This is a genomic window from Streptomyces sp. NEAU-174 (assembly GCF_052665095.1).
The window spans coordinates 288,358-346,028 of the sequence record NZ_JBQTCE010000002.1 but is presented as its reverse complement, the minus strand read 5'-3'; the positions used below and the strand labels follow the sequence as shown (position 1 = coordinate 346,028).

Sequence of the window (57,671 nt, the reverse complement as noted above, 5' to 3'; positions counted from 1 at the left end):
GCACACCGCCCGCGCCTCCTTCGCCGCCAACCTCTTCCAGGCGGGCGGCATCGAGGCGGTCCACGAGCCGGTCACCGTGACCGCGGAGACGGTCGCCGAGGCGTTCACCGCCAGCGGAGCCCGCGTGGCCTGTCTGTGCTCCAGCGACAAGCTGTACGCGGAGGAGGCGGCCGCCGTGGCCGAGCGGCTGAAGGCGGCCGGGGCGACCCGGGTCTACCTGGCCGGACGGCCGGGGGCACAACAGGACGAGTACGAGCGGGCCGGAGTGGACGGATACGTCTTCGCGGGCTGCGACGCGGTCGAGGTGCTCTCCTCGGCTCTGGACACCATGGGGGTGGCGTGATGACGGGCTCTCCGATGGAGCCCGGGAAGATCCCGGACTTCTCGGCCGTCGATCTGGACGGACCGGCCGAAGGCCCGGTGCCCAGCTCCGGTGACTGGGCCGCCGCGTTCCAGAACGGCGTGGGCAAGGGCGTGGAGGACCTGGTGTGGGACACCCCCGAGGGCATCGGGGTCAAACCGCTCTACACCGCCGAGGACCTCGAGGGCGTCGACTTCCTGGGCACCTATCCCGGCGCCGCGCCCTATCTGCGCGGCCCGTACCCGACGATGTACGTCAACCAGCCCTGGACCATCCGGCAGTACGCGGGCTTCTCCACCGCCGAGGAGTCCAACGCCTTCTACCGCCGCAACCTCGCGGCCGGGCAGAAGGGCCTGTCGGTCGCCTTCGACCTGCCCACCCACCGGGGCTACGACAGCGACCACCCCCGGGTCACCGGTGACGTCGGCATGGCGGGCGTGGCCATCGACTCCATCTACGACATGCGGCAGCTCTTCGACGGCATCCCGCTGGACCGGATGAGCGTGTCGATGACGATGAACGGCGCGGTGCTGCCCGTGCTCGCGCTCTACATCGTGGCCGCCGAGGAGCAGGGCGTACCGCCCGAGAAGCTGGCCGGGACCATTCAGAACGACATCCTCAAGGAGTTCATGGTCCGCAACACCTACATCTATCCGCCGCAGCCGTCGATGCGGATCATCTCCGACATCTTCGCCTTCACCTCGCAGCGGATGCCGCGCTACAACTCCATCTCCATCTCCGGCTACCACATCCAGGAGGCCGGGGCGACGGCCGATCTGGAGCTGGCGTACACCCTCGCGGACGGTGTGGAGTACCTGCGGGCCGGTCTGGACGCCGGGATGGACGTGGACGCCTTCGCGCCCCGGCTGTCGTTCTTCTGGGCCATCGGCATGAACTTCTTCATGGAGATCGCCAAGCTGCGGGCGGCGCGGCTGCTGTGGGCGAAGCTGGTCAAGCAGTTCGACCCGAAGAACCCCAAGTCGCTCAGCCTGCGCACCCATTCGCAGACCTCCGGCTGGTCGCTGACCGCCCAGGACGTCTACAACAACGTGGCGCGCACCTGCGTGGAGGCCATGGCCGCCACCCAGGGCCACACCCAGTCGCTGCACACCAACGCCCTGGACGAGGCGCTCGCGCTGCCCACCGACTTCTCCGCGCGCATCGCCCGCAACACCCAGATCCTGCTCCAGCAGGAGTCGGGCACCACCCGGGTCATCGACCCGTGGGGCGGCAGCGCGTACGTCGAGAAGCTGACGTACGACCTGGCGCGGCGGGCCTGGCAGCACATCGAGGAGGTCGAGGCGGCCGGCGGCATGGCCAAGGCCATCGACGCGGGCATCCCCAAGCTGCGCGTCGAGGAGGCCGCGGCTCGCACCCAGGCGCGGATCGACTCCGGGCGCCAGCCGGTGATCGGCGTCAACAAGTACCGGGTCGACAGCGATGAGGCGATCGAGGTCCGTGCGGTCGACAACTCGGTGGTGCGCGCCCAGCAGATCGAGAAGCTGCGGCGGCTGCGCGCCGAGCGCGACGAGGCCGCCTGCCAGGACGCGCTGCGCGCCCTGACCGCGGCCGCCGAGTCCGGTCCCGGCGCGGGCCTGGAGGGCAATCTGCTGGCCCTGGCCGTGGACGCCGCCCGCGCCAAGGCCACCGTGGGCGAGATCTCCGACGCGCTCGAGAAGGTCTACGGACGCCACTCGGGCCAGATCCGTACGATTTCCGGTGTGTACCGAGACGAGGCCGGAAAGTCGTCCGGCGTGGACCGCACCCGCACGCTGGTCGAGGCGTTCGAGCGCGAGGAGGGCCGCCGCCCCCGGATCCTGGTCGCCAAGATGGGCCAGGACGGGCATGACCGCGGCCAGAAGGTGATCGCCACCGCCTTCGCCGACCTGGGCTTCGACGTCGACGTCGGCCCGCTGTTCCAGACCCCCGAGGAGGTCGCGCGGCAGGCGGTGGAGGCCGATGTGCACATCGTCGGCGTGTCGTCGCTCGCGGCCGGCCACCTCACGCTGGTGCCCGCGCTGCGCGAGCAGCTGGCCGAGGCGGGGCGCGAGGACATCACCGTCGTGGTCGGCGGGGTCATCCCGCCGCAGGACGTCCAGACCCTGCACGAGGCCGGCGCCGCCGCCGTCTTCCTGCCGGGCACGGTCATCCCGGACGCCGCCCACGACCTGGTGCGGAAGCTGGCCGCCGACCTCGGCCACGAGCTGTAGGCCATGCCGCGGACGATCGACATCGAGGAGTACGCCAAGGGCGTGCTCGACGGCAGGCGCGCGTACATCGCGCGGGCGATCACGCTCGTCGAGTCCACCCGGCCCGACCACCACGACCTCGCCCAGCGGCTGCTGGTCGAGCTGCTTCCGCACACCGGCGGGGCGCGGCGGATCGGCATCAGCGGGGTGCCCGGGGTGGGCAAGTCCACCTTCATCGACGCTCTGGGCACCATGCTCACCGGGGCCGGCCACAAGGTCGCGGTGCTCGCCGTCGACCCCTCGTCGACCCGCACCGGCGGCTCCATCCTGGGCGACAAGACCCGGATGGAGCGGCTGGCGGTGGACCCCAACGCCTTCGTACGGCCCTCGCCCAGCGCCGGGACGCTGGGCGGGGTCGCCCGCGCCACCCGCGAGTCCATGGTCGTCATGGAGGCCGCGGGCTATGACGTGGTGCTGGTGGAGACGGTGGGCGTGGGCCAGTCCGAGACCGCGGTGGCCAATATGGTCGACTCCTTCCTGCTGCTCTCCCTGGCCCGCACCGGCGATCAGCTCCAGGGCATCAAGAAGGGCGTCCTGGAGCTGGCCGACGTGGTCACCATCAACAAGGCCGACGGGCCGCACGCGCGGGACGCGAAGTCGGCGGCCCGCGAACTGGCGGGCGCGCTGCGGCTGTTGCAGCCGCCGGACGCGCCCTGGAACCCGCCGGTGCTCACCTGTAGCGCCCGCGAGTCCACCGGGCTCGATGTGGTGTGGGAGCGCCTGGAGCAGCACCGCCGGGTGCTGGAGGCCACGGGCGCGCTGCGGACCAAGCGGCGCGACCAGCAGGTGGACTGGACCTGGTCGATGGTGCGCGACCAGCTGCTCGCGCGGCTGCACGCCCACCCCGAGGTGCGGCGGCTCGGGCCCGAGCTGGAGCAGCGGGTGCGCGAGGGCGCGCTGACGGCCACGCTGGCGGCGGACCGGCTGCTGGAGGCGTTCCAGGGCCCGGCTGACGGTGGGGCGTCTCGGGCTCCGGCCGACGGTGGAGGGGCCCACGCCCCGGCCGACGGTGGCTGAGGCGCCGCTGTCGGACGCGGCGCGGGTCGGGCCGTTCTTCGCGCTGCGCACCGGCGGCGGCGATCCGGGTGCGGAGGGGTACGCGCGGATCGGCGAGGCGTACCGGCTGACCGGTACGGGCGCCGCCGGGCCGGTGTTGCGCGCCCGTGTCGAGGCGGTCGCCGCGAGCCTGCGCACCGATGAGCCGAGGGTCGCCGCCTCCCTCGTCTTCCAGGGGCTCGCCGCCCGGGTGTGGTCCCTCGCGCTCGGTCCGGCGGCCCTCTCCGGCGGGGTGCCCCACCTCCGGCCCGACCGGCTGTGGTGGAACCCCGGGCGTGTCGCCCCCGACGACCTGTGGTGGCCCGGCGCGCCGTCCGTGATGGGCGAACCGGGAGGACTCGCCGGTCCGGTGGGCACCGCGGCATGTGTCCATCTGGTGCCGCTGCACCAGGCCATCGAGCGGGCGTACCGGGTCTCGGGGCGGCTGCTGTGGGGCAACGCGGCCTCGGCGCTGGCCGGTTCGCTGCGGGTGCTGCACGACTGGTGCCTGGCGCACGGCCGCACCGAGGCGGCGGACCGGGCCGTCGAGCTGGCGCGCGCCCAGCTCGACCACCCGCCGCTGCGCGACGCCGGCACCCTCGGCACCGCGCCGCTCGGCTATCGGCGCCGCACCTGCTGTCTCTACTACCGGGTGCCGGGCGGCGGGTTGTGCGGCGACTGCGTCCTGCGCGAGGCGCCGGGGCGGGGGAGTGGGCGCGGGACGCCGGGGTGAGGCGGACGTTCTCCTGAGGCGGCCGGTCTCCCGGTAGGGGCGTCTCCCGGTGGAGACGTTCTCCCGATGGGTCGATACGGTGGGCGAATGCCGAAGAAGGAGAACGTGTTCTCATCCTGGCGAGGCTGGTGCGGACGCGTCACTTCCCGTCTGGTCCACCGCGGCTGGCACGCCGTACAGCGGGCCGGCGCGGTGACCGCCGAGCGCCCCGGCCCGTACCGCTTCGGCCGCATCGGCGTCGGCACCCGGCTGGCGTTCCCCCAGGGCACCCTCTTCGGCGAACCGTGGATCGAGCTCGGCGAGCACTGTGTCATCGGCGAGCAGGTGACCCTCACCGCCGGGATGATGCCCGATGTGGACCTCGGCCCCGAACCGGTGCTGCGCATCGGCAACGGCGTGGTGCTGGGCCGGGGCAGCCATGTGATCGCCTCCGTGCGCGTGGAGTTCGGCGACGATGTCTTCTGCGGTCCGTACGTCTACGTCACCAGCGACAACCACTCCTACGACGATCCGGACCAGCCCATCGGCCGCCAGTGGCCACGCTCCGCGCCCGTCCGCATCGGCCCCGGCAGCTGGCTGGGCGCGGGTGCGGTGATCCTGCCGGGGGCGCGGCTGGGCCGCAATGTGGTGGTCGCGGCGGGCGCGGTCGTACGGGGCGAGGTGCCCGACCACGCCGTGGTGGCCGGGGCGCCGGCCCGGATCATACGGCGCTGGGCCCCGGACGAGGGCTGGCAGCCGCCGCTGCGCACCCCGGCGCCGGTGCCGATCCCCGAGGACATGACCGTGGAGCAACTGCTCGCGCTGGCCGAGCTGGAGCGCGAGCGTGAGCGGGAGGGTGGGCGCGAGCGGGAGCGCGGGCGCGAGCGGGCGCGGGAACAGGCGGGGGAGCGGAACCTCGATGTGGCGGAGCACGGGCTGGAACGGGAGCCGGGGGCCGGGGCGTCGTAGCAGGTCAGTAGAGTTTCGTGGACCGTCCCCGACCCGCGAAGGTGACCACTGTGAGCCCGCCGCCTCCCCCCGTGACCGTCATCGGCATCGGCGCCGACGGCTGGGAGGGGCTCGGCCCCGCCGCCCGCGAGGCGTTGCGCACCGCGGAGGTGGTGATCGGCGGACGGCGCCAGCTGGGCCTGCTGCCGCCGGAGTGCCCCGGCGAACGGGTGCCCTGGCCGTCCCCGCTGCGCCCCGCCGTCCCCGGGCTGTTCGCCGCGCACACCGGGCGGCGGATCTCCGTGCTGGCCAGCGGCGACCCCATGTTCTTCGGCATCGGCCGCACCCTGGCCGAGCTGCTGGGCGCCGAGCGGCTGCGGGTGCTGCCCCATCCGTCGTCCGTCTCCCTGGCCTGTGCCCGGCTCGGCTGGGCGCTTGAGGAGACCGAGGTGATCAGCCTCGTCGGCCGCCCCCTGGCCACGCTGAACCGTGAGCTCTACGCCGGACGGCGGCTGCTCGTGCTCAGCGCGGGCGCCGACACCCCCGCCGAGGTGGCCGGGTTGCTCGGGGAGCGCGGCTTCGGCCCGAGCCGGCTGCGGGTGCTGGAACAGCTGGGGAGCGCGCGGGAGCGGTGTGTGGAGGGCACGGCGGAGGAGTGGCCCCATCCGCCCGGCGACCCCCTCAACGTCATCGCCGTCGACTGCGCCCCGGCGGACGGCGCCCGGCCGCTGTCGCTCGCCCCGGGGCTGCCCGACGCGGCGTACGAGCACGACGGCCAGCTGACCAAGCGTCATGTGCGGGCCGCCACCCTCGCCGCGCTCGCCCCGGCCCCCGGCGCGTTGCTGTGGGACGTCGGCGGCGGCTCGGGCTCCATCGCCGTGGAGTGGATGCGCACCCACCGCACCTGCCGGGCGATCTCGGTCGAACGTGCCCCGGTGCGCGCGGAGCGCATCGGCCGCAACGCCGACGCGCTCGGTGTGCCCGGGCTGACCGTCGTCACCGGCGCCGCGCCCGACGCGCTGGCCGGACTGCCCACCCCCGACGCGGTGTTCATCGGCGGCGGCCTGACCGCCCCCGGGGTACTGGACGCGTGCTGGGCGGCCCTGCCGCCGGGCGGCCGGATCGTGGCCAACACCGTGACCCTGGAGTCCGAGGCGCTGCTCGCCGACTGGTACCGCCGCCACGGCGGCGACCTCGTCCGCCTCGCCGTCTCCCACGCCACCCCGGTCGGAGGGTTCACCGGCTGGCGGCAGGCGATGCCGGTCACCCAGTGGTCCGCCGCCAAACCGCTCGCTTCCCGAGGCCCTGGCGGGGACGCCGCCGATCCCGAGGGATCGGTCGAAGCCGCTCAAGCCCCTCAAGGAGAACCACGATGACGGTGTACTTCATCGGCGCGGGCCCCGGCGCCGCCGACCTGATCACGGTGCGCGGCGCCCGGACCCTGGCCCGCTGCCAGGTGTGTCTGTACGCGGGCAGCCTGGTGCCCCGTGAACTCCTCGCCGAATGCCCGCCGGACGCCCGCCTGGTCGACACCGCCCAGCTCGACCTGGACCGGATCACCGCCGAGCTCGTCGCCGCCCACGAGTCGGGCCACGACGTGGCCCGCCTCCACTCCGGCGATCCGTCGGTCTTCAGCGCCGTCGCCGAGCAGATGCGCCGCCTCGACGCGGCCGGCGTGCCGTACGACGTGGTCCCGGGCGTCCCCGCCTTCGCCGCCGCGGCCGCCGCGCTGAAGCGCGAACTGACGATCCCGACCGTCGGCCAGACCGTCATCCTCACCCGCATCGCCCAGCAGGCCACCCCCATGCCGGACGGCGAGGACCTGGCCACCCTGGGCCGCAGCGGCGCCCTTCTCGTCCTACACCTCGCCGCCCGCTACGTGGACCGCGTCGTGGCCGAACTCCTCCCGCACTACGGCGCCGACTGCCCGGCCGCCGTGGTCGCCATGGCCAGCCGCCCCGACGAACTGGTCCTGCGCGGCACCCTGGACGACATCGCGCCCCAGGTGAAGGCGGCGGGCGTGGTCCGCACGGCGGTCATCATCGTCGGCCGCACCCTGGCCGCCGCCCAGTTCCCCGACAGCCACCTCTACTCCCCGACCAGGGCTCGCCCCTGCACCCCCGCCTCCCCGCCCACCCCCTGAGCCCGCCGCCCTGGCGGGCACCGTACGTGGTTCCGCATGGGCCGCGCAGCGCACGGCGCGCCATGCCCGTGGTGACGAGGGCGTCCGCCTGGTGCGGCAGCGTGGTGGGCGCGGCGGTCCGTACGCATCGCCGGCGTGTCGTGTCGGCGGGCGAAGCCGTCGGCATCGGCGCGCGGGGCGTGTCGCGTTCCGGCCCCGGGGGTCAGCCACCCCCGGGGCCGCGGGGTTCCGCGCGGCCCACGATCGTGCCGGTGCGGTCGATGCAGATGACGTCCACGGCCACCGGTGCCCCGCGTAGCACCCCGAGGGCCGTGTCGCGGGCCGCCGCCGCGACCAGGTCGCCGAGGGGGACGCCGTGGGCGGTGCACAGTTGCACCGTCTCAAGGCCGGTGTTGGCCATGGCCACCGCCTCCGCCAGCTTCGCGTCGGCCCCTCCCCGGCGGGCCAGTTCCGCGAGGAAGTCCTTGTCCACCTGGGACCGTGAGGAGTGCAGGTCCAGATGGCCCGCGGCCAGTTTGGAGAGCTTGGCGAAGCCGCCGGCGACCGTCAGCCGGTCCACCGGGTGGCGGCGCAGATACTTCAGGACCGCGCCCGCGAAGTCGCCCATGTCCAGCAGCGCGTCCTGCGGCAGCCCGTGCACGGCCACCGCCACCTTCTCGGACGTCGAGCCCGTACAGCCCGCGACATGCGTGCGCCCCGCCGCGCGGGCGACATCCACCCCGCGCCGGATGCTGTCGATCCAGGCCGAGCAGGAGTAGGGCACCACGATGCCCGTCGTGCCGAGGATGGACAGCCCGCCGAGGATGCCCAGCCGCGGATTCCACGTGGAGCGGGCGATCTCCTCGCCGTGGTCCACGGAGATCTCGATCTCGACGTCACCGGTGCCGCCGTGCCGGGCCGCGACCGAGGCGATGTGGTCGCGCATCATCTGGCGCGGGACGGGGTTGATGGCCGGTTCGCCCACCTCGAGCGGCAGCCCGGGCCGGGTCACCGTGCCGACGCCCGGACCGGCCCGGAAGACCACTCCGCCGCCGGGCGGCAGCACCCGTACCGTGGCCCTGACCAGCGCGCCGTGGGTCACATCCGGATCGTCCCCCGCGTCCTTGACGACCGCGGCCATGGCCCGGTCCGCCGTCAGCTCCTCGGCGGCGAGCGCGAACGCGGGCCGCTGGCCCTTGGGCAGTTCGATGGTCACCGGATCGGGGAACTCCGCGCCCAGCAGCGCGGTGTACGCGGCCGTCGTCGCGGCGGTGGCACACGCCCCCGTGGTCCAGCCGTGCCGCAGCCCCGACCGCTCCAGCTGCGCGCCCCGCCCCCCGGCCGCCTTGGCCGTCGTCTCCGCCTCAGCCATGGGCGGGCCGCCGCGCATACGATGACGGGCGCACGGACGACGAAAGGCACCCGATCCCGATGAACAGCGCACCGGCGCGCCATGTGCTCATCCTCGGCGGCACCACCGAGGCGCGCCGCCTCGCCGAGGAACTCGCCGACACGCCCGCGCTGCGCGTCACCAGCTCCCTCGCGGGCCGGGTCGCCACGCCGAGGCTGCCGGTGGGGCAGGTGCGGATCGGCGGGTTCGGCGGCGCCGAGGGCATGGCCCGCTGGCTCCGCGAGCACCAGGTGGACGCGCTCATCGACGCCACCCATCCTTTCGCCGACACGATCAGTTCCCATGCGGCCAGGGCGGCCGCAGACGTCCATGTTCCCCTGCTCGCCCTGCGCCGCCCCGGCTGGGTACCCGGTCCGGGCGACCGCTGGCACTCGGCGGGCTCGCTGGCCGAGGCCGCGCGGCTGCTGCCCGGCCTGGGGGAGCGGATCTTCCTCACCACGGGACGGATGGGCCTGGCCGCCTTCGCCCATCTCACCGGGCAGTGGTTCCTGGTCCGCTCGGTCGACGCGCCCGAGCCGCCGGTCCCGCCCCGGATGGAGGTGATCCTCGACCGCGGCCCCTTCACCCTCGAGGGCGAGGCGGAACTGCTGCGCCGCCATCGCGTCGAGGTGCTGGTCACCAAGGACAGCGGCGCCCACGCCACCGCCCCCAAACTCGCCGCGGCCCGCGCCGCCGCCCTCCCGGTCGTCATCGTCCGCCGCCCACCCGCCCCCCAGGGCATCCCGGTGGCCGAAACCCCGGCCGAGGCCATCACCTGGCTGCGGACGACCCTGGCCTGAGCCGGGGCGCTCCGCGTCAGGAGCCCACCGGGCGCTACGCCTCCGGATAGCGGCGCGGGGTCCAGACGATGTCGGTGCCGTCGCCGCGGCGGGCCGTGCGGGTCTGGGTGGAGCCCACCAGGAGGATCGTGCGCATGTCGACCTGGGCCGGGTCGAGGTCGGCCAGCCGGACGATCCGCACGCGTTCGCCGGGGCCCCCGATGTCGCGGCCAAGTACCACGGGCGTGTCGGGGGCGCGGTGCTCCAGCAGGAGTTCGCGGGCCTTGCCCACCTGCCAGACGCGGCTGCGCGAACCGGGGTTGTAAAGGGCGAGCACCAGGTCGGCCGCCGCGGCGGCGCGCAGCCGCTCGGCGATGACCTCCCAGGGCTTGAGCCGGTCGGAGAGGGAGATCACCGCGTAGTCGTGGCCGAGCGGGGCACCGGCCCGGGCGGCGGCCGCGTGGGCCGCCGTCATACCGGGGACGATCCGCACCGGGACCTCGCGATACGGGTCTTCGCAGGCGGCCTCCAGGACGGCGGTGGCCATGGCGAACACGCCCGGGTCGCCCGAGGAGACCACGGCGACACGCCGACCCCGCCGCGCGAGGTCGAGGGCGAACTCGGCGCGTACGGCCTCGACCTTGTTGTCGGAGGCGTGGCGCCGCTGGCCCGGCCGTACGGGCACCCGGTCCAGGTAGGTGGTGTAGCCGACGAGGTCCTCGGCGGCGGCCAGCTCGCCACGCGCCTCGGGGGTGAGCCACAGCGGACCGGCCGGGCCCAGGCCGACGACCACGACCTCGCCCGGGCGGCCGGACACACCGCCCGGCGCGTCCGCACGCTCGCCGCCCGGCACGCCCACGCGGTCGCCGTTCGGCGCGTCACCGCCGTCACCGCCCGCATCGCCGTCGCCGTGCGGCGCGTCCACGCGGCTGGGCAGCACCGCCATCGAGAAGTACGGCACCGACTCCGGGTCGACCTCGGCCAGCGGGGCGGTCCGCTCCGCGTTCATCGTGGCGCGCTCCACGTAGCGCGCGTCCGCGAGCCGTCCCGACCGCTCCAGCGCCCGGCGCACCGTCGGGAAGGTCCGGCCGAGCTTCATCACGGCCGCCGCGTCCGCCGTCGCCAGCCGGGCCGTCAACTCCTCCTCCGGCAGGGTGCCGGGGAGGACCGTCAGCACCTCCTCGCCCTCCACCAGCGGTGTGCCGAGCCGGGCGGCCGCGGCGCTGACCGAGGTGACACCGGGGACGACCTCGGTGGGGTAGCGATCGGCGAGCCGCTTGTGCATGTGCATGTACGAGCCGTAGAAGAGCGGATCGCCCTCCGCGAGCACCGCGACCGTGCGCCCCGCGTCCAGATGCGCGGCGAGCCGGGCGGCCGCGTCCGCGTAGAACTCCTCCATCGCACCGCGATAGCCGCCCGGATGGTCGGTGGTCTCCGTGGTGACCGGGTAGACCAGCCGCTCCTCGATGTGGTCGGGCCGCAGATGGCGCTCGGCGATGGAGCGCGCGATGCTGCGCCCGTGCCGGGCGCTGTGGTACGCGATGACATCGGCCGCGGCGATGACCTCCACCGCGCGTACGGTCATCAGGGAGGGGTCGCCGGGGCCGAGCCCCACACCGTAGAGCCGGCCCGTCTGCTGCTCGCTCACTCTTCCTCGCTCGCTATCGCGTTGATCGCGGCCGCGGCGATGGCGCTGCCGCCGCGCCGGCCGTGCACCACCAGGTGGTCGAGCGCCGCCGGATGCCCGGCCAGCGCCTCCTTGGACTCGGCCGCGCCGATGAAGCCCACCGGCACACCGATCACGGCGGCCGGGCGCGGCGCGCCCGCCCCGCCCTCTTCGATCATCTCCAGCAGCCGGAACAGCGCCGTGGGCGCGTTGCCGACCGCCACCACCGCCCCCTCGAGCCGGTCCCGCCACAGCTCCAGCGCGGCGGCGCTGCGCGTGGTGCCCATGCGCCGCGCCAACTCCGGTACGGCCGGGTCCGAGAGGGTGCAGATCACCTCGTTGTCGGCGGGCAGCCGTTTGCGGGTGACCCCGCTGGCCACCATGCGCGCGTCGCACAGCACGGGCGCGCCGGAGCGCAGCGCGGCGCGGGCGCGGGAGACCACCTCGGGGGTGTACGCGAGGTCCTTGACCAGGTCGACCATGCCGCAGGCGTGGATCATCCGCACCGCCACCTGGCTGACGTCGGCGGGGAGCCCGCCGAGGTCGGCCTCGGCACGGATGGTGGCAAAGGACGCGCGGTAGATGGCCGCCCCGTCCTTCTCGTAGTCGAACACGGTGTCCTCGATCATGTCGTTCCACGGGCCGCCGCGACGGCGCCGGCCAACTGCTCTGCTGTCACTTCCACGCCGTACTCGGCCTCCGGCGTGTCGCCCTTCGCGTCACCCCGCACGGTGACCCGATAGTCCGTGTCGCCGGTCGCCAGCGCGTCCACCCAGCGGCCCCCGGGGTGGCCGCAGCGCCGTTCACAGCCGGAGACGTACACCGGCAGCGGATCGGGCGCGCCCCCGCGACCGCCGTCGGACCCCGTGCCGCTCATCGGGCGCGGCGGGCGCGGCTCCGAACCGGCCGCGACCACTCGTCCGGTGTCCGGTCCCACTTCCGCTGTGTCCGCGACCCCGCACACCGTGTCGGCGACCCCGCGCGCCATGTCGGCGACCCCGTGCACCGTGTCCGCGACCATGCGTGTCGCGTGGGACCGCACATCCGCCAGGGACTTGGCGCAGCCGGGCCGTCCCGTGCACGCGCCGACCCCGAGCCACGGCGAGTCCGGCGTGGTCACCAGTCCCGCGTCGGACAGTTCGGACAAGGCATCGCGCGTGTCGTCCGGGGCGAACCCGGGGAGCACCACGCCGCGCCAGGGTGTCATACGCAGCTCATCCGCCCCGCTCCGGGAGGCGAGCCCGGTGAGCAGCCGCCACTGCGCGGCGCTCACCCGGCCCAGGGGGAGGGCGACGGACAGCGCGTGGCGCCCGTCCGGGCCGGGGACCGGCCCGGGAGCGGGGGGTGCGGCAGCTGCCGCTGGTTGGTGCTTCGCCCGTACGGCCTCGATGCCCGCGTCGGCGAGTCGGGCCGCCAAGCCCTCGGCGGTCACGGCGTGTTGCGCGGGCAGTTCCCGGACGCGCCACGCCCGGGTCCCGCTCTCCCGGGCCCTCGCCAGGAATTCCACCGCGGCCAGCGCCGCCGCCCGCGCCACGTCCTCGCTCCGCACCCACAGGTCACCCCACACCGCCGCCCCGCCCGTGGCCGCCTCGCCCGTGGCGACGCTCGCCACGCCCGCATCCGCCGGCGGCCCCCCGATCCGCAGCACCGCCCCACCACCGCGCGTTGCGATCAATGTCACATCCGCACCCAACGCGGCCACATCGCCACGCCCATCGTCCAGCGCGAACAGAAACCTGCCCGACAAGCCCGACAATTCCCCATGCCCCGCCAACGCGTCGACGCATGCCTCGTCGCACAGCACGGCGTCCAACTCCCGCACCCACGCCACCACATCGGCGTGCCCGTCACCGTCCAGGCCGGACAGCGGCGACGCCACGATGTTGCGCACCCGGTCATGGCGGTCCGAGGGAAGCAGTCCGGCCGCCCGCAGCCGGGCCGCCAGTTCCGCGCCGCACCCCGCCGCCAGGCCGCGCACCTGCGCATTGCCCCGTGAGGTGATGTCCAGCCGCCCGTCGCCCAGCTCCTCGGCCACCCGCCCCAGCGCCTGCGCCTGACGACCCGTCAGCAGTCCGCCCGGCACCCGGATCCGGGCCAGCGAACCGTCGTCTGCGGGGTGCAGCCGGAGCGCGCCCGGACAGGCGTCATCGCGCCCGCGCACGGGGGTTTCATCCCCGGATGGGGTGGTTGTCGGGGGGAGGGGCATGGCGGCGAGCATACCGACGATCCGGTCCGGCCCACCGCCCCGGCCATGCGCCACGGAGACCGGAACGCGCCGTCCCGTGGCAGGTCAGCAACGCTTACTATGCTCAGCGGCGGGTCGGTCCCGGCCCGCCAAACGCACAAGACGGCACTCACGGTAGGAAGCCGGTGGAAATCCGGCGCGGTCCCGCCACTGTGAGCGCGGTGGCTGCCGAAACGGCAGCGGCCGCGCGAGCCAGGAACTGCCGCCGTCTTCAACCCGCCCGGGGCGCGGACCCCGAGGAAGGCATGCGCCGCATGATTCTGCTGCTGTCGACGTCCGACACCGACCTGCTCAGCGCCCGTGCCGCCACGGGCCCGGTGACGTACCGCCTCGCCAACCCGGCCCGCCTCGCCCTCGAGGACCTCCCCGGCCTGCTCGACGGCGTCGAACTCGTCGTCGTACGGCTCCTCGGCGGCATCCGCGCCTGGCAGGAGGGGCTCGACACGCTGCTCGCGGGCGACCTCCCCGTCGTGGTCCTCAGCGGTGAACAGGCGCCCGACGCCCAGCTCATGGAGGCGTCCACGGTCCCGGTCGGCATCGCCGCCGAGGCGCACGCCTACCTCGCCCACGGCGGGCCCGCCAACCTGGGCCAGCTGGCCCGGTTCCTCTCCGACACCGTGCTGCTCACCGGCCATGGCTTCGAACCGCCCGCGCCCGCACCCACCTGGGGTCCGCTGGAGCGCACCGCCCGCGCGGCGGCCCCAGGCGCCGCCACCGGCCCGACCGTCGCGGTGCTCTACTACCGCGCCCACCACATGAGCGGCAACACCGCCTTCGTGGAGGCCCTGTGCCGCGCCGTGGAGGACGCCGGGGGCCGCCCGCTGCCGCTGTTCGTCGCCTCGCTGCGCGCCCCCGAACCCGAGCTGATCGAGGCACTCGGCGCGGCCGACGCCATCGTCACCACCGTCCTCGCGGCCGGTGGCACCCGCCCCGCAGAGGCGTCCGCGGGCGGCGACGACGAGGCGTGGGACGCGGGCGCGCTCACCGCGCTCGACGTGCCCGTGCTCCAGGCGCTGTGCCTGACCTCGCCGCGCGCCGCGTGGGAGGAGAACGACGAGGGGCTCTCGCCGCTGGACGCCGCGACCCAGGTCGCCGTCCCCGAGTTCGACGGGCGGCTCATCACCGTGCCGTTCTCGTTCAAGGAGGTGGACGAGGACGGTCTGCCGGTCTATGTCGCCGACGCCGAGCGCGCCGCGCGTGTCGCCGGGATCGCGGTACGACACGCCCGGCTCCGCCACATCCCCGCCGCCGACAAGCGCCTCGCGCTCGTCCTCTCCGCCTACCCCACCAAGCACTCCCGGATCGGCAACGCCGTCGGCCTCGACACCCCCGCGAGCGCCGTCGCCCTGCTGCGCCGGCTGCGCGCCGAAGGCTATGACCTCGGCCCCGAGGACGGGCCGGACGCGCTGCCGGGCCTGGTCTCCGGCGAGGGCGACGAGCTGATCTACGCCCTCATCGAGGCGGGCGGCCATGACCAGGAGTGGCTCACCGAGGAGCAGCTCGCCCGCAACCCCGTCCGCATCCCGGCCGCCGACTACTGCCGCTGGTACGCCACGCTGCCGCGGGAGCTCCGGGACGCGGTCGAGGAGCACTGGGGCCCGCCGCCCGGCGAGATGTTCGTGGACACCAGCCGCGACCCCGAGGGCGAGATCGTGCTGGCCGCGCTGCGCCGCGGCAACCTCCTGGTGGTCATCCAGCCGCCGCGCGGCTTCGGCGAGAACCCCATCGCCATCTACCACGACCCCGATCTGCCGCCCTCGCACCACTACCTGGCGGCCTACCGCTGGATGGCCACCCCGACGGCCGATGGTGGCTTCGGCGCCGACGCCATGGTCCACCTGGGCAAGCACGGCAACCTGGAGTGGCTGCCGGGCAAGAACGCCGGGCTGTCCGCCGCCTGCGGCCCCGACGCCGCGCTCGGCGATCTGCCGCTGATCTACCCCTTCCTGGTCAACGACCCGGGCGAGGGCACCCAGGCCAAGCGCCGCGTCCACGCCACCCTGGTCGACCACCTCGTGCCGCCGATGGCCCGCGCCGACTCCTACGGCGACATCGCGCGGCTTGAGCAGCTGCTGGACGAGTACGCGGCCATCTCCGCGATGGATCCGGCCAAGCTCCCCGCCATCCGCGCCCAGATCTGGACCCTCATCCAGGCCGCCCGGCTCGACCACGACCTGGGCCTGGAGCAGCGGCCGGACGACGACGGCTTCGACGACTTCCTGCTGCACGTCGACGGCTGGCTGTGCGAGGTCAAGGACGCCCAGATCCGCGACGGACTGCATGTCCTCGGCGGCGCGCCGACCGGCCCCGAGCGCGTCAACCTCGTACTGGCCATCCTCCGCGCCCGCCAGATCTGGGGCGGTACGTCCGCGCTCCCCGGTCTGCGCGAGGCGCTCGGCCTGGACGAGTCGGCCGCCACCCGCACCGGTGCCGACGAGGCCGAGGAGCGGGCCCGTGCGCTGGTCCAGGCGATGGAGGACGCCGCATGGGCCCCGGAGGCCGTCGAGAAGGCCGTCCTCACCCTGCCCGACGAGCAGCGCCCCGCGGTCTCCGCGGTCCTCGACTTCGCCGCCCGCGAGGTGGTACCCCGGCTGGCCGCCACGACGGACGAGATCGACCACGCCGTGCACGCGCTGAACGGCGGCTTCGTCCCGGCCGGGCCGTCCGGCTCGCCGCTGCGCGGACTGGTCAACGTTCTGCCGACCGGCCGCAACTTCTACTCCGTCGACCCCAAGGCCGTGCCCAGCAGGCTGGCCTGGGAGACCGGCCAGGCCCTCGCCGATTCGCTCCTGGAGCGCTACCGCGCCGACAACGGCGGTCAGTGGCCGCACTCCGTCGGCCTCTCGCTGTGGGGGACCAGCGCGATGCGCACCTCCGGCGACGATGTGGCCGAGGCGCTGGCGCTGCTGGGCATCCGCCCGGTGTGGGACGACGCCTCGCGGCGAGTAACGGGACTCGAACCCGTACCTCTCGACCAGCTGGGCCGCCCGCGCGTCGATGTCACCCTGCGCATCAGCGGGTTCTTCCGGGACGCCTTCCCGCATGTCGTGGGGCTGCTGGACGACGCCGTACGGCTCGCCGCCTCCCTCGACGAGAGCGACGAGGACAACTACGTACGGGCGCACACCCGCGCCGACCTCGCCGCACACGGTGACGAGCGCCGCGCCACCACCCGGATCTTCGGCTCCCGCCCCGGCACCTACGGCGCCGGACTGCTCCAGCTCATCGACAGCCGCGACTGGCGCACCGACGCCGACCTCGCCGAGGTCTACACGGTCTGGGGCGGCTACGCCTACGGCCGGGGTCTCGAGGGCCGCCCGGCGCGCGAGGAGATGGAGAGCGCCTACCGCAGGATCGCGGTCGCGGCCAAGAACACCGACACGCGCGAGCACGACATCGCCGACTCCGACGACTACTTCCAGTACCACGGCGGCATGGTGGCCACCGTGCGCGCCCTGAAGGGCACCGCGCCCGCCGCGTACATCGGCGACTCCACCCGCCCCGAGACGGTCCGCACCCGCACCCTGCACGAGGAGACCTCACGGGTGTTCCGGGCCCGGGTGGTCAATCCGCGCTGGATCGAGGCGATGCGCCGCCACGGCTACAAGGGCGCCTTCGAGCTCGCCGCGACGGTCGACTACCTCTTCGGCTACGACGCGACCACGGGCGTGGTCGCCGACTGGATGTACGACAAGCTCGCCCAGACCTATCTGCTCGACCCGGAGAACCGCGCGTTCCTGGAGGAGGCCAACCCCTGGGCGCTGCACGGCATGGCCGAGCGGCTGCTGGAGGCCGAGAGCCGCGGGCTGTGGGACGAGCCCGATCCGGAGGTGCTGGAGCGGGTGCGGGAGCTGTATCTGGAGACGGAGGGCGGCCTGGAGGGCGGGGACGACGAGTAGCCGCGTCCGCCGCTTCCCGGCCCGTCCGCCGCTTGTCCGGTGAATCCGGGCGGGTCCGGGTGGATCCGGGTGGATCCGGGTGGATCCGGGTCCGGCGGTGGCTCAGTCGGTGGACGAGCGCGCCGCCGGGCGGGTCGCCGCCCGGATCCGGTCCGGCCAAGGGGGACAGTTGACCAGTTCGGTCCACTCGCGGTCGTAGCGCCCGGGCACCGCGCGCCCCGCGGAGGCCCAGCGCTCGACCAGCGCCGCGTAGATCGGTACGGATGTGGATGTGTGAACGGTCTGATGAACCGTTCCGTCGCCTTCGGTGCTCCGGTCCAGCGCTCTGCTCGGCTGCGAGAGAGAACGGCGTCGCATCGTCGTCGTCATAGTCGGACAACGCGCCGCGCCCCGCCGGGTCACCTTCCACACGCCGGTCTCACCCGCATCGGCGTGCTGTCGCACATGTCAGCGACTGGCGGCCGGCCCGGCCCGGCGGCTCCACGGTGACCCACCCGGGCGGCGCACGGGCCGTTCCTCTTTTCACCCGGCGAAATGAAAAGCATTGCCGCATTCATAAAGCCATTCGGCGCCGGAGCAAGAGTTTATTGATAACCGTGTCCATTGCAGCCTTTGGCGAATTCCCCTCGGGCCTGTTTCAATTGCGCTGTCCCGAAGACGATCCGAGGAGGAGCCGGTGGGAGCTCATGCGCACGGACCCGACGAGGGGCACGGCGGCCACACCCACGGGGTGGCGGAGAACGCCGACCGCCGGTGGCTGACCCTCGCCCTCGCGCTGATCAGCGGCTTCATGGCGGTGGAGGTCATCGTCGGGATCGTCGCCGGCTCCGTGGCGCTGCTGTCCGACGCGGCCCATATGCTCACCGACGCCGCCTCGATCGTGCTCGCCCTCATCGCGATCCGGCTCTCGGCGCGCCCCGCACGTGGCGGATACACCTATGGCCTTAAACGGTCGGAAATCCTTTCCGCCCAGGCCAATGGGCTTTCCCTGCTGCTGCTCGGCGCCTATCTCGGCTATGAGAGCGTGGGGCGGCTGATCGATCCGCCCGAGGTGGCCGGCGGTCTGGTGCTGGCCACGGCGCTGGCCGGTGTGGTGGTGAATCTCGCGGCCGCGTGGTGCATGTCGAAGGCGAACCGCTCCTCGCTCAATGTCGAGGGTGCCTTCCAGCATGTGCTCAACGATCTCTACGCCTTCATCGCCACCGCCATCGCGGGCCTGGTGGTCGTGGTGACGGGCTTCGCCCGGGCCGACGCGATCGCCGGTCTGCTGGTGGTCCTCCTCATGATCAAGGCGGGCGTGGAGCTGCTGCGGGCCTCCGGCCGGGTGCTGCTGGAGGCCGCGCCCGCCGGTGTCGAGCCCGATGAGGTGGGCGGCCGGCTGGTCGCCCATGAGCGGGTGGCAGAGGTGCACGATCTGCATGTCTGGCAGATCACCTCGGGCGAGGTCTCCCTCTCCGCCCATGTCCTGGTGGCGGTGGGCGGCGACTGCCACGCCGTACGGGAGGATCTGGAGGCGGTGTTGAGCGGCGAGTACGGGATCACCCACACCACGCTGCAAGTGGATCATCTGGACGAGCCCGCCGAGCGGGGACGTTCGGAGGGGGAGCACTGCCCGACCGCCCACGGTCCGGTGCACCGGGCCGCGTCGTACGGCCACTGAGCGGGGGCCCGGGACGGGGGTCCGGGAACGGTCGGCGGGTCGGTCGTGTCAGGCCGCGGCCGGGGCGGCGGTCGGCCTGAAGGCGGCGGTCAGAAGTGTCTTCGCGAGCTGGGCGACCAATGCCTCCAGCGCGAGCTGGGCCAGCTTGACCAGGACGGTCGTGAGAATGTCGGCCATGAGTACCTCACTGGATGGAACACGAACGGAAGCAAGGCATCCGCTTCCAGTTCCCTAGCCTGACCGAGGTCGGAAAGCGGGCGGCACACATCGGGTGAGCGTGCGGTTAACGGACGGAAAGATCTGGGTGAGAAACGCCCGGGATGTCCCGTTCGTGAGTGGCGTGCTCAGACCGCGAGTGGCACCCGCCGGGGGAAGAGCAGCCGCGGCGCCAGGGCCGCCCCCACGGTGGCGGCGGCCGAGCAGCCACCGACGATCAACCAGGCCATCGGGCCCAGCGGCGTACAGCCGAAGAAGTGGCTGACCACCGGCGTCTCCACGATGGCGAACAGCGTGGCCGCCGAGGCGACGCTGGTGATCAGCACCAGGGGACTGTGCCAGTCGGTCAGATACGTCTGCCCCAGCTGGGTGCCGACCAGCGCCGCGAGCCCCATGGTGCTCGCCCGCCGGGCCCGGCCCGTCATCCGCCCGCACTGCCAGGCCGCCGCGGCGCCCAGCGCGGTGGCACTGCCGCGCACCGCGAGGATCCGGCCCAGATCGGAGCCGAACAGCGCGGAGGACGGGCCGTCGGCCAGCGGATCCTCACCGGACTTGTGCTCCCGGGCCCGGGCCAGGGCCACCGCGAGTGCGGGCAGCATGTCGGTCAGCAGATTCACCAGCAGCAGCTGACGGGTGCCCAGCGGCGCCCGCCCGGCCACCGCCGCGCCCAGCAGGGTGAAGGCGACCTCGCCCGCGTTCCCGCCGACCAGGATCGCCACCGCGTCGCGCACACTGCGCCACAGCGCCCTGCCCTCCCGCAGCGCGTCCAGGATCCGGGTCGGGTCCGGGTCGGTGAGCACCAGGTCCGCCGCGGCGCGGGCCGAGGCCGAGCCATGGGCGGACAGCCCGATGCCGATGTCCGCGAGGCGGATGGCGGCCGTGTCGTTCACCCCGTCCCCGGTCATGGCCACCACCTGTCCGGCCTGCCGCAGCGCCTGGACGATACGGACCTTGTGCTCGGGAGAGACCCGGGCGAAGACGGTGGCACGGGAGATCCGCTCGACCCGCTCGCCCTCGGGCAGGGTGTCCAGCTCCGCCCCGGTGAGCACCGGCTCGGCGTCCGGGATGCCCAGCTCCCGGGCGATGGCGACCGCCGTGGTCGGATGGTCGCCGGTGACCATGGCGACGCGTACCCCGGCGTCCGTGAGCCGCTTGACGGTCTCGGCGGCACCCGGCCGCGTGGTGTCGGCGATGGCGATGAAGCCCAGCAGGGTCAGCTCCCGGGCGATGTCGGCCACCTCCGCGGTCGGCGTGTCGGACGCGGCGGGCCGGGTCTCGGCCACCGCCAGCACCCGCAGCCCGTCCGAGGCCAGCGAGTACAGCAGGCGCTCGGTGGCGCGCCGCCGCTCCGGGGTCAGCGGCACGGTGTCGTCCGCCGCCCCCGGGTTCAGGGCGTGGGCGCACCGGGCGAGCACGATCTCGGGCGCGCCCTTGACGGCCAGCTGCGGGCGCCCGGACTGCGTGCCCAGACACGCCGAGAATCCCCGGCTGGCCTCGAAGGGCAGCTCGGACACCGGACGCCAGGCGCCGTCCCCGTCGCAGTGCGCCGCCGCCGCGTCGATGACGGCCTGGTCGGTGGCGTGGGCCAGCGCCCGCCCGCCCTCCGGCTCGGGACACGCCCGGGCCGCCGTGCGCAGCAGCCGCTTGCCCAGCGCACCGCGGGTCGGCAGCTCCTGGTCGTAACCGGCGACCCGGGCCACGGCCAGCCGGCCCTCGGTCAGGGTGCCGGTCTTGTCGAAGCAGACGACGTCCACCCGGCCCAGGGCCTCCAGCACCCGCGCCGAGCGCGTCAGCACCCCGCGGTGCGAGAGCCGGCGCGCCGCGGCGGACTGCGCCACCGTGGCCACCAGCGGCAGCCCCTCGGGCACGGCGGCCACCGCGATGGCCACTCCGGTGGACAGCGCCTCGCGCACCGGCACCCCGTGCAACAGGCCCAGCAGGGTGACGGCGGCGCCGCCGAGGCCGGTGGCGGGCAGCGCGACCTTGGTGAGCGCGGCCAGCCGGCCCTCGATCCCGATGGGCGCGGTGGCGCGCCCGGCCAGTTCGGCGGCGCGCCCGGCCTCGGTCTGCGCCCCGGCGGCCACGACCACGGCGTATCCGGTTCCGGCGAGCACCGTGCAGCCCTGGTAGAGCATGCAGGACCGGTCCGCCAGGTCGGCGCCCGGCGTGGCGGCCGGGTCCTTGGTGACCGGCCCGGACTCGCCGGTCAGCCCGGCCTCGTCCAGCTCCAGCCGGTCGCTCACCAGCAGCCGGGCGTCGGCCGGTACGACATCCGAGGGCCGCAGCGCGATGATGTCCCCGACCCGGAGCTCCTCGGCGGCCACCGTGCGCACCGGTGCGGTGGTCAGCCCCGCGAAGAACACCTCCCGCAGCGTGCGGCGGTCCAGGACGGACTGCGCCGCGCTCCACGCCTCGGCCTCCCCCAGGTCGCCCACGGTGGTGACCGACAGCAGCCGCGGCCGGCCGGCGCACAGCACCCGCGAGTCGATCAGCACCGCCGACACGCGGTCCAGCAGCCGCAGCGCGGTGCCGTCCATGGGCACCACGCCGTCGCGCGCCAGCACATCGCCCAGCCGGGCGGCGAACGCCTCCCGGCCCATGGCGGCCGCCTTCGGCACCGTGGCCAGCAGCGCCTTGGCGGACTGTGCCAGGTCCCCGGTCCACGCCAGCAGCCCGCCCGCCCCGGACAGCGAGGCCAGTGAGGTGCGGTCGACACAGGTCTCCACCGGCCCGGAGGGCAGCGGCGCGGGCCGGGGGGTGGGCGGATGCGAGCGCGCCGGGAGCCCATCGCCGTCCGCCACCAACTCCGGTTCCCGGCGCTGCCATACGACCTGCCGGCCGCGGATCTCGGCGAGTTGCAGCACACGTTGCAGCGCGTCCAGGGCGAGCGGGGCCTCACCCCTGGTCAGGGCGTGCACCACGGCGTTCGACACGCCGATCAGGGCGTCGGCGTGGGCACGGCCCAGCCGGGACTCCAGCAGACCGCGCACCCGCGGCTGGAGCTCCGCCATCACCGTCGGGATCCGCAGCGCGGGGGAGAGGGCGGGGCGCATCGCGACCCGCCGGATCGTGGCCGTCATCAGCCCGAGACAGTCGGCGGCGAGCGCGGTCGCGGCCAGCGTCGCCGGAGCGGAGGAGAACGGCGGTTGCGGACGGCCCGCCGGGAAGGCGTCCGCGTCCGTCCCATGGGCCTCCTCGACGCGCTCGATCACCTTCAGCACCTCGTCGGGGCCGAGCCGGTCCTCGTCGAAGTCGACCAGGACCTGGCCCAGTGCCGCGTTCACCCCGGCCCAGTTGACGCCTGCCAGCCGCCGCAGCGCGTCCTCCAGCTCCTTGACCAGCCGCTCATGGTCCTCGCCGTGGCCGGTCAGCCCGCGCACCTCCATATGCGCCCGGCCCGCCCGCGCCCACACCCTCCGGCCGCCGCGCCGGTCGCCGGTGTCCCGCAGTGCCCGCCAAGGGCGGGCTGCCGCTCTACCTCGGCCTCGGTGCGATGGGTCTCGCCGGAGTCCTGGAATGGCCGGTCGCGGTGGGCGTCGGCGTCGGCTACGCCGTGCTGCGCAACCCCCCGCCCGGCGCCGAGACCCCGAACGCGAAGGGCGCCACCGCCTGAGCCCGGGCCGCGCCACCCAGCCGCCGGGACCCGGGCCCGCTTGGTGTCACGCCCGTGACGAGCCGTGATCCTCCAGCCTGACCGGCGGCAGGAACTCGCTCAGCAGGGTGCGGTGCCACCAGGCCCCGGTGGCCCGCCGCTCCGCCCGGGTGGTGAAGCGGTAGAGATACAGCCGCGCCCGCAGATGGGTGGGCGGCTCCCCGGGGAACGGATTGGTCCGCAGCAGCTTCACCGTCGCCCGGTCGTTGACCAGCAGCTTGCCGATCAGCGGGGTGAACCAGGACCCGGCGTAGGCCGGTGAGATCCCCGCGAACCACATCATCCAGTCCAGCCGCAGATGGTACGGGGCGTACTGGCGCGGCAACCGGCGCACATCGCCCGGCTTGCCCCGGAACTCGTAGTCCCGCCAGACCGTGTCCGGGGTGAGGACCGCCTCGTCGGTGCCCTGGATCACCACCTCCTGTCGGCTGCGGTTGACGCTGCCGAACGCCCCGTAGGTGTTGACCAGGTGCACCGGATTGAACGAGAAGTTCATCAGCTGACGGCCCGACAGCAGATTGCGGGCCGGCCAGTAGCTGAGCACCAGCACCAGGGCGGTGGCGGCCAGCACCACCGCCTCGTACCAGACCGGGGGAGCGGCGAGGTGCGGCGGTCCCGGCAGCCCCAGCACCTCGGCGGCCCGGCGCCCGTCGACCGCCGGGAGCGCCAGCAGGATGGTCAGCCAGTTGAGCCAGGAGAAGTTGCCCGAGGCCACCAGCCACAGCTGGGTGACCACGACGATGCCCGCGGCCACGCTCGCGACCGGCTGCGGGGTGAACAGCAGCACGGGCACGATCAGCTGCGCCACATGGTTGGCCGCCACCTCCACCCGGTGCAGCGGCTTCGGCAGATGGTGGAAGTACCAGCTCAGCGGCCCCGGCATCGGCTGGGTCTCATGGTGGTAGTACAGACAGGTCAGGTCCCGCCAGCAGCGGTCCCCACGGATCTTGATCAGCCCGGCGCCGAACTCCACCCGGAACAGCAGCCAGCGCGTCAGCCACAGGATGAGCACGGGCGGCGCGGTGTGCTCATTGCCCAGGAACACGGCGAGGAACCCCGACTCCAGCAGCAGGGACTCCCAGCCGAAGCCGTACCACACCTGCCCCACGTTGACGATCGACAGATACAGCAGCCACAGCACCAGCCACGCCACCATCGCGACCGCAAGCGGCGCCCGGTCCGCCGCCCCCACCAGCAGCGCGGCCGACAGCGCGGCCCCCAGCCAGGCGCAGCAGGCGAAGAACCGGTCGGAGTAGTGCAGCTGGAACAGGCTGGGCGAGCGGCGGAACGGCACCCGGTCCAGGAAGCGCGGCACCGGCGTCAGCCCCCGCTCGCCGAGCAGCGCCCGGCCCTGCCGGGCCGCCACCAGAAAGGCGATCAGATAGATCGCGGCCAGCCCCCGTTGGAAGACCAGCCGGCTCAGCCAGTAGTCGGATGAGGTGAACCACTCCATGGGGACCGCTCCCTGGGCCGGTGCGCTTTCGGCCTGCACGTATCCGGTACCACTTCCGACGGGTGCCCGTCATGCGCCGGGTCATACGGCGGACCGGGTTCATTCGGTAGGGGGCCTAGGGGGGGTGACGGGTTAGGGGTTATCGGTGCCGTGCCCGGTCCGTAGCGTCAAAGCCCGGCATGGACCCGGAGGGAACCACCCAATGCTTCTTCTCGAGCACCGCCGCACCCCGCGCACAGCGACGACAGCGATGGCACCGGCGACGGCGGCGGTGGCCGCGCCGGCCGGGAGACCCGGATGACCGGGCAGCCGGTCCGGGCATCCGGCGGGCGGCCCATCGGGATCCTCGGCACCGGCTCGTATCTGCCCGCCGAGACCGTGTCCAACGAGCTGGTGGCCGAGCGCGCGGGGGTGACCCCGGAGTGGATCTCGGCGAAGACCGGGATCCACCGCCGCCGTTACGCCGCCGACCACGAGGCCACCTCCGATCTGGCCGTGGCGGCCGCCCGCGCCGCCCTCGCGGACGCCGGGATTGGGGCCGATCGGCTCGGCTGGATCGTGGTGGCCACCTCGACCCCCGATCAGCCCCAGCCCGCCACCGCCTGTCTGGTGCAGCACCGGATCGGCGCGACCGGCGCCGCCGCCTTCGACCTCAACGCGGTGTGCAGCGGCTTTGTCTTCGCCCTGGTGACGGCGGCGGGGCTGCTGTCCGGCGGGTCCGGCGCCCGGTACGCCCTGGTGATCGGCGCCGATGTCTACTCCCGCATCATCGACCGCACCGACCGGCGGACCGCCGTGCTCTTCGGCGACGGGGCCGGGGCGGTGGTGCTCGGCCCCGTCCGTCCCGGCTACGGCCTCGGCGGATCGCTGCTCACCAGCGACGGCGCGCTCCATGACCTGATCGAGGTACCGGCGGGCGGCAGCCGCGCCCCGGCGTCGGAGAAGACCCTCGCCGACGGGGGCCATTTCTTCCGGATGCGGGGCCGCGCGGTCAGCGACTACGTCCTGGCGGAGCTGCCGCGTGCGATCGGGCGCCTGCTGGCCGCGCACCGCACGGACCCCGCGAGCGTGGACCACTTCATCCCCCATCAGGCCAATGGTGTGCTGCTGGCCAAGGCGCTTCCGGAGCTCGGACTGCCGCGGGCGCGCACGCATCTGACGGTGGCCGAGCACGGCAACACCAGCGCCGCCTCCATCCCGCTGGCGCTCGACGACGCCCGGCGGCAGGGCGTGTTCGGCGACGGGGAGTTGCTGCTGCTGGCCGGATTCGGCGGCGGGATGTCGCTCGGCGCCGCGCTGCTCACATGGCAGGACGGCCACCGCGGTCCGTGACCAACCCAAGGTCCCAGCCAGCGAAAGGACTCATCGGCATGGCACAGCGCTTCCCCACCGTCGCGGTGTTCGGGCTCGGCACCACCGGCCGCCACCTCGTGGACGCCCTGGTCCGCGGCGGCCGGCGGGTGATCGCCGTGGAGCGGGACGAACCGGCCCTGCGGCGCAGCCGGGCCGAGGTGGCCGCGCCGGGATCCGCCGTCGAGTTCACCACCGACCCGGCGGCCGCCGCCCGGGCCGAGCTGGTGGTCGAGGCGGTCCCCGAACGGCTGGAGACCAAGCTCGGGCTGCTCGCCCGCGCCCACGCCGACTGCCCGCCGGAGACCGTGTTCGCCACCACGACCACCGGCCTCCCGGTGACCGAGATCGCCGTCGGCTCCGGGCGGACCGACCGCACGGTGGGGCTGCACCTCTTCCCGCTGGGCCCCGGCCGCGAGCGGCCGGCGGTGGAGGTGGTGGCCACCCCGCTCACCGCGGACGCGGTCCTGGCCGACGTCCGGGAGCTCGTACGCGACCTGGGCCGGATCCCGGTGCGGGTGCCCGACCGGCCGGGCTTCGTCGGGGGCGCGCTCACCATGGCGTACCTCAACAGCGCGGTGGCCATGTACGAGCGGCGCTACGCCTCGCGCGACAGCATCGACACCGCCATGACCCTCGGCTGCGGACTGCCGATGGGGCCGCTGGCCCAGCTGGACGCCATGGGTCTGGACACCGCGCGGGACTCCCTGGAGGCGCTGTACGAGCGCACCGGCGATCCGCGGTACGCGCCCGCGCCCACCCTGGCCCATATGGTGACCGCCGGTCTGCTCGGGGTGAAGGCGGGCCGCGGCTTCTACGAGTACGGCGCGGGCGGCGCGGCGCGGGGCGGGGAGACGGACGGCCTGGGCGAGCCCGTACCGGCCCGTGCGGTGCGGCGGATCGGGGTGGTGGGCTCGGGCACGATGGCCGTCGGGATCGCCGAGGTGTGCGCGCGCTCCGGCTATCCGACGGTGCTGGTGGCCCGGAGCGAGGTGCGCGCGAAGGAGGCCACGGCCGCCGTGGAGCGCTCGCTGGAGCGCGGGGTGCGGCGCGGCAAGCTGGCGCCCGAGCTGCTCACCGAGGCGATGGGCAGGCTGACCGCGGGCTGTGACCTCCAGGCCCTCGGCGCCTGCGATCTGGTGGTGGAGGCCGTGGCGGAGGACATCGACGTCAAGCGGGCCGTCTTCGCCGATCTGGACCGGGAGTGCGCACCGGGGGCGGTGCTCGCCACCTCCACCTCCAGCCTGCCCGTCGTCGAGTGCGCGATGGCGACGCGGCGGCCCGAGGACGTCATCGGGATGCACTTCTTCAACCCCGCCCCGGTGATGCGGCTGGTCGAGGTGGTGCACACCGTGCTGACCTCCAAGGAGGCGCTCGGCACGGCGCACGCGGTGACCGCGGCGCTCGGCAAGCGTGCAGTGGACTGCCCGGACCGGGCCGGATTCATCGTCAACGCCCTGCTCTTCCCCTATCTGAACAGCGCGGTGGCGATGCTCGAGGAGGGCTGGGCCACCGCCGCTGACATCGACACGGTGATGGCGGCCGGGCAGGGCTATCCGATGGGCCCGCTGCGATTGCTCGATGTGATCGGTCTGGATGTCTCGCTCGCCATCCAGCGCACTCTGCACGGCACCTTCCGGGATCCGGCCCTGACCCCGGCACGCCATCTCCGGCGCCTGGTCGAGGCGGGCCACCTGGGCCGCAAGCGCGGGAGGGGGCTGCATCTCCACGAGCGATAGCGGCGGGTCGGATGCCATTGGAATAGTCCAACGGCGAGGTGTGTGGCCCCGGAATTCATCGGCATGGGAATAGGTGTGCCGGCCCCCTGTCCGCTTTATGGCATGAGAATTCGCGGCGAATCACTTGCGGTTACCAGCGGCAACGGACATAAGAACCGCATTGGCGATCAAAACGGGCAAATAAATGTTCGATACGGATCCTCGAAACCCTCTGTGTATGTCCACTTCGTGTCGGAGTCAAGGATGTCGAGAGCTTTCCCGGGTGTGACTAGGGGGTCTCGTGTATGCTGGCCCTTCCGAACAAATGCCCACGTGAACGGGGGTGGCGCAGGTTGTCAGGGTGTTGGTGCGCTTCGGCTGCAACGTGTTGCCCCGGGTAGGGGTGTCTCGCGCGCATCGCTTTTGTCGATCGTCGGGCAGTCCGCTCAGAATTGGTAGTTCGTTAACGATGATTTTACGTGCGGCGATGGTGGCGTGACCGGTGGGCGTATAGCTTGCTGGGAGGCGTTCGGACTGCCGTGAGCAGTGCTTCGCGTCGCATTCGGGGGTTGCGAGCAATGGTGTTTTCATCGACCAGAGCCAGACAATTCGACGCGCAATTCGAGAGACTTCGGCGGGCATTTTCCAGATGCCTGTCAGGGGAGGCGGGCATCGTGCTCGTCGAGGGCGCGGTCGGTTGCGGCAAGACCCATACGCTCGAAGCCGTCACGGCCCATGCGGCGAAGGCCGGAGCCCTCGTCCTCAAGGCATACGGAACCTCCGCCGACCGGGCCCCGCTCGGCACACTGCGCCAGCTCCTGGACTCGCCCCGGCTGCCCAGGGCGACCGCCGACCATCTGCGCCGGGCGCTCGACCATGGCGCCCTCGACGCCGCACCGCCTAGGGAAACCCCAGGTGGCGACCCCGCCGACGCGAACCCCACCCATGTCCAGGGAGCCCGGGAGTTCCGAGCCGCACTCCATGAACTCGCCTCCCGTGAACCGGTGGTGATCTGCGTCGACGAACTCCAGCTCGTCGACGCGGCGTCACTTCAGTACCTGCTGTACCTGGCGACCCGTTCGCGCTCCGCCAAGCTCCTCATGGTGTTCGCACAGGCGACGGACAGCGAACGACAAGACGCGGTCTTCAATACCGAACTGCTGCGCCAGCCCAATTTCCAGCGGCTGCGGCTGGAACGGCTGTCCTGGGACGAGACGGCACATCTGCTCACCACCCGTCTGGGACTTCCGGATTCCACCGATGTGGCCTACACCTGGTATGAGGTGAGCGGCGGAAATCCGTTGTTGCTACGCGCGGTGATTGACGATTACCGCACCGCGGGGGCACCCCCACGGCGCAGCCGCGCAGTGGAGCCCGTGGTGGGCGACATGTTTGTGCAGGCCGTGCTCACCTGCGTCTACCGCAGTGGGCGCACCGTCTCCCGGCTGGCCGAGGGCATCGCGGTGCTCGGGGCGTCCGCCTCCCTCGAACTCCTCGGTCGGCTGCTGCGCATCGGCCCCGCCGGAACCCGCCGCGGAGTCGCCGCGCTGGACGCGGCGGGCCTCGTCGACGGACTCGCCTTCCGCCACCCGTATGTCGAGGCCGCGGTGCTGGAGGACATGGACCCCGAGGTCCGGCTGGACATGAACCGGCGCGCCGCCGTTCTGCTGCACCAGGGCGGCGGCGGGACCCTCGCCGTGGCCCGCCATCTGCTCGCCGCCCAGGCCGCCGACGAGCCCTGGGCGGTGCCGCTGCTGCGGGACGCCGCGCAGCAGGCGCTCGCCGAGGACGACGCCAAGCTGGCGGTGGCCTGCCTGGAGCTGGCGTACGCGGCCTGCGCGGACGAGGAGCTGCGGGCCGGCATCAGGATCGGCACCGCCGGGATCATGTGGCGGCTCAACCCCTCGGCGTCCGAGCGGATGCTGGAGGAGCCGCTGGCCGCGCTGTACGCCGACCGGCTGCCCGCCTCCCATATCGGGCGGCTGATCGAGCTGTTGCTCGCCCACGGCCGGATCGAGGAGGCGCGCGGCGCCATCGGCCGGCTCAACGCCGTGATGAGCAACGCGGGCCCCACCTCGATGTCCCAGTTCCGGCTGACCGCCCGCTGGGCCCAGGAGTCCGGCGCGCAGGACCGGGCCCCCGGGGCCACGGCGCGCCAGAGCGAGGACGGCGGCGCCCTCCGCGCGCAGCTCAGATCCCGCAGACCCTCCGCGCTGTCGACGATCACGGCGGCGTTCAGCGGCTTCTTCGGCCGCGGGGGGAGCGAGGAGTCACCGGTGGCCGCGGCGGAGAAGGTGCTCGATGTCTCGCCGCTCACCGACGCCACCTTCGAGCCCATCGTCAACTCGGTGAACGCGCTGGTGTACGCGGGCCGCCCGGACAAGGCGGCGCCGTGGTGCGACGCGCTGATGGAGGAGGCCGAGCGGCGCCGGGCGCCGGGCTGGCGGGCCATCTTCGCCTCGATCCGCGCCGAAATCGCCCTGCGGCAGGGCAATCTCGTGGAGTCGGCGGCCTATGCGACCACCGCCCTGGAGATCGTGCCGGGCCGCGACGGAAGCGTCTTCATCGGCGGCCCCCTGGCCAGCCAGATCCTGGCGTACACGGAGATGGGCAAGCATGACGCGGCGGCGCGGCATCTGAGCCGCCCGGTCCCCGAGGCGCTGTTCAAGAGCATCTACGGACTCGGCTACACCCGCGCCCGTGGCCGCTACTACCTGGCCACCAACCGCATCAACGCCGCGCTCGGCGAATTCCTCATGGCCGGCCGGCTCGCCCAGCTGTGGGAGCTCGACCAGCCGGCGCTGCTGCCCTGGCGGTCGGACGCCGCCGAGGCATGGCTGGAGCTCGGCGACCGGGAGAAGGCCGCCAACCTGGTCTCCGAGCAGCTGGCCAGGAACGGCGCCGGGGACTCCCGGGTCCGCGGCGTCTCCCTGCGGTTACTGGCCGCGGCGGGCGACATCGAGAACCGGTCGCGGCTGCTCGGCCAGGCCGTCGAGGAGCTCCAGTGCTCCGGCGACCGCCTGGAGCTGGCCCGGGCGCTGGACGATCTGGGACGTACGCTGCGCGGATCCGGGGAGCTGGGGCGGGCCGACGCCATCATGGGCCGGGCCTGGCGGATGGCCAAGGAGTGCGGCGCCGAGGAGCTGTGCGCCCGGATCCGGCTCGACTCCGGTCTGGAGGCCCGCGATCCACGGCCGGTGGTGCGGCCGGTGTCCGGGCCGCTCGGCCCGAAACCGGCGGTGCCGCCGTCCCTGGGCACCAAGCTCAGCGAATCCGAGGCCCGGGTGGCCGCCCTGGCGGTGGACGGTTATACGAACCGGGAAATAGCCGCCAGCCTGTTCATCACCATCAGCACGGTGGAACAGCATTTGACGCGGGTGTACCGCAAGCTGAATATCAGGAGCCGGCAGCAGCTGCCGACCGCGCTCCGGGCCCAGGTGGACGAAATCGCCTGAGCGAAGACGGGGCGATGTCCCGCGGAAGGGGTGGCCACACGCGGCCACCCCTGTTCCATGCCCACCCCTGATTACCCCCCTATCGCCGCGACAGACCTGGAGCGCGAGCTGGTCGCGTTGATAGCTTCTGGCCGCATGAAGGGCATAGTCCTCGCCGGAGGAAGCGGTACCCGACTGCATCCTTTGACACATGCGGTGTCGAAGCAGATCCTTCCCGTCTACAACAAACCGATGATCTATTACCCGCTGTCGGTGCTCATGCTCGGCGGCGTCAGGGAAATCCAGATCATCTCCACCCCGCTCCATGTGGAGCTGTTCCGCGCGCTTCTCGGCGACGGCGCCCGGCTGGGTCTTTCGATCGAGTACGCCGAGCAGCCCGAGGCCAACGGAATCGCCGAGGCATTCATCATCGGAGCCGAGTTCATCGGCGACGACCAGGTGGCGCTGGTCCTCGGCGACAATATCTTCCACGGGCCCGGATTCTCGAAAATGCTGCACCATGAGGCAAGCCATGTCGACGGCTGTGTGCTCTTCGGCTACGGAGTCAAGGACCCCGAGCGCTACGGGGTCGGGGAAATGGATGAGCGGGGCCGGCTGATCTCCCTCGAAGAGAAGCCGGCCGCCCCCAAATCCAATCTGGCGATCACCGGTCTGTATCTCTACGACAACGACGTCGTGGACATCGCCAAGAACGTACGGCCCTCCGCACGCGGCGAACTGGAGATCACCGACGTCAACCGCGTCTATCTGGAACGCGGAAAGGCCAGACTGGTGGGGCTCGGCCGCGGATTCGCCTGGCTGGACACCGGAACCCATGACTCGCTGCTCCAGGCGGGGCAGTATGTGCAGCTTCTGGAGCAGCGCCAGGGCGTGCGGATCGCCTGTCTCGAAGAGATAGCCTTCCGCATGGGGTTCATCGGCGCCGCCGCCTGCTATGAGCTCGGTGCGGAGCTCGGCAAGACGGACTACGGACAATATCTGATGGATATCGCGGCCAATAACCGCTGAAGGGTTGTCTCCAGTGCGCATAGTTGTGACCGGCGGCGCGGGCTTCATCGGCTCCCACTTCGTCCGGCAGGCCCTGACAGGGGCGTACCCGGCCTGGGCGGACGCCCAGGTCGTGGTGGTCGACAAGCTCACCTACGCGGGCAACGAGGCCAACCTGGCCGAGGTCGCGGACAGCCCCCGGCTGCGCTTCGTCCGCGGTGACATCTGCGACGGCGAACTCGTCGGCAAACTGCTGCGGGACACCGATCTGGTGGTTCACTTCGCCGCGGAATCACATGTCGACCGCTCGATATCCGGCGCCGAGGAATTCGTGCGCACCAATGTCCTGGGCACCCACACCCTCCTCAACGCGGCCGCGAACGCGGAGGTCGGAAAGTTCGTCCACATCTCCACGGACGAGGTCTACGGCTCCATCGAAAGCGGCTCCTGGAGCGAGGAGGAACCACTCGAACCCAACTCGCCGTATTCCGCCTCCAAGGCGTCCTCCGATCTGCTGGCCCGGGCCTTCCACCGCACCCATGGACTGCCCGTCTGCGTGACCCGCTGCTCCAACAACTACGGCCCGTACCAGCACCCCGAGAAAGTCATACCGCTCTTCGTCACCAACCTCATGCACGGCAGACCGGTACCGCTCTACGGCGACGGCGGGAATGTCCGGGACTGGCTGCACGTGGACGACCACTGCCGCGGTATCGCCCTGGTCGCCGAGAACGGCCGCCCGGGAGAGGTCTACAACATCGGCGGCGGCACCGAACTGACCAATCTGGAACTCACGGAACGGCTGCTCGAACTGCTCGGCGCCGACCGGTCCCTGATCGAGCGGGTGCCCGACCGCAAGGGCCATGACCGCCGTTACTCGGTGGACATCGCGAAAATCTCCGCCGAACTCGGCTACCGGCCCGAGATGTCGTTCGAGACCGGCCTCGCGGAAACCGCCAAGTGGTACATGGCACACCGCGGTTGGTGGGAACCGCTCAAGAAGAGGTGACCACCCCTACACCAAGGGTTAGGGGTGGATGCGGTTAGGGGTGGTTGAGTCGACTCCCGCCCCATACCGTCGACTTCGGGATCATGGTCAGTCCAATCGCGTCGTAATCTCAACTGAGAGAAGAGTCTGAGGTCGTGATGTCGGAGAACTCCCTGATGCGTGACGGGCACATCGCGGTCGTCGGTATGGCATGTCGCGTGCCGGGCGCATCGACCCCGGATGAGTTCCGGCAGTTGCTGCGCAATGGAGAGAGCGCCATCACGGAGATCCCGGCGGACCGGTATGCCGATGAGCTCCGGGACGCCGGTATTCGATTCGGCGGGTTCGTCGAAAGGGCAGCCGAGTTCGATCCGGAGTTCTTCGGGATTTCACCCCGAGAGGCACGGGCGATGGACCCCCAGCAGCGGCTCGCGCTGGAACTGTGCTGGGAGGCGCTGGAAAACGCGGGACTCGTCCCGGCGCGCCTCGACGGCAGCCGCACCGGCGTCTTCATCGGCGCCATCGCCGACGACTACGCGGCCCTGGTCCACCGCGGCGAACCGGCCGCCATCACCCAGCACACCCTCACCGGCCTCAACCGCGGGATCATCGCCAACCGGGTCTCCTACGCCCTCGGGCTGCGCGGCCCGAGCGTGGCCGTGGACACCGGGCAGTCCTCGTCCCTGGCCGCCGTGCACCTGGCCTGCGAGAGCCTGCGGCGCGGCGAGAGCGAGACCGCCGTCGCGGGCGGCGTCCAGCTCAACCTCGCCCCCGACGGCTTCATCGCCGCCTCCCGGTTCGGCGCGCTCTCCCCGGACGGCCGCTCCTTCACCTTCGACGCCCGTGCCAACGGCTATGTGCGTGGCGAGGGCGGCGGCCTCGTCGTGCTCAAACGGCTCCCGGACGCGCTGCGCGACGGCGACCCGGTGCTGTGTGTGATCCGCGGCTCCGACGCCAACAACGACGGCGGCGGCGACAGCCTCACCACCCCCGCGGCCCACGGGCAGGAGGCCATGCTGCGCGCCGCCTACGAGCGCGCCGGGGTCGACCCCGCCCGGGTCCAGTACGTCGAACTGCACGGCACCGGCACCAAGGTCGGCGACCCGGTCGAGGCCGCGGCGCTCGGCGCGGTCCTCGGCGCCGACCGGGCGGACGGCGCGCCGCTGCGGGTCGGCTCCGCCAAGACGAACGTGGGCCACCTCGAGGGCGCGGCCGGGATCACCGGCCTCATCAAGACGGTGCTCTCGCTCGCCCACCGCGAGCTGTTCCCGAGCCTCAACCACGAGACGCCGAACCCCGCGATCCCCCTGGACACTTTGGGCCTGACGGTCCAGACCGCCCTCGACGCCTGGGCCCCGGAGCCGGACGCCCCACGGCTCGCGGGCGTCAGCTCGTTCGGCATGGGCGGCACCAATGTGCACATGGTGCTGGAGGAGGCACCCACCGACGCCCCGGCCGCGGAACGGCAAACGGCCCTCGACACGGTGCCGTGGGTGCTCTCGGCCCGTGGCGAGGGCGCGTTGCGCGCTCAGGCGGAGCGGCTGCGGTCGTATGTGGTGGCGCGGCCGGAGCTGGATCCGGTGGATGTGGGCTACTCGCTGGCGCTGACCCGGTCCGCCTTCGGCCACCGCGCGGCGGTGGTCGGCCGCGACCGTGAGGAGCTGCTGAACGGTCTTGAGCAACTCGCCGCGGGTGTGGTCCCGGGGGCGGTGGCGGTCAGCGGCGGTACGGCGTTCCTGTTCACCGGTCAGGGGGCTCAACGTCTCGGTATGGGGCGGGAGTTGTATGCCGCGTTCCCGGTGTTCGCGGCGGCGTTCGACGAGGTGTGCGCGGAGCTGGATTGTCATCTTGACCGTTCGGTGCGGGCGGTGGTGTTCGGCGGGGATGCCGAGGCGCTGGATCGGACGGTGTTCACCCAGACGGGGCTGTTCGCTTTGGAGGTGGCGCTGTTCCGGCTGGTGGAGTCCTGGGGTCTGGTGCCGGACTTCCTGGTGGGGCATTCGGTGGGGGAGTTGGCGGCCGCCCATGTGGCGGGGGTGTTCTCGCTGGAGGACGCCTGTGAGCTCGTAGCGGCGCGTGGCCGGTTGATGCAGGCGCTGCCCGGCGGCGGTGCGATGGTCTCCCTCCAGGCTCCGGAGGCCGAGGTGCTGCCGCATCTCGAAGGCCACGAGGACCGGGTGAGCGTGGCCGCGGTCAACGGTCCGTCGGCCACCGTGATCTCCGGTGAGGAGTCGGCGGTGCTCGCGATCGCGGAGGCGGTCGGGGTCAAGAGCAAGCGGCTGAGCGTCTCGCATGCGTTCCACTCGCCGCTGATGGAGGGGATGCTGGCCGAGTTCGCCGAGGTGGCGGGCCGGATCGGCTACTCGGCACCGCGTCTGGCCATTGTCTCCAACGTCACGGGCGAGTTGGCGGGCGATGAGGTGTGCTCGCCGGAGTACTGGGTGCGCCATGTGCGTCAGGCGGTGCGCTTCGGGGACGGCATACGGTTCCTCGAAGGGCAGGGTGTCACCCGCTTCGTGGAGCTCGGTCCCGCCGGTGTGCTCTCCGCCATGGGCCGCGAGTGCGTCTCCGGTCCGGCCGCGTTCGTACCCCTCCTGCGCAAGGACCGCGACGAGACGGAGGCGCTGCTCTCCGGCGTCGCCCAGGTGCACGCTCACGGTGGCGAGGTGGACTGGGCGGCGGTGTTCGCGGGGCGCGGTGCGCAGCGCGTGGAGCTGCCCACGTACGCCTTCCAGCGGCAGCGCTACTGGCTGGACACCGACCTCCCCGGCACCGAGGACGCCGCCACGGATGAACCCCTCTCCTGGCGTCAGGAGTTCGCGGCCCTGACCGACGCCGCCGAGCGCGAGCGTGTGGCGCTGGAGCTGGTCCGTACGCACACCGCCTGGGTGCTGGGCTCCCCGGGGCCCGACGCGGTCGACCCCGAGAAGATCTTCAAGGACCTCGGTTTCGACTCGCTGATGTCCGTCGAGCTGTGCAACCTCCTCGGCACCGCCACCGGAACACGGCTCGCCGGGACCGTCCTCTTCGACCACCCCACCCCGCTGGCCCTCTCCCACCACCTCCGGGAGGTGGTGGTGGGCGCTCGGCCGGCCGTGGCCCCGCGCCCGGCCGCCACCCGGACCGTCAGCGCGGGCGACGACGACCCGATCGCCATCGTGGCGATGAGCTGCCGCCTCCCCGGCGGGGTGCGCACCCCCGAGCACCTGTGGGAGCTGGTCAGCGAGGGCCGGGACGCCATCGCCGGCTTCCCCGCCAACCGGGGCTGGGATCTGGACGGGCTCTACGACCCGGACCCGGCCCGCCACGGCACCAGCTATGTGCGCGAGGGCGGATTCCTCTACGAGGCCGACCAGTTCGACCCGGCCTTCTTCGGCATCAGCCCCCGCGAGGCCCAGGCGATGGACCCCCAGCAGCGGCTGCTGATGGAGACCGCGTGGGAGGCGTTCGAGCGCGCCGGGATCGACCCCACCACCCTCAAGGGCAGCGACGCCGGTGTCTTCGTCGGCGCCATGCCGCAGGACTACGGGCCGCGGATGGACGAGGCGTCGGAGGGGTTCGAGGGCTATCTGCTCACCGGTGGCACCACCAGCGTGGCCTCCGGCCGGATCGCCTACACCTGGGGGCTCGAGGGCCCGGCGGTCACCGTCGACACGGCCTGCTCGTCCTCGCTGGTGGCCCTGCACATGGCCGTACGGTCGCTGCGCCAGGGCGAGTGCTCGCTGGCGCTGGCCGGCGGCGCCACCGTGATGTCCAGCCCCGGGATCTTCGTGGAGCTGAGCCGCCAGAAGGCGCTGTCGCCCGACGGCCGCTGCAAGGCGTTCTCGTCCGACGCCGACGGCACCGGCTGGGGCGAGGGCGTGGGCATGGTGCTGCTGGAGCGGCTGTCGGACGCGCGGCGCAACGGCCACCAGGTGCTGGCGCTGGTCCGTGGCTCCGCCACCAACCAGGACGGCGCGAGCAACGGCCTCACCGCCCCGAGCGGCCCGGCCCAGCAGCGGGTCATCCGCCAGGCCCTGGCCGATGCGGGGCTCACCGCGGCCGATGTGGACGCGGTGGAGGCCCACGGCACCGGCACCGCGCTCGGCGACCCCATCGAGGCGGGGGCACTGCTGGCCACGTACGGCCAGGACCGCCCCGAGGACCGGCCGCTGTGGCTCGGCTCGCTGAAGTCCAACGTCGGCCACCCCCAGGCCGCCGCGGGCGTGGCCGGTGTCATCAAGATGGTGCTGGCGCTGCGCCACGGCGTGCTGCCACAGACCCTGCACGTACAGGAGCCCTCGCCCCATGTGGACTGGTCGTCCGGGGCCGTGGCGCTGCTGACCGAGGCCCGGCCGTGGCCGGAGCTGGAGACCGGGCGGCCGCGCCGCGCGGGCGTGTCGTCCTTCGGCATCAGCGGCACCAACGCACACGCCATCCTGGAGCAGGCCCCGGCCGAACCGGCCGCCGGCCACGACGAGCCGCGCCCGGCGGCCCCGGGGCTGCCCGTGCTGCCCTGGGTGCTGTCCGGGCGCACCGAACAGGCCCTGCGCACCCGGGCCGAGCAGCTGCGGGACCACCTCGCCGACCACCCAGGCACCGACCTCGCCGCGCTCGGCCACGCCCTCGCCACCACCCGCACGGCCTTCGGCCACCGGGCGGTGGTCCTCGGCCGGGACCGGGCGCGGCTCCTGGACGGCCTCGGCGCGCTCGCGCAGGGCACCCCGGCGCCCCATGTGGTCCAGGGCACGGCGGGCGGCCGGCGCAAGACCGTGTTCGTCTTCCCCGGGCAGGGCTCGCAGTGGATCGGGATGGCGCTCCCGCTGTGGGACACCTCGCCCGTCTTCGCGGAGCGGCTGGAGGAGTGCGCCGACGCCCTGGAGCCGTTTCTGGACTGGTCGTTGCGCGATGTGCTGCGCGGTGAACCGGGCGCGCCGTCGCTGTCCCGTATCGACGTGGTGCAGCCCGTGCTGTTCGCGGTGATGGTGTCGCTGGCGGCGCTGTGGCGCAGTCACGGCATCGAACCGGCCGCGGTGGTCGGCCACTCGCAGGGCGAGATCGCCGCCGCCTACGTGGCCGGAGGGCTTTCGCTCCAGGACGCGGCCAAGGTGGTGGCCCGGCGCAGCCAGGCGTGGGCCGAGCTGAGCGGCAAGGGCGGCATGCTCTCGGTGCTCGCGTCGGCCGGGACGGTCGCGGAGCGGCTGCGGCCGTGGAGCGAACGGCTCGGCATCGCCGCCGTCAACAGCCCCGCCACCGTGACCGTCTCCGGCGACCCGGAGGCCCTGGACGCCTTCATGGCCGAGCTCGCCGCCGACGGGGTGAAGTCCCGCCGGGTGCCGGGCGTGGACACCGCCGGACACTCCCCGCAGGTCGACGGGTTGCGCGAGCGGCTGCTGCGCGAGGTGGCGGGGGTACGGCCGCGCGCCTCGCGGATCGCGTACTACTCCACGGTGACCGGTGGACCGCTGGACACCACCGCGCTGGACACCGACTACTGGTATCGGAACATGCGCGAGCCGGTGGACTTCGAGCGGGCCACCCGGGCGCTGCTGGCCGACGGCCACACCGCGTTCATCGAATGCTCCCCGCACCCCATGCTCGCCATGTCGCTCCAGCAGACCATCGAGGACGCGGGCGGAAGCGCCGCCGTCGTCGGCACGCTGCGCCGGGACGAGGGCGACCCGGAGCGCTTCGTGGGCTCGTTCGCCGAGGCGTACGTCCAGGGTGTCGAGCCGTCGTGGGACACGGTGTTCGGGGGTGCGCCGGGGCGCGCCGAGCGTGCCCTGGAGCTGCCGACGTATCCGTTCCAGCGGCAGCGGTACTGGCTGGACAGGCCGGCCGCGGCGAGCGATGTGGCGGCGGCCGGACTCGACGCGGCAGGGCATCCGCTGCTCGGCGCGGCGGTCCCGCTGGCGGGCGCGGACGACCACCTGTTCACCGGCCGGATCTCCGCACAGGACCACCCCTGGCTCACCGAGCGCACCGGCCCCGACGCGGCCGTGCTCCCCGGCAGCGCCCTCGCCGAACTGGCGATCCGCGCGGGCGACCAGGTCGGCTGCGACCGGATCGAGGAACTGTCCCTGGACACGCCGCTGGTGCTGCCCGAGAAGGGCGCCGCGGTAATCCAGGTGCGTATCGGCGCCCCGGACGGCGGGGGCTTGCGCGCCCTCACCGTCCACGCGCGCGCCGAGGGCGCCGACGCGGACGAGCCGTGGACGCGGTACGCCACGGCGGTTCTGGGCACGGGCGCTCCGGCCGCCGACACCGGCCTCGCCACGTGGCCCCCGGCCGACGCCGTCCCGGCGGACGTGGCCGGAGGCTCCGTGGCGGCCTGGCGGCTCGGTGCGGACCTCTACGTCGAGGTCGGGCTGACCGAGGCCGAGGAGGCCGACGCCGCGCGCTACGGACTGCATCCGGTGCTGCTGGAGTCGGCGCTCGACGCGGTGGAGACCCCGGGCGACCGTGGCGGCGATGGCGATGGCGATGGTGGCGGTGGCGGTGGCGGAGCTCGGCTGGCCGCCGTATGGAGCGGTGTTGCCCTGTACGCGACGGGTGCCACCGCGCTGCGGGTGCGGCTGACACCGACGGGTCCCGATACGTACGCGGTCGTCGCGGCCGACCTGAGCGGCGCCCCGGTGGCCTCGGTGGACCGGCTCGTGCTGCGCGCGGTGGACACGCCCGAACCGATCGGCGGCCGCTCCGCCCTCCACCCGTCGCTGTTCCGGCTGGAGTGGCCCGCGGTGTCCGGCGACACCATCTGGACCCCGGCGAGCTGGGCGGTGCTCGGTGACGACCCGCTCGGGCTCTCCGCGGCCGTGGACGCGGTGCCCTACGACGAGACGGCGGACGCGCCGGACGCGGTGCTGGTGCCGTGCGTCGCCGAGGGCGACGGCGATGTGGCGGAGGCGGCCCACGCGGCCACCCACCGAGCGCTGGCGCTGATCCAGCGCTGGATCTCCGATGACCGCCTCGCCTCCTCCCGGCTGGTGTTCCTCAGCCGCGGCGCGGTCGCGGCCGCCCCCGGCGAAGCGGTCCCGGACGTGGCCCACGGCGCCGTATGGGGCCTGGTGCGCTCGGCCCAGTCGGAACACCCCGGCCGCTTCGTCCTCGTCGACCTCGACGCCGATCCTGAGTCGGCGACCGCTCTCCCGGCCGCGGTGGCTTCCGGCGAACCTCAGTGCGCGGTACGCGGGGGACTGGTGAGGGCGCCCCGGCTGGGGCGGGTGGCGAGGGCGACGGGGGCCGCCGAGGCCACCGCCACCGCGCTTACCGGGGCCACCGCCACCGGGGTCGCGGAGGTTGCCACCACCGGAGCTGCCGGGGCCGCAGGCCCCGGGGCTACCGGGACTGCTGGGGCTGCCGAGGTCGCCGCAACCCGGGCTGCCGGGGCTGCCCAGGGGGCCGGTGCCACCGGCACTGTGGCCGCCGCGACCGGGCCCGCCGAGACCACCGCCGCCCGTGCCGCCGGGCCCGCCGGTGGCCACCGGCCGCTGGACCCCGAGGGCACCGTTCTCATCACCGGCGCCACCGGGACCCTCGGTGGGCTCGTCGCCCGCCATCTGGTGCGCGAGCACGGCGTACGGCATCTGCTGCTGGTCAGCCGGCGTGGGCCCGCGGCCGACGGTATGGGTGAACTCCGCGCGGAGCTGGCCGGGTTGGGAGCCACCGTCACCGTCGCCGCCTGCGACGCCGCCGACCGGGAGGCGCTCACCGGGCTCCTCGGCGCGATACCCGTCGCGCATCCGCTGACCGCGGTGATCCACGCGGCGGGTGTGCTCGACGACGGCGTCGTGGACGCGCTGAACCCCGAGCGGCTCGACCGCGTCTTGCGGCCCAAGGTGGACGCCGCGTGGAATCTGCACGAGCTGACCGCGGACCACGACCTGGCCGCGTTCGTGCTCTACTCCTCCGTCGTCGCCACCATCGGCAACGCCGGACAGGCCAACTACGCCGCCGCCAACGCCTTCCTGGACTCCCTCGCCCAGCACCGCAGGGCCCGCGGCCTGGCCGCCCAGTCCCTCGCCTGGGGCCTGTGGGAGCAGCGCAGTGGCATGAGCGGGCATCTGGACGACGCCGATGTGCGGCGCATGGCGCGCTCCGGCATCCGTCCGCTGCCCAGCGCGGAGGGCATGGAACTCTTCGACGCCGCGCGGGAGGCGGGCGATGCCACGCTCGTCCCCGTCCGGCTCGACCTCGCCGAGCTGCGCAAGCGCGCCGCGAGCGGCGCCGCCACCCCCGGTCAGGACGCCGTACCGGCCCATCTGCGCGGCCTGGTCCGGACACCGGTCCGTCGCGTCGTACGGGCCGGTGGCGGAGGCGGGGCCGCGGAGCGCGACGAGAGCTCGTTCGGGCGGCGGCTGGCCGCCCTGCCGGCGGCCGACCGGGACCCGTTCCTGCTGGACCTGGTGCGGGAACACGCGGCGGGCGTGCTGGGGCTCGCCGCCCCGGACGACATCGAGGCCACCCGCGCCTTCCGCGAGGTCGGCTTCGACTCCCTGACCGCCGTGGAGTTGCGCAACCGGCTGGGCGCCGCCACCGGGCTGCGGCTGCCGACCACCCTGCTCTTCGACTACCCGACCCCCGCCGTGCTGGTGGACCACCTGCGGCGCGAGGCACTGGGCGAGCAGGCAGACGTGGCGGCCGTGGTGGCCGCCGTCCGCCCCGCCGACGACGATCCGATCGCCATCGTGGCCATGAGCTGCCGGCTGCCCGGCGGGGTCCGCGGCCCCGAGGACCTGTGGGAGCTGGTGGCGGACGGCCGCGATGTGATCTCGACCTTCCCGACCGACCGCGGCTGGAACGTCGAGGAGCTCTACGACCCCAACCCCGATACGCCGGGCCGGAGTTACGCCAAGGAAGGCGGCTTCCTCTACGACGCCTACGACTTCGACCCCGAGTTCTTCGGGATCTCCCCGCGCGAGGCGCTGGCCATGGACCCGCAGCAGCGGCTGCTGCTGGAGACCTCCTGGGAGGCGCTGGAGCGCGCCGGGATCGACCCGCACTCCACGAAGGGCAGCACGGCGGGCGTGTTCATCGGCTCCACCGGCCAGGACTACGCCTCGCGGCTGGGCGAGATCCCCGAGGACATGGAGGGGTATCTGCTGACCGGAAAAGCCGCCAGCGTGGTCTCCGGCCGCATCGCCTACTCCCTCGGCTGGGAGGGCCCGGCGCTCACCATCGACACCGCGTGCTCCTCCTCCCTGGTCGCCATCCACCAGGCGGCGCAGGCGCTGCGCCAGGGCGAATGCTCGATGGCGCTGGCGGGCGGCACGACGATGATGTCGACGCCGAGCCTGTTCATCGAGTTCAGCAGGCAGCGCGGGCTCGCCCCGGACGGCAGGTCGAAGGCGTTCTCCTCCGACACCGACGGCACCAGCTGGGGCGAGGGCGTCAGCATGGTGCTGCTGGAGCGGCTGTCCGACGCCCGGGCCAACGGCCATGAGGTGCTGGCGCTGGTGCGTGGCTCGGCCGTCAACCAGGACGGTGCCAGCAACGGCCTCACCGCCCCCAACGGCCCGTCGCAGCAGCGGGTGATCCGGCAGGCGCTGGCGAACGCCGGGCTGTCGGCCGCCGAGGTGGACGCCGTCGAGGCGCACGGCACCGGCACCACGCTCGGCGACCCGATCGAGGCCCAGGCCATCCTCGCCACCTACGGCCAGGGCCGGGATGCCGAACGGCCGCTGAGGCTGGGCGCGCTGAAGTCCAACATCGGCCACACCCAGGGCGCGGCCGGCGGCGCCGGTGTCATCAAGATGGTCATGGCGATGCGCCACGGCCTGCTGCCCAGGACGCTCCACGTCAAGGAGCCCACCCCGCATGTGGACTGGACGGCCGGGGCCGTCGAGCTGCTGACCGAGGCCAGGGAGTGGCCCGCGGGCGAGCGGGTGCGACGCGCCGGGGTGTCCGCCTTCGGCATCAGCGGCACCAACGCCCACCTCATCCTGGAGGAGCCGCCCGCCGACCCGGCCACAGAACCGGACACCGAGCCGGAGCCGTCGGTGCGCACCGATGTGGTCCCGTGGGTGCTCTCGGCACGTGGCGAGGTGGCGCTGCGCGCCCAGGCGGAACGTCTGCGGTCGTATGTGGCGGGGCGGCCGGAGCTGGATCCGGTGGACGTGGGCTACTCGCTGGCGGTGACCCGGTCCGCCTTCGGCCACCGCGCGGCGGTGGTCGGCCGCGACCGTGAGGAGCTGCTGAGCGGCCTTGAGCACCTCGCCACGGGCGTCACCCCGGGCACGGTGGCCGACGACGAGGGCAGGACGGCGTTCCTCTTCACCGGTCAGGGCGCTCAACGGCTCGGTATGGGGCGGGAGTTGTATGCCGCGTTCCCGGTGTTCGCGGGGGCGTTCGACGAGGTGTGCGCGGAGCTGGACCGTCACCTCGACCGTTCGGTGCGGGGGGTGGTGTTCGGTGGGGATGCCGAGGCGCTGGATCGGACGGTGTTCACCCAGACGGGGCTGTTCGCTTTGGAGGTGGCGCTGTTCCGGCTGGTGGAGTCGTGGGGTCTGGTGCCGGACTTCCTGGTGGGGCATTCGGTGGGGGAGTTGGCGGCCGCCCATGTGGCGGGGGTGTTCTCGTTGGAGGACGCCTGTGCGCTGGTGGCGGCGCGTGGCTGGTTGATGCAGGCGCTGCCCGAGGGCGGTGCGATGGTGTCGCTGAAGGCCGCCGAGGCCGATGTGACACCGCATCTGGCCGGTTACGAGGACCGGGTGAGCGTGGCGGCGGTCAACGGTCCGGCGGCGACCGTCATCTCCGGTGAGGAGTCGGCGGTGCTCGCGGTGGCGGACGCGGTGGGGGTCAAGAGCAAGCGGCTGAGCGTCTCGCATGCGTTCCACTCGCCGCTGATGGAGGGGATGCTGGCCGAGTTCGCCGAGGTGGCGGGCCGAATCACCTACGCCATGCCGCATATCGCGGTCGTCTCGAACCTCACGGGCGAGTTGGCGGGCGATGAGGTGTGCTCGCCGGAGTACTGGGTGCGCCATGTGCGTCAGGCCGTGCGCTTCGGGGACGGCATACGGTTCCTCGAAGCCCAGGGCATCACCCGCTATGTCGAGCTCGGCCCCGCCGGTGTGCTCTCCGCCATGGGCCAGGAATGCGTCTCCGGCCTCGCCGCGTTCGTACCCCTTCTGCGCAAGGACCGCGACGAGACGGAGGCGCTGCTCTCCGGCGTCGCCCAGGTGCACGCTCACGGTGGCGAGGTGGACTGGGCGGCGGTGTTCGCCGGGCGCGGTGCGCAGCGGGTGGAGCTGCCCACGTACGCCTTCCAGCGGCAGCGCTACTGGTTCGGCCCCGCCACGCCGGGAACGCCGACCGTCGCCGCCACCACGGACGCGTCCTCCGTGGAGGCCCGCTTCTGGGAGGCGGTCGAGCGCGAGGACCTGGAGGCGCTGACCACCACCCTGGAGATCGACCAGCAGGCGCGGCTCGGCGACCTGCTGCCCGCGCTCTCCTCCTGGCGCCGTGGCCAGAGCGACCGCGCCACCGTGGACTCCTGGCGCTACCGGATCACCTGGTCCCCGGTGGCCGTCGAGGAGCGTACGGCGCCGCTGTCCGGCACCTGGTGGGTGGCCGTGCCCGAGGGCCGGGCGGACGGCGCGCACATCGCCGCCGTGGCGGCCGCCCTCGACCGGCGCGGGGCGCGCGTGGTGCCCCTCACCGTGGCCACGAGCGGCCGTGACGCGCTCGCCGCGCGGCTGCGCCACGAGGCGGACACCGGTGGCACACCGGCCGGTGTGCTCTCGCTGCTCGCCCTCGACGACGGCCCGCACCCCGAACACACCGCGCTCAGCACCGGTCTGGCCCTCAACGTGGGGCTGATCCAGGCGCTGGGCGACGCGGGGCTCGCCGCCCCGCTGTGGCTCGCCACCACCGGCGCCGTCTCGGTGAGCGGATCCGATCCGCTCGGCAGCCCCGCGCAGGCCGCCACCTGGGGCCTCGGCCGGGTCGTGGCCCTGGAGCACCCACAGCGGTGGGGCGGTCTGGTCGACCTCCCCGGAAACCTCGACGAGCGCACCGCGGACCGGCTGTGCGCCGCGCTCTCCGGCATCGCCGGCGACAGCGGCCCGGAGGACCAACTCGCCCTCCGCGCCGCCGGGGTGTTCGTCCGGCGGCTGGTCCGGGCGCCGCTGCGGACACCGGGCCGGGAGAGCTGGAAACCGCATGGCACCGTACTGATCACCGGGGGCACCGGTGGGCTCGGCGCCCAGGTCGCCCGCTGGCTGGCCCGCTCCGGCGCCGAACACCTCGTGCTCACCAGCCGCCGTGGCATGGCGGCGCCCGGCGCCGCCGGACTGCGCGACGAGCTGATCGCGCTGGGCGAGGGCGGTGTCCGGGTGACGGTGGCGGCGTGCGACGTCCGCGACCGCGACGAGGTGGCGGCGCTGCTGCGCCGGATCACCACCGGGGGCGACCCGGTGCACGCCGTCTTCCACGCGGCGGGCGTCGTGGAGTTCTCCCAGCTCGCCGACAGTACGGTGGCCGACTTCGCGGAGATGGCCGACGGCAAGGTGCTGGGCGCCGAGCATCTGGACGCGCTGCTGGACCAGGACCACCTCGAGGCGTTCGTGCTCTTCTCGTCCATCGCCGCCACCTGGGGGAGCGGCGGGCAGAGCGCCTACGCGGCCGCCAACGCCCATCTGGACGCCCTCGCCGAGCACCGCGAGGCACGCGGCCTGCCCGCCACCTCCGTGGCCTGGGGCCCCTGGGCCGACCACGGCATGATCGAGCACGGCGAGGTGGCGGAGCACCTCAGCCGCCGTGGGCTGCCCGCGATGGCACCGGAGCTGGCCGTGGCCGCGCTGAGCGAGGCGCTGCACACCGGCGAGACCTCCCTCGTCCTCGCCGATGTGCGCTGGGACCGCTTCGTCCCCGGCTTCACCGCCGCGCGCCCCCGGCCGCTGATCGGCGAGCTGCCGGAGGTGCGTGACGCCCTCGCCACCACCGCGGCTCCCGGCACCACCGGGCCGGACGACGTGGCGGACACCTTCCTGGCGAGCCTCGCGGACCTGACGGGTGAGGACCTGGACCGGGCCCTGCGGCACCTGGTGCACGCCCAGGCGGCGGCCGTACTCGGCCACTCCTCGTCCGACGCGGTCGCCGGCGGCCGCCCGTTCAAGGAGCTGGGCTTCGACTCGCTCACCGCCGTCGAACTGCGCAACCGGCTGGCCGCGGTCACCGGGCTCGACCTGCCCGCCACCCTCGTCTTCGACTATCCGGCGCCCGCGCCACTGGCCGAGTACCTGCGCGGCGAGCTGCCGTCGGCCCGCCCGGCGGACGCGCGCACCCTCTTCGACGACCTGGACCGGTGGGAGTCCGCGCTGCCGGAGCTGATGGCCGAGGACGGGGTGCGGGAGCGGCTGACGGGGCGGCTGAACGACCTCATGGCGAAGCTGGGCGGCACGCCCGGGGAACACACCGGCGGGCCGTCCCCCGACACCGGCCTCCTCTCCGCCACCGCCGACGAGGTCTTCGACTTCATCGACAACGAATTCGGGGCTTCCTGATGGCGAACGAGAACGAAGAGAAACTCCTCACCTACCTCAAGCGGGTCTCCTCCGACCTCAAGCAGGCCCGTGACCGGCTGGAGCGGATCGAGGCCGACGAGCGGGAGCCGATCGCCATCGTCTCGATGGGCTGCCGCTTCCCCGGCGGTGTCCGCTCGCCGGAGGACCTGTGGCGGCTGGTGGCCGAGGGCCGCGACGCGATCTCGGAGTTCCCCGCCAACCGGGGCTGGGACGTCGATGGGCTCTACGACCCCGACCCGGGCCGGTCCGGCACCTGCAACACCCGCGAGGGCGGCTTCGTCCACGACGCCGACCAGTTCGACCCGGCCTTCTTCGGCATCTCCCCGCGCGAGGCGCTGGCCATGGACCCGCAGCAGCGGCTGCTGCTGGAGGTGTCCTGGGAGGCGATCGAGCGCGCGGGCATCGACCCGCTCTCGCTGAAGGGCACCAGGGCCGGGGTCTATGTGGGGCTCGCCTCGTTCCAGTACGGCGGGGACCCGCAGTACGCCCCGCGGAGCGTCGAGGGCCATCTGCTGATCAGCAATGTCTCCAGCGTGGCCTCCGGCCGGATCTCCTACACCCTCGGCCTCGAGGGACCGGCCATCACCCTGGACACCGCGTGCTCCTCGTCGCTGGTGACCATGCATCTGGCGGCCCAGGCGCTGCGCCGCGGCGAATGCTCGCTGGCGCTGGCCGGAGGGGTGGCGGTCATGGCCACCCCGGGTGTCTTCGTCGAGTTCAGCCATCAGCGCGGACTGGCCGCCAACGGCCGCTGCAAGTCCTTCGCCGCGGGCGCCGACGGCACCGGCTGGGGCGAGGGCGCGGGCATGGTGTTGCTGGAGCGGCTCTCCGACGCCCGCCGCAACGGCCACCCCGTCCTCGCCGTGCTGCGCTCCAGCGCCATGAACCAGGACGGCGCCAGCAACGGGCTCGCCGCGCCCAACGGTCCGGCCCAGCGCCGGGTCATCGAGGCGGCGCTGACCGCCGCAGGGCTCACCGTGGACGACGTCGACGCCGTCGAGGCCCATGGCACGGGCACGGCGCTCGGCGATCCCATCGAGGCGGGCGCGCTGCTCGCCACGTACGGCAAGGGCCGCACCTCCGGCCATCCGCTGTGGCTCGGCTCGCTCAAGTCCAATATCGGCCACACCCAGGCGGCGGCCGGGGTGGGCGGGGTCATCAAGACGGTGATGGCGCTGCGTCACGGCACGCTGCCGAGGACACTCCATGTCGAGCAGGCGTCCCCGGCCGTCAACTGGTCCTCCGGCTCCGTCGAGTTGCTGACCGAGGCGCGGGAGTGGCCGGAGCGTGGCCGTCCGCGCCGGGCCGGGGTGTCCGCGTTCGGCGTGAGCGGCACCAACGCCCATGTCATCCTCGAACAGGCCCCGGCCGAGGGGGAGGACGGCGAAGAGGGCGTCCCCGCCCTGGACGGGACCGCGCTCGGCGGCTCCGCCGTCCCCTGGGTGCTCTCCGGCAGGAGCGAAGCGGCCCTGCGGGCACAGGCGGAGCGGCTGCTGGCCCGTCTGAACGAGCGCCCCGAGGTGTCCCCGGCCGATGTCGGCCACTCGCTCGCCACCGGACGGTCGGCCTTCGAATACCGCGCCGCGGTGGTGGGCGCGGACCGCGCCCAACTGCTGGGCGCCCTGGAGGCGTTGGCCTCCGGAGGGGTGTCCCCGGGGGTGGTGCGCGGCGAGGGCGCGGCAGTGCCCGAGGCCCGTCCGGTGTTCGTGTTTCCGGGGCAGGGGTCGCAGTGGGTGGGGATGGCGGTGGAGTTGTTGGATGCGTCACCGGTGTTCGCGGGGCGGATCGCGGAGTGTGAGGCGGCGTTGTCGGCGTTCGTGGACTGGTCGTTGGTGGATGTGCTGGGGGATGAGAGGGCGCTTGGGCGGGTTGATGTGGTGCAGCCGGCGTTGTGGGCGGTGATGGTGTCGTTGGCGGAGGTGTGGCGGGCGTGTGGTGTGACGCCTGCGGCTGTGGTGGGGCATTCGCAGGGGGAGATCGCGGCGGCGGTGGTCGCGGGTGCGCTGTCGCTGGAGGACGGGGCGCGGGTGGTCGCGCTGCGGTCGCAGGCCATCGGGCGTGGGCTGGCCGGACACGGCGGCATGATGTCCGTGTCGCTCCCGGTCGAGGAGGTGCGGAAGCGGATCGCCGCCTGGGACGGCCGTATCTCCGTGGCGGCCGTCAACGGCCCCGGCGCGGTGGTCGTCTCCGGCGAACCGGAGGCGCTGCGCGAACTGCTGGCCCGATGCGAGGCCGAGGACGTGCGGGCGAAGCTGATCCCGGTGGACTACGCCTCGCACTCCGCACAGGTGGAGGCGATCCACGACGAGCTGCTCCGGATCCTCGCCCCCGTCCGGCCGCGCACCTCGCGCATCGTCTTCCACTCGACCGTCACCGGTGAACCCCTGGACACCGCGGGGCTCGACGCCGCCTACTGGGCGCGCAACCTGCGGGAGACCGTACGGCTCGAAACGGCCACCCGGGCGCTGCTCACCGGCGTCCACCGGCTGTTCGTGGAGGTGAGCCCGCACCCCGTGCTGGCCGCCGCCATCGAGGCCACCGTCGAGGCCGCCGAGGGCTCGGCCGCCGTCATCGGCACCCTGCGCCGCGAGGAGGGCGGCCCCGAGCGGATGCTGCTCTCGCTCGCCCAGGGCTACGTCCATGGCGCGGAGGTGGACTGGCGGGGGCTGTTCGCCGGACGGGGAGCCAGGCGCGTCGACCTTCCCACCTACGCGTTCCAGCGCACCCGCTACTGGGTCGGGCCCCGGACCGGGCCCGTCGCGGAGGCGGCCACCGGCCCGGCGGAGACGGAGTTCTGGACCGCGGTCGAGAACGCGGACCTGGACACGCTGACGGCGACGCTGGGGGCGGCCGCCGACGCGCCGCTCAGCGAGGTGCTTCCGCTGCTGTCGTCGTGGCGGTCCCGGCTGAGCGACCAGGCGGCGCTCGACGCCTGGCGCTACCGCATCGGCTGGCAACCGCTCGACGACGGGCAAACCCTCGCGCTCCCGGGCCGCCTGCTGGTGGCGGTGCCCGCCGAGGCTCGCGCCACTGATAGGGAGGGCGCCAACGCCGGGCCCGGCACGGCCGGAGCCGTCGAAGCCGGGGCTGCCGAGACCAGGCGGCCCGCCAACTCCGGACCTGCTGTCACCGAGGCCAGGCCCGCCAACTCCGGGGCCGCCACCCCCGGGGCTGCTGGCTCCGGGGCTGCCGAGACCGGCCCCGCCACCACCGGCGCCGCCACCACCGGCCCCGCCACCACGGGCCCCACCAGCACCGGCCCCGCTGCCGTCGAGGCCATCACCGCCGGGCTGGCCGCGCTCGGCGTTGAGGTCGTCCCTCTGCGTATCGGCCCGGACGACACCGACCGCGTCCGGCTCGCCGCCCGTATCACCGAGGCACTCGGGGACACCGGGGCGCCCGGCGGCGTGGTGTCTCTCCTCGCGCTCGACGAGGCACCGCACCCGGAACACCCCGACGTCCCCACCGGGCTCGCCACCACTCTCGACCTGGTGCGGGCGCTGGGCGAGGCGGGCGTCGACGCACCCCTGTGGTGTGTCACCCGGGGCGCCGTCTCCACCAGCGGCGCAGACCGTCTCGAAGCCCCCGCGCAAGCCCTCGTCTGGGGCCTGGGCGGTGCGGTCGCCCTGGAGCATCCACAGCGCTGGGGCGGGCTGATCGATCTGCCCGGGACGCTCGACGAGGGTTCCCTCCGGGCGCTCGCCCGCGCCCTGACCGGCCAGGACGGCGAGGACCAGCTGGCCATCCGCGCCTCGGGCACCCTCGCCCGGCGGCTCCGGCGGGCCGGGGCCAGCCGTTCCGGTGAGCGCTGGCAGCCCCGCGGCACCGTCCTGATCACCGGCGGCACCGGCGGCGTCGGCGCCCAGATCGCCCGCGGACTGGTCGACGAGGGCGCCGAACACGTGGTGCTCGTCAGCCGCCGTGGCCCCGAGGCCCCCGGCGCGGCCGCGCTGGAGGCCGAACTGACCGCGCGCGGCGCCCGGGTGACCGTCGCCGCGTGCGACGTGGCCGACCGCGAGGCGCTGGCGCACCTGCTGAACCAGGTCGCGCGCGACGGCGCGGACCACCCGCTCACCGCGGTGGTGCACGCCGCGGGCGCGCTGGACGACGCCACCGTCGACGCGCTCACTCCCGAGCGGATCGAGGCCGTACTGCGCCCCAAGGCGGCGGGCGCGCGCCTGCTGCACGAGCTCACCCGGGACCTGGACCTGGACCTCGACGCGTTCGTCCTGATCTCCTCGATCGCCGGCACCGTGGGCGCCGCCGGACAGGGCAACTACGCGGCGGCCAGCGCGTATCTCGACGCACTCGCCCAACTGCGCCGCGCGGACGGCCTGCCGGCGACCTCGGTGGCCTGGAGCGCCTGGGCGGGCGGCGGAATGATCGACGGCGAGATGGCGGACCAGCTGCGACGCCGTGGCGCGCCGCCCATCGACGGCGTACGGGCGCTGGAACTGCTGCGGCAGACCGTCGCGCGGAGCGATGGCTTCCTCGTCGCGGCCGACATCGACTGGGGCCGTTTCGCCCCCGCCCTGTCCGCCACCCGCCCGCTGCCGCTGCTCGCCGACCTCCCCGAGGCGAGCGGCACTTGGCAGGACCCGGTCGGAGCCGAGCGGGAGGAGGCCGGCGGCGCCGCCGCGCTGCGCACGCGGCTCACGGAGCTCGGCCCGGCCGACCGCCACACCGCCCTCGTGGAGCTGGTGAGCGAGCAGGCGGCCGCGGCCCTCGGCTACGCCGACGCGGGCGCGGTCGAGACCGGGCGGGCCTTCAAGGAGCTGGGCTTCGACTCGCTCACCGCCGTCGATCTGCGCAACCGGCTGAACGCCGCCACTGGGCTCCGGCTGCCGGTCACCCTCGTCTTCGACTACCCGACCGCCGACGACCTCGCCGTGCTGCTGCGGGAGGAACTCCTGCCCTCGGGCGGGGAGTCCGCGGACACCGTGGCGCTCGCCGAGCTCGACCGCGTTCAGTCCACCCTCGCCGCCCTGGAGCTGGACGACATCGAATCGGCCACCGACGACGAGATGTTCGAGCTGCTCGACGGGGTGTTCGAGCTGCTGGGCCGGGATCTGACGGCCCCATGAACCGCCGCGCCACCGCCCCGGCCGCCACCGACGTTCCGGCCCTCTTGAGGAGCTGACGACCATGGACAACGAGAAGAAGCTGCGCGACTACCTCAAGCGGGCCACCGGCCATCTCCGCGCCGCCCACCGCCGGATCCAGGAGTTGCAGACCCCCGAGCCCATCGCCATCGTGGCGATGAACTGCCGCTACGCGGGCGACATCCGGTCCCCCGAGGACCTGTGGCAGGCCGTGGCCGAAGGCAGGGACGGCATGCGCGACTTCCCGGCCGACCGGGGGTGGGACCTGCCGAACCTCTTCGACCCGGACCCCGACCGCGAGGGCCGCACCTACGCCCGCCAGGGCGGGTTCCTCCAGGACGTGGACCAGTTCGACCCGGCGTTCTTCGGCATCTCGCCGCGCGAGGCCCTCACCATGGACCCGCAGCAGCGGCTGCTGCTGGAAGTGGTGTGGGAGACCTTCGAACGGGCCGGAATCGACCCGGGCACCCTGCGCGGCAGCGACACCGGCATCTTCATGGGCGCCACCGACTTCGACTACGCCCGCGGTCTGACCGAACTCCCCGAGGGGCTCGAAGGCCAGATGTCCATGGGCGCCTCGGGCGCCATCCTCTCCGGCCGGGTCGCCTACACCCTGGGCCTGGAGGGACCGGCCGTCACGGTCGACACCATGTGCTCGTCCTCGCTGGTGGCGCTGCACATGGCGTGCCAGGCGCTGCGCCAGGGCGACTGCTCGATGGCGCTCACCGGCGGCACCACCGTGATGTCCACGCCGAGCGGCTTCATCGAGTTCAGCCGCCAGCGGGCGCTGTCCACCTCCTCCCGCTGCCAGGCGTTCTCCTCGACGGCTGACGGCACCGCCTGGGGCGAGGGCGTCGGGGTGCTGCTGCTGGAACGGCTCTCGGACGCCCGCCGCAACGGCCACAAGGTGCTGGCCGTGGTGCGTGGCTCGGCCGTCAACCAGGACGGCGCCAGCAACGGCCTCACCGCGCCCAACGGCCGTGCCCAGCAGCGGGTGATCCGCCAGGCGCTGGCCAACGCCACCCTGTCCGGCACCGATGTGGACGTGGTCGAGGCACACGGCACGGGGACGTCGCTGGGCGACCCCATCGAGGCGAACGCCCTGCTGGCCACGTACGGCAGGAACCGCCCGGCCGACCGGCCACTCTGGCTGGGCTCGCTGAAGTCCAACATCGGCCACACGGCCGCCGCCGCGGGGGTCGGCGGTGTGATCAAGATGGTGCAGGCGATCCGCCACGGCGTGCTGCCCAGCACCCTGCACATCCAGGAGCCGTCGCCCAACGTGGACTGGACCTCGGGCGCCGTCGAACTGCTCACCGAGGCCCGGCCGTGGCCGGAGACCGGGCGGGTCCGCCGCGCCGGGGTGTCCGCCTTCGGAGCCAGCGGCACCAACGCCCACGCCATCATCGAGCAGGTCCCCGAGACCACCGCGCCCGCGGATACCTCGGCAGAGGGCGTGGCACCCGTAGGTGGCGCGGCGCTGCCATGGGTGCTGTCGGCCAAGACCGAGTCGGGTCTGCGCGGTCAGGCGGAGCGGCTGCTGGCGCGCCTCGCGGAGGGCCCGGAGCCGTCCCCGGCGGACGTGGGGTTCTCGCTGGCCACCACCCGCGCCCGCTTCGACCACCGCGCGGTGGTGGTCGGCGGCGGCGCCGAGGACTTCCGCGCCGGGCTGACGGCGCTCACCCGGGCCGAGCCCGGTGGCCTGGTGGTCCAGGGTGTGGCGGGCCACGCCGGGAAGCCGGTGTTCGTGTTCCCCGGGCAGGGGTCGCAGTGGGTGGGGATGGCGGTGGAGTTGCTGGATGCGTCGCCGGTGTTCGCGGGTCGGATCGCGGAGTGTGAGGCGGCGCTTTCGGGGTTTGTGGAGTGGTCGTTGGCGGATGTGCTGGGGGATGAGAGGGCGCTGGGGCGGGTGGATGTGGTGCAGCCGGCGTTGTGGGCGGTGATGGTGTCGTTGGCGGAGGTGTGGCGGGCGTGTGGTGTGACTCCCGCCGCTGTGGTGGGGCATTCGCAGGGGGAGATCGCGGCGGCGGTGGTCGCGGGTGCGCTGTCGCTGGAGGACGGGGCTCGGGTGGTGGCGTTGCGCTCGCAGGCCATCGCCCGTGGGCTGGCCGGACACGGCGGGATGATGTCCGTCTCGGAGGGTGCCGATCGGGTGCGCGAGCGCGTCACGGCCTGGGATGGGCGTATATCGGTGGCGGCGGTCAATGGCCCGGGTTCGATCGTGGTGTCCGGTGACCCGGAGGCGCTGCGTGAACTTCAGGCGGAGTGCGAGGCCGAGGACGTACGGGCGAAGCTGATCCCGGTGGACTACGCGTCCCACTCGGCCCATGTGGAGGCGCTCCGCGAGGAGTTGCTCGACCTGCTCGCCCCGATCCGCCCACGCACCTCGGACATCACCTTCCACTCCACGGTCACGGGCACACCCCTGGACACCACGGCTCTGGACGCCGGGTACTGGTACACCAATCTGCGCGAGACGGTCGAGCTGGAGTCGGCGGTGCGGGCTCTGTCGGCCGCGGGGTTCGGCACGTTCCTGGAGATGTCGCCGCATCCGGTGCTGAGCATGCCGCTCCAGGCGACCGCCGAGGACGCCGTGGTCGTGGGCTCGCTGCGCCGCGACGAGGGCGGTCCGGAGCGGTTCATCGCCTCGCTGGGCGAGGCGTTCGTCCGTGGGGTGGCCGTCGACTGGGCGGCGGTGTTCGCCGGGCTGGGCGCGTCCGTGGTGGACTTGCCCACGTACGCCTTCCAGCGACAGCGCTACTGGCTGGAGCGGCCCGTGGCGCAGGCGGCCGCCACCGGGGGCGACCCGGTGGACGCGGAGTTCTGGGACGCCGTCGAGCGCGAGGACCTGGCCGCGCTGACCGCCGCGCTGGAGGTGGACGCCGACGAGGAGCGGTCGTCGCTGCGGACCATGCTCCCGGCGCTGTCCTCCTGGCGGCGCGGCCGCCGCGAGCGGTCCGTACTCGACTCCTGGCGCTACCACGTCACCTGGAACCGGGTGCCGGACCCGGCGTCGGCGGCCCTGACCGGCACCTGGCTGCTCGCGGTCCCGGCCGGGAACCCCGTCGGAAACCTCGCCGGGAACCTCGTCGGACACCCCGCCGAGTACCCGGCTGGACACCCCGTCGGACACCCCGGCACCGAGCTCGTCGACGCCGTACGCGGTGGCCTGGAGACCCATGGCGCCACGGTCGTCACCGTCGAGGTGGCCGAGGCCGACCGCGCCGCGGTCGCCGCGCGGCTCGCCGAGGCCACCGCCGGGGGCGCCCCGGCCGGGGTGCTCTCGCTGCTCGGGCTCCCCGACGCACCGCACCCCGCCCACGCGGGCGTGCCCATGGGACTCGCGCTCACCCTCGCCCTCGTCCAGGCCCTCGGCGACACCGGGCTGGACGCCCCGCTGTGGCTGGCCACCCGCGGCGGCGTGTCCGTCGGCGGCACCGACGCCCTCGGCAGCCCCGCCCAGGCGGCCGTATGGGGGCTGGGCCGGGTCGCCGCCCTCGAACACCCCCAGCGCTGGGGCGGCATGGTCGACCTGCCGGACACCGTCGACGGCCGGGTGACGACCCGGCTGTGCGGTGTGCTCGCGGGCCGCGTCGAGGACGAGGACCAGCTGGCCCTGCGGCCGTCCGGGGTGTTCGTCCGGCGGCTGGTACGGGCCGCCGAGCACCGGGGCAGCGGACCCGCGTGGAACCCCGAGGGCACCGTGCTGCTCACCGGTGGCACCGGTGGCGTCGGAGCCCAGATCGCCCGCCGGCTGGCCCGGAGCGGTGCCGAACACCTCGTGCTCACCAGCCGCCGTGGCCCCGAGGCGCCCGGCGCGGACAAGCTCAAGGCCGAGCTGACCGAGCTCGGCGCCAAGGTCACCGTGGCCGCGTGCGATGTGGCCGACCGCGCCGCGCTGGCGGCGCTCGTACGGAAGGTGGAGGCCGAGGGCCCGCCGATCCGCTCCGTACTGCACATCGCCGGTGCCGGTGTGCTCGTCCCGCTCGCCGACACCGATCTGGCCGAGTTCGCGGACACGGCGGAGGCCAAGATCGCGGGCGCCGCGAACCTGGACGCCATCTTCGACCGCGACACGCTCGACTCCTTCGTGCTCTTCTCCTCCATCTCGGCCGTCTGGGGCAGTGGCGAACACGGCGCGTACGCCGCCGCCAACGCCTATCTCGACGGGCTCGCCGAGCACCGCCGGGCCCGTGGCCTCACCGCCACCTCGGTGGTGTGGGGCATCTGGAGCCCCGAGGAGGGCGGGATGGCCGCCAACCTCGCCGAGGAGCAACTGCGCGGCCGGGGCATCCCGTTCATGTCCCCCCGGCTTGCCATCGACGCGTTCTGGCAGGTGATGGAGCGGGACGAGACCGTGGTCGTGGTCGCCGACGTGGACTGGGAGCGGTTCGTCCCCGTCTTCACCTCGGCCCGGCCCAGCCCGCTCATCGGCCAGGTGCCCGACGTGGCGCGGATCCTCGCGGCCGACGCCGACACCCGGGCGGACACGACCGGCGAGTCCTCCTCGCTGCGCGACCGGCTGGCCGAGCTGGCCCCGGCGGACCGACAGGCGGCCGTGCTGTCGCTGGTGCGCTCGCAGATCGCCACCGTCCTCGGCTACTCCGGCCCCGAGGCCGTCGACGCCACGCGCGCCTTCCGCGAACTGGGCTTCGACTCCCTGAGCGCCGTCGACCTGCGCAACCGCCTGGGCACCGCCACCGGGCTCCGCTTCCCCGTCACCGTCGTCTTCGACTATCCGAGCGCGGAGGAGCTCGCCGGACACATCGGCGCCGAGCTCTTCCCCGACGACACCGCCGCCACCGACGCCACCGCCCTCGGCCCCGAAGAGGCCGACGTCCGCCGGGCGTTGACCTCCATCCCGCTGCTCCGGCTGCGCGAATCCGGACTGCTGGACGAGCTGCTGCGGCTGGCCGGTTCCCAGGACCCCGCCGGCGCACCGGCGGACGAGGAGCCCGCCGAGTCCATCGACGACCTGGACGTGGATGACCTCGTGCGCATGGCCTACGACAAGAACGACCTCTGACGAGACTCGACTGCGGAGCTGACAATGGCAAACCCAACCGACAAGATCGTTGGCGCGCTGCGGGAGTCTCTGAAGGAGACCGAACGGCTGCGCCGGGTCAACCAGCAACTCACCGCCGCCTCCCGGGAGCCCATCGCCATCGTGGCGATGAGCTGCCGCTACCCCGGAGATGTGCGTGGCCCCGAGGACCTGTGGGAGCTGGTCACCGGCGGGCGCGACGCCATCTCCGGATTCCCCGGCAACCGCGGCTGGGACCTGGAGAGCCTCTACGACCCGGACCCGGACCGGCAGGGCACCGTCTACGCCACCGAGGGCGGCTTCCTCCACGACGCCGACCAGTTCGATCCCGCCTTCTTCGGCATCTCGCCCCGCGAGGCCACCGTGATGGACCCGCAGCAGCGGCTGCTGCTGGAGACCTCCTGGGAGGCGTTCGAGCGCGCCGGAATCGACCCGGCGGCGCTGCGCGGCAGCAAGACCGGCGTCTTCGTGGGCGCCGCCTACCAGGGCTACATCCCCGACTGGCCCCATATGCCCGAGGGGTTGGAGGGCCACCTGGTCACGGGCATCTCCGCGAGCATCATGTCCGGCCGCGTCGCCTACACCCTGGGCCTGGAGGGCCCGGCCGTCACCATCGACACCGCCTGCTCGTCCTCGCTGGTCGCCCTCCACCTGGCCTGCCAGTCGCTGCGCCAGGGCGACTGCTCGCTCGCCCTCGCGGGCGGCGCCGCCGTGATGGGCGCCCCGATGGGGCTCATCGGCTTCGCCCGGCAGCGCGGACTGGCGCAGGACGGCCGCTGCAAGGCGTTCGCCGAGGGGGCCGACGGCATGGGCCTCGGCGAGGGCGTCGGCATGCTGCTGCTGGAACGCCTTTCGGACGCGCGGCGCAACGGCCACAAGGTGCTGGCCGTGGTGCGCGGCTCCGCCGTCAACCAGGACGGCGCCAGCAACGGCCTCACCGCCCCCAACGGCCGCTCCCAGCAGCGGGTGATCCGCCAGGCGCTCGCCAACGCCGCGCTCACGGCCGAGCAGATCGACGCGGTCGAGGCCCACGGCACCGGCACCCCGCTGGGCGACCCGATCGAGGCGGGCGCGCTGCTCGCCACGTACGGGAAGGACCGCGCGGCGGACCGGCCCGTGCTGATCGGCTCGCTGAAGT

The 57,671-nt window shown here is 73.6% G+C and carries 28 protein-coding genes and 1 riboswitch (2 of these 29 only partly in view); of the genes, 20 read left to right on the top strand and 8 right to left on the bottom strand.

Annotated elements, in window-relative coordinates:
- From mutA to cobM, 7 genes are all read left to right on the top strand, one after another.
- Positions 1-343: the final stretch of a methylmalonyl-CoA mutase small subunit gene (gene mutA / locus ACT2CW_RS06280; RefSeq protein ID WP_445515838.1), read on the top strand. The gene continues 1,541 nt to the left of window position 1, outside the view; 343 of the gene's 1,884 nt are visible here — the last part of the coding sequence; its start codon lies off the left edge, out of view; the stop codon is at positions 341-343.
- A complete protein-coding gene (scpA, locus tag ACT2CW_RS06275; RefSeq protein ID WP_445515837.1) occupies positions 343-2,571 on the top strand; it encodes a methylmalonyl-CoA mutase in 2,229 nt (742 codons plus the stop codon). Before mutA ends, scpA begins: the two co-directional genes overlap by 1 nt.
- 3 nt (positions 2,572-2,574) lie before the next feature.
- Positions 2,575-3,627 carry a methylmalonyl Co-A mutase-associated GTPase MeaB gene (gene meaB / locus ACT2CW_RS06270; RefSeq protein WP_445515836.1) on the top strand — a complete coding sequence of 351 codons (1,053 nt, stop codon included), beginning with the start codon at positions 2,575-2,577 and terminating at the stop codon, positions 3,625-3,627.
- On the top strand, positions 3,620-4,378 hold the full coding sequence (locus ACT2CW_RS06265) for a (2Fe-2S)-binding protein (RefSeq protein WP_445515835.1): 759 nt from the start codon (positions 3,620-3,622) through the stop codon (positions 4,376-4,378). Before meaB ends, ACT2CW_RS06265 begins: the two co-directional genes overlap by 8 nt.
- Positions 4,379-4,465: 87 nt before the next feature.
- Positions 4,466-5,326: an acyltransferase gene (locus ACT2CW_RS06260; RefSeq protein ID WP_445515834.1), complete on the top strand. Its 861-nt coding sequence runs from the start codon at positions 4,466-4,468 to the stop codon at positions 5,324-5,326.
- Positions 5,327-5,376: 50 nt separating this feature from the next.
- The gene (gene cbiE / locus ACT2CW_RS06255; protein ID WP_445515833.1) at positions 5,377-6,681 is read left to right on the top strand and encodes a precorrin-6y C5,15-methyltransferase (decarboxylating) subunit CbiE; all 1,305 of its coding nucleotides are present in this window, start codon (positions 5,377-5,379) and stop codon (positions 6,679-6,681) included.
- Entirely contained in the window at positions 6,678-7,448 is a 771-nt protein-coding gene (cobM, locus tag ACT2CW_RS06250; RefSeq protein WP_445515832.1) for a precorrin-4 C(11)-methyltransferase, read from the top strand. Before cbiE ends, cobM begins: the two co-directional genes overlap by 4 nt.
- Positions 7,449-7,650: 202 nt before the next feature.
- Here cobM and ACT2CW_RS06245 read toward each other — a convergent pair whose 3' ends face one another.
- The gene (locus tag ACT2CW_RS06245; protein WP_445515831.1) at positions 7,651-8,799 is read right to left on the bottom strand and encodes a cobalt-precorrin-5B (C(1))-methyltransferase; all 1,149 of its coding nucleotides are present in this window, start codon (positions 8,797-8,799) and stop codon (positions 7,651-7,653) included.
- Between the two features lie 59 nt (positions 8,800-8,858).
- Here ACT2CW_RS06245 and ACT2CW_RS06240 point away from each other — a divergent pair, with 59 nt between their 5' ends.
- On the top strand, positions 8,859-9,617 hold the full coding sequence (locus ACT2CW_RS06240; RefSeq protein ID WP_164427981.1) for a cobalt-precorrin-6A reductase: 759 nt from the start codon (positions 8,859-8,861) through the stop codon (positions 9,615-9,617).
- Between the two features lie 34 nt (positions 9,618-9,651).
- Here the strand turns inward: ACT2CW_RS06240 and ACT2CW_RS06235 are convergent, their stop codons facing one another.
- Genes ACT2CW_RS06235 through ACT2CW_RS06225 form a run of 3 tightly spaced genes read right to left on the bottom strand, consistent with a single transcriptional unit; the run spans position 9,652 to position 13,480 of the window.
- Positions 9,652-11,244, bottom strand: coding sequence for a precorrin-2 C(20)-methyltransferase (locus ACT2CW_RS06235; RefSeq protein ID WP_445515830.1), 1,593 nt, complete (start codon positions 11,242-11,244; stop codon positions 9,652-9,654).
- Positions 11,241-11,891 carry a precorrin-8X methylmutase gene (locus ACT2CW_RS06230; protein WP_445515829.1) on the bottom strand — a complete coding sequence of 217 codons (651 nt, stop codon included), beginning with the start codon at positions 11,889-11,891 and terminating at the stop codon, positions 11,241-11,243. The genes ACT2CW_RS06235 and ACT2CW_RS06230 overlap by 4 nt, the downstream gene beginning before the upstream one ends.
- Positions 11,888-13,480, bottom strand: a complete 1,593-nt coding sequence (locus tag ACT2CW_RS06225; RefSeq protein ID WP_445515828.1) for a nitrite reductase — start codon at positions 13,478-13,480, stop codon at positions 11,888-11,890. Before ACT2CW_RS06225 ends, ACT2CW_RS06230 begins: the two co-directional genes overlap by 4 nt.
- Positions 13,481-13,623: 143 nt before the next feature.
- Positions 13,624-13,708, top strand: a riboswitch (cobalamin riboswitch).
- Positions 13,709-13,761: 53 nt separating this feature from the next.
- On the opposite strand from ACT2CW_RS06225, the gene cobN reads away from it, so the two are divergent.
- Positions 13,762-17,406 (top strand): cobaltochelatase subunit CobN, encoded by a 3,645-nt coding sequence (gene cobN / locus ACT2CW_RS06220; RefSeq protein ID WP_445516221.1) that lies wholly within the window; start codon positions 13,762-13,764, stop codon positions 17,404-17,406.
- A gap of 102 nt (positions 17,407-17,508) precedes the next feature.
- On the opposite strand, the gene ACT2CW_RS06215 is transcribed toward cobN, so the two are convergent.
- Positions 17,509-17,763 (bottom strand): hypothetical protein, encoded by a 255-nt coding sequence (locus ACT2CW_RS06215; protein WP_037958082.1) that lies wholly within the window; start codon positions 17,761-17,763, stop codon positions 17,509-17,511.
- A 319-nt stretch (positions 17,764-18,082) separates the two neighbouring features.
- On the opposite strand from ACT2CW_RS06215, the gene ACT2CW_RS06210 reads away from it, so the two are divergent.
- Positions 18,083-19,066 carry a cation diffusion facilitator family transporter gene (locus ACT2CW_RS06210; RefSeq protein ID WP_445515827.1) on the top strand — a complete coding sequence of 328 codons (984 nt, stop codon included), beginning with the start codon at positions 18,083-18,085 and terminating at the stop codon, positions 19,064-19,066.
- A 48-nt stretch (positions 19,067-19,114) separates the two neighbouring features.
- Here ACT2CW_RS06210 and ACT2CW_RS06205 read toward each other — a convergent pair whose 3' ends face one another.
- Together ACT2CW_RS06205 and ACT2CW_RS06200 are read right to left on the bottom strand one after the other, a co-directional pair.
- Entirely contained in the window at positions 19,115-19,243 is a 129-nt protein-coding gene (locus ACT2CW_RS06205; RefSeq protein WP_269146172.1) for a hypothetical protein, read from the bottom strand.
- Between the two features lie 167 nt (positions 19,244-19,410).
- On the bottom strand, positions 19,411-22,662 hold the full coding sequence (locus tag ACT2CW_RS06200) for an HAD-IC family P-type ATPase (RefSeq protein WP_445515826.1): 3,252 nt from the start codon (positions 22,660-22,662) through the stop codon (positions 19,411-19,413).
- Between the two features lie 68 nt (positions 22,663-22,730).
- Here ACT2CW_RS06200 and ACT2CW_RS06195 point away from each other — a divergent pair, with 68 nt between their 5' ends.
- A complete protein-coding gene (locus tag ACT2CW_RS06195; protein ID WP_445515825.1) occupies positions 22,731-22,895 on the top strand; it encodes a hypothetical protein in 165 nt (54 codons plus the stop codon).
- 46 nt (positions 22,896-22,941) lie between these two features.
- On the opposite strand, the gene ACT2CW_RS06190 is transcribed toward ACT2CW_RS06195, so the two are convergent.
- On the bottom strand, positions 22,942-24,387 hold the full coding sequence (locus tag ACT2CW_RS06190) for a lipase maturation factor family protein (RefSeq protein WP_445515824.1): 1,446 nt from the start codon (positions 24,385-24,387) through the stop codon (positions 22,942-22,944).
- A 297-nt stretch (positions 24,388-24,684) separates the two neighbouring features.
- On the opposite strand from ACT2CW_RS06190, the gene ACT2CW_RS06185 reads away from it, so the two are divergent.
- From ACT2CW_RS06185 to ACT2CW_RS06145, 9 genes are all read left to right on the top strand, one after another.
- Positions 24,685-25,719 (top strand): 3-oxoacyl-ACP synthase III family protein, encoded by a 1,035-nt coding sequence (locus ACT2CW_RS06185; RefSeq protein ID WP_445515823.1) that lies wholly within the window; start codon positions 24,685-24,687, stop codon positions 25,717-25,719.
- 38 nt (positions 25,720-25,757) lie between these two features.
- Complete coding sequence (locus ACT2CW_RS06180; RefSeq protein ID WP_445515822.1) at positions 25,758-27,476, top strand: 3-hydroxyacyl-CoA dehydrogenase family protein; 1,719 nt, start codon at positions 25,758-25,760, stop codon at positions 27,474-27,476.
- A 557-nt stretch (positions 27,477-28,033) separates the two neighbouring features.
- On the top strand, positions 28,034-30,910 hold the full coding sequence (locus ACT2CW_RS06175) for a helix-turn-helix transcriptional regulator (RefSeq protein WP_164428001.1): 2,877 nt from the start codon (positions 28,034-28,036) through the stop codon (positions 30,908-30,910).
- A 135-nt stretch (positions 30,911-31,045) separates the two neighbouring features.
- Positions 31,046-31,918, top strand: coding sequence for a glucose-1-phosphate thymidylyltransferase RfbA (gene rfbA / locus ACT2CW_RS06170; RefSeq protein WP_414083437.1), 873 nt, complete (start codon positions 31,046-31,048; stop codon positions 31,916-31,918).
- A 13-nt stretch (positions 31,919-31,931) separates the two neighbouring features.
- Complete coding sequence (rfbB, locus tag ACT2CW_RS06165; protein ID WP_445515821.1) at positions 31,932-32,906, top strand: dTDP-glucose 4,6-dehydratase; 975 nt, start codon at positions 31,932-31,934, stop codon at positions 32,904-32,906.
- Between the two features lie 137 nt (positions 32,907-33,043).
- On the top strand, positions 33,044-46,366 hold the full coding sequence (locus ACT2CW_RS06160) for a type I polyketide synthase (RefSeq protein WP_445515820.1): 13,323 nt from the start codon (positions 33,044-33,046) through the stop codon (positions 46,364-46,366).
- Entirely contained in the window at positions 46,366-51,471 is a 5,106-nt protein-coding gene (locus tag ACT2CW_RS06155) for a type I polyketide synthase (RefSeq protein ID WP_445515819.1), read from the top strand. Before ACT2CW_RS06160 ends, ACT2CW_RS06155 begins: the two co-directional genes overlap by 1 nt.
- Before the next feature lie 61 nt (positions 51,472-51,532).
- The gene (locus tag ACT2CW_RS06150; protein WP_445515818.1) at positions 51,533-56,515 is read left to right on the top strand and encodes a type I polyketide synthase; all 4,983 of its coding nucleotides are present in this window, start codon (positions 51,533-51,535) and stop codon (positions 56,513-56,515) included.
- 24 nt (positions 56,516-56,539) lie between these two features.
- Positions 56,540-57,671 carry the 5' portion of a type I polyketide synthase gene (locus ACT2CW_RS06145; protein WP_445515817.1) on the top strand. It continues 9,038 nt past the right edge of the window, so 1,132 of the gene's 10,170 nt are visible here — the first part of the coding sequence; its start codon is at positions 56,540-56,542; its stop codon lies beyond the right edge, outside the window.

Excerpts from the sequence above, each read along its gene's own strand:
- scpA (WP_445515837.1), top strand. The coding sequence starts at position 343 with ATGACGGGCTCTCCGATGGAGCCCGGGAAGATCCCGGACTTCTCGGCC.
- meaB (WP_445515836.1), top strand. The coding sequence starts at position 2,575 with ATGCCGCGGACGATCGACATCGAGGAGTACGCCAAGGGCGTGCTCGAC.
- ACT2CW_RS06260 (WP_445515834.1), top strand. The coding sequence starts at position 4,466 with ATGCCGAAGAAGGAGAACGTGTTCTCATCCTGGCGAGGCTGGTGCGGA.
- cobM (WP_445515832.1), top strand. The coding sequence starts at position 6,678 with ATGACGGTGTACTTCATCGGCGCGGGCCCCGGCGCCGCCGACCTGATC.
- ACT2CW_RS06245 (WP_445515831.1), bottom strand. The coding sequence starts at position 8,799 with ATGGCTGAGGCGGAGACGACGGCCAAGGCGGCCGGGGGGCGGGGCGCG.
- ACT2CW_RS06240 (WP_164427981.1), top strand. The coding sequence starts at position 8,859 with ATGAACAGCGCACCGGCGCGCCATGTGCTCATCCTCGGCGGCACCACC.
- ACT2CW_RS06230 (WP_445515829.1), bottom strand. The coding sequence starts at position 11,891 with ATGATCGAGGACACCGTGTTCGACTACGAGAAGGACGGGGCGGCCATC.
- ACT2CW_RS06225 (WP_445515828.1), bottom strand. The coding sequence starts at position 13,480 with ATGCTCGCCGCCATGCCCCTCCCCCCGACAACCACCCCATCCGGGGAT.
- cobN (WP_445516221.1), top strand. The coding sequence starts at position 13,762 with ATGATTCTGCTGCTGTCGACGTCCGACACCGACCTGCTCAGCGCCCGT.
- ACT2CW_RS06215 (WP_037958082.1), bottom strand. The coding sequence starts at position 17,763 with ATGCGACGCCGTTCTCTCTCGCAGCCGAGCAGAGCGCTGGACCGGAGC.
- ACT2CW_RS06205 (WP_269146172.1), bottom strand. The coding sequence starts at position 19,243 with ATGGCCGACATTCTCACGACCGTCCTGGTCAAGCTGGCCCAGCTCGCG.
- ACT2CW_RS06190 (WP_445515824.1), bottom strand. The coding sequence starts at position 24,387 with ATGGAGTGGTTCACCTCATCCGACTACTGGCTGAGCCGGCTGGTCTTC.
- ACT2CW_RS06185 (WP_445515823.1), top strand. The coding sequence starts at position 24,685 with ATGACCGGGCAGCCGGTCCGGGCATCCGGCGGGCGGCCCATCGGGATC.
- ACT2CW_RS06180 (WP_445515822.1), top strand. The coding sequence starts at position 25,758 with ATGGCACAGCGCTTCCCCACCGTCGCGGTGTTCGGGCTCGGCACCACC.
- ACT2CW_RS06175 (WP_164428001.1), top strand. The coding sequence starts at position 28,034 with ATGGTGTTTTCATCGACCAGAGCCAGACAATTCGACGCGCAATTCGAG.
- rfbA (WP_414083437.1), top strand. The coding sequence starts at position 31,046 with ATGAAGGGCATAGTCCTCGCCGGAGGAAGCGGTACCCGACTGCATCCT.
- ACT2CW_RS06160 (WP_445515820.1), top strand. The coding sequence starts at position 33,044 with ATGTCGGAGAACTCCCTGATGCGTGACGGGCACATCGCGGTCGTCGGT.
- ACT2CW_RS06155 (WP_445515819.1), top strand. The coding sequence starts at position 46,366 with ATGGCGAACGAGAACGAAGAGAAACTCCTCACCTACCTCAAGCGGGTC.
- ACT2CW_RS06150 (WP_445515818.1), top strand. The coding sequence starts at position 51,533 with ATGGACAACGAGAAGAAGCTGCGCGACTACCTCAAGCGGGCCACCGGC.